The following is a 55,052-nucleotide window of genomic DNA, read 5'->3' on the forward strand; positions in this document are numbered from 1 at the left end:
ACCGCGACCAGCCCGGGCCGCAGCAGCGGCAGGACGACGATCCGGAAGGCGGTGAGCCGGTTGCAGCCGTCGACCCAGGCGGCCTCCTCCAGGGAGTACGGCACGTTCCTGATGAAGCCGCTGATCAGGATCATCGACAGCGGGAGCTGGAAGACGGTCTCGGCGATGATCACACTGCCGAGGGAGTTGATCATCTGGAGCCTGGCGAAGATCTGGAAGAGCGGGACCAGGAGCAGCGCGCCCGGCACGAACTGGGAGCAGAGCAGGGCCAGCATGAAGCCGCGCTTGAGCCGGAAGTCGAAGCGGGCGAGGGCGTAGCCGCCGGCCAGCGCGACGACCGTGGTCAGCACCAGGGTGGCGACTCCGACGTAGACGCTGTTGGTGAAGTAGGTGCCGAAGCTGCGCTCGGTCCACACCTTTTGGAAGTGGTCGAAGGTGACCGGCCAGGGGACGAGGGAGGTGGAGCCGGCCGGGCGGAGGGCGAAGAGCAGGATCCAGTAGAAGGGGATCAGGGTGAAGAGGAGGTAGATCCCGAGGGGGAGGTAGATCTGCCAGCGGGGGACCTCGTCCCAGGCGCGGCGCTTCTTTCCCGGCCGGGCGGGCCCGGCCACGGCGGGCTCGGCCTCGGGGGCGATCTCGGTGATCACTTGACCCCGCCCCCGAACTTGCTCAGCCGCAGGTAGACGATGGAGCAGAAGAGCAGGATCACGAAGGCCACCGTGGTCAGCGCGGAGGCATAGCCGAAGTTGTGGGCGTCGACGCTGGTGTTGGCGATGTAGAGGGGAAGGGTCGTCGTCTCCCCCGCCGGACCGCCTCCGGTCAGCGTGTAGAGCAGGTCGACGTTGTTGAACTCCCACACCGCGCGCAGCAGCGTGGAGAGCACGATGGCGTCCTTGAGGTGCGGCAGCGTGATGTGCCAGAACTGCTTGAGACGGCTCGCCCCGTCGACCTCCGCCGCCTCGTACAGGTCCTTGGACACGGACTGGAGGTCGGCGAGGATGAGGATCGCGAAGAAGGGCACACCCCGCCAGAGATCGGCGACCACGGCCGCCGGGAAGACGGTCGAGGTGTCCGACAGCCAACTCGTGCCGTACGCCCCGATGCCCGCGTCGGCGAGGTAACGCGTGATGCCGGTCTGGGAGTTGTAGAGCAGTACCCAGATCGCGGAGGTCAGCACCCCGGAGACGGCCCAGGGCGAGAAGACCAGGGCGCGTCCCAGCGCCCGCCCCACGAAGGTCTGGTTGACGATCAGCGCGAGCGCGAGCCCGAACAGCAGCTGCAACCCGACTTCCGTCACGACCCACTTGGCGCTGAAGGTCAGCGTGTCCCAGAACTGCGGGTCGTGCGCGAAGGCCTGCGTGAAGTTGCCGAGGCCCGCGAAGCCGTTCCGCCAGGGCTTGGTGGGGTTGTAGTTCTGCAGGCTGTAGTAGAAGACGCTGAGCACCGGGTAGGCGATGAAGCCCAGCATCAGCAGGGCCGCCGGGGCGATCAGCAGATACGGCAGCCTGCGCGGCGTCGCGGAGCCACGGCGCCGCCGGGGTGGCGCGGGCGGTTTCGCCACGGCTGCGGCTTGGGCCATGACCTGTTCTCCGTTCGCGATGGGGCAGTTGCAGGGAGCATGGGAAGCGCTTGCTAAATGCACATGGTTGAAGCGCTTCGACGATCGTCAGAGCAAGTCGGGAGGTCAGCCCGCGTACGGGTCCGGGACTTCTCCCGGCCGGGCCAGGAACTCGAAGTCGCAGCCGGTGTCGGCCTGGGTGATCTGCTGGTCGTAGAGCGCGCCGTAGCCGCGCTCGTACCGCGCGGGCGGCGGTGTCCACTGCGCCCGGCGCCGCGCCAGCTCGTCGTCGTCCACGTCGAGCCGGAGCGTGCGCGCCTCGACGTCCAGGGTGACGAGGTCGCCGGTGCGGACCAGGGCGAGCGGCCCGCCGACGTACGACTCGGGCGCGATGTGCAGCACGCAGGCGCCGTAACTGGTGCCGCTCATCCGGGCGTCGGAGATCCGCACCATGTCCCGCACGCCCTGCTTGAGGAGGTGCTCGGGGATGGGCAGCATGCCGTACTCGGGCATGCCGGGGCCGCCCCTGGGCCCGGCGTTGCGCAGCACGAGCACGGTCTCGGCGGTGATCCCGAGGGACGGATCGTCGATGGTGCGCTGCATCGTCCGGTAGTCGTCGAAGACGACGGCCCGGCCGGTGTGCCTGAGCAGGTGCGGCTCGGCGGCGATGTGCTTGATGACGGCACCGTCCGGGCAGAGGTTGCCGCGCAGCACGGCGACCCCGCCTTCTCCCGCGACAGGGTTGTCGCGGGTCCTGATGACGTCGTCGTCGTGCACCCGGGCGCCGGCGAGCTGTTCGCGGTAGGTGTCGTACGACACCGTGGGCCGGTCCAGGTGGAGCAGGTCGGGGATGCGGGAGAGGAAGCCGGGGAGGCCGCCCGCGAAGTGGAAGTCCTCCATGAGGTACTTCTGGCCGCCGGGGCGGACGTCGGCGAGGACGGGCACGGTGCGGGCGATGCGGTCGAAGTCGTCGAGGGTGAGCCGCACCCCCGCCCGCCCGGCCATGGCGATGAGGTGGATGACGGCGTTGGTGGAGCCGCCGAGCCCGAGGACGGTGGTGACGGCGTCCTCGAAGGCCTCCGGGGTGAGGAGCTGCGAGAGCCGCCGGTCCCGGTGGACGAGTTCGACGATCCGCATGCCCGACCGGGCCGCCATCCGGTCGTGCCCGGAGTCGACGGCCGGGATGCTGGACGCGCCCGGGACGGTCACGCCGAGCGCCTCGGCGGCGGCGGTCAGGGTGGAGGCGGTCCCCATGGTCATGCAGTGCCCGGGCGAGCGGGCCAGCCCGCTCTCCAGCTCCTGCATCTCGCAGTCGCCGATCAGGCCGGCGCGCCGGTCGTCCCAGTACTTCCACATGTCGGTGCCGGAGCCGAGGACCTCGCCCCGCCAGTGGCCGGGGAGCATGGGTCCCGCGGGCACGAAGACGGCGGGCAGGTCGACGGAGGCGGCGCCCATGAGCAGGGCCGGGGTGGACTTGTCGCAGCCGCCCATCAGCACGGCCCCGTCGACCGGGTACGACCGCAGCAGCTCCTCGGTCTCCATGGCGAGGAGGTTGCGGTAGAGCATCGGGGTCGGCTTCTGGAAGGTCTCCGAGAGGGTGGACACCGGGAACTCCAGTGGGAATCCGCCCGCCTGCCAGACGCCCCGCTTGACCGCCTGCGCCCGGTCACGGAGGTGCACATGACAGGGATTGATGTCCGACCAGGTGTTGAGGATCGCGATGACCGGCTTGCCGAGGTGCTCCTCGGGGAGATAGCCGAGCTGGCGGGTGCGGGCGCGGTGGCTGAAGGAGCGGAGCCCTTCGGTGCCGTACCACTGGTGGCTTCTGAGTTCCTCGGGCTTTTTCATACGGACCATCCGGAGGCGATGGCGGCGACCTCGGCGCGCTCTTCCTCGGGCAGCTGCCTGCTGGGCGGGCGGACGTCGCGGCGGCACAGGCCCAGGGAGGCGAGGGCCTCCTTGACGACGGTGACGTTGTCGGCGGAGCCGTGGGCCGCCCGGAGTTCCTCGAAGCGGCGGATCTGTTCCCAGACCTTCATGGCGGCCGGGTAGTCACCGGATCGAAGCGCTTCGATCATCTGCAGCGAAACGGCCGGGGCGACGTTCACGAGGCCGGAGGTGAAGCCGGTGGCACCGGCCGAGAAGTAGGAGGGCGCGTAGGGCTCGGCGAGCCCGGCGACCCAGACGAAGCGGTCGAGCCCCGCGTCCCGCGCGAAGGCGGCGAACCTGGCGGCGTCCGGGACCGCGTACTTGACGCCGATCACATTGGGGCAGGCGTCGGCGAGTTCGGCGAGACGGACGCCGGGGAGCTGGGCGTTGCGGACGTACGGGACGACGCCGAGTTCGGGGACGGACGCGGCGATGGCCCGGTGGTAGTCGACCCAGCCGGCCTGCGAGACGTACGGGTGGACCGGCTGATGGACCATCACCATGTGTGCGCCGTGCTCGCGGGCGTGCCGGGCGGAGGCGACCGCGGTGGGGATGTCGTGCCCGACGCCGACGAGCACCGTCGCGGCGTCCCCGGCCTCGTCGAGCGTCGACTCGGTGACGAGCCGCCGCTCTTCGGGGGCGAGGGCGTAGAACTCGCCGGTGTTTCCGTTGGGGGTGAGGGTGCGGACGCCGCCGTCGAGAAGCCGGCGCAGCAGGGCCCGGTGGGCGTCCTGGTCGACGCCGCCGTCCGCGGCGAAGGGGGTCACCGGGATGGCCACCACGTCGGCCAGGGCCGCCCGCTGGGTCTCGAACGCCACGCTGCTCATTCCCGGCCTCCCTGGTCGGCCGCCCCGGGGAACGCCCGGTCGACGAAGGACGCGATATGGGCGTACAGGGTGCGGGCGGCGCCGTCGGCATCGCCCGCGAGCGCCAGCCGCAGGATCTCGCGGTGCTCACCGGCCTCCTGCTCCCAGGAGGGGGAGGCGGCCCAGGCCACGGCGGAGACCAGGGCGGCCTGGTCGCGGACCTCGTCGAGCATCCGGCCGAGCAGCGGGTTGCCGCACGGGAGGTAGAGGGCGCGGTGGAAGTCGCGGTTGGCGAGGGAGCGTTCGGCGGTGTCGGTCGCGTTGTCCGCGCGGGTGAGGGCGTCACGGGCGTCGTCGAGGGAGGCGCCGCGCCGCACGGCCCGCTTGAGCGCCTCGGGTTCGAGGAGCAGCCGCACGTCGTAGACCTCGCGCGCCATGTCCGCGTCCACCATGCGCACCGTGACGCCCTTGTACTGGCTCATCACGACCAGCCCGGTCCCCGCGAGGGTCTTGAGCGCCTCCCGCACCGGGGTCTTGGACACCCCGAACTGCGCGGCGAGCTCGGTCTCCACCAGGGCCTGACCGGGTGTCAGCTGCCCGGTGAGGATGCGGTGTTTGATCGCGTCCAGCACGAACTGCGTACGGGACGGAATCGGCATGGGCACAGAGGTCATGCGCGCCTCTCGGGGTCACGTATCAGGCAGGGGCCTGATCTGACGTATCTGATCCGACGTATCTGATCTCGCGTATCGCGTCTCATATATGACGTACGAAGTACGACGCGGATGAAGGTAGGAGGACGGCTGTGTTTCGTCAATGCTTCTGACAAAGGTGGTCGGGGCCGGGCGCCCGTCGGCCACGGAACGCCGGTCGCGGCGACTGCCGAGTCCGCCGGTCCGGTGCTGATCACGTTCGGCCTCCGCTGTTTCAGAAGCCTCGCGTTTCCCCCTCCCGCGCCACGCCGGTGGGACGTCCCCACACCGCCCCCGCCCGGGCCGCTGCCGTCTCGCGGGTCAGGGCGGGTCCCACATGGGTGATCAGCAGTTCCCGTACGCCCGCCTCGCGAGCGATCCGTCCGGCGTCCTCGGGGGTCAGGTGAACCCGTTCGCCTTCGCGATGCCTGTCGAGGTCGGCCTCGCACAGGAAGACGTCCGCGCGGGCGGCCAGCTCGGTCAGGGCCGCGCACGGTCCGCTGTCCCCGGAATACGCCAGCACGCTCCCCTGGCACTCGGCGCGCAGACCGTAGGCCTCCGTGTCGTGCACCACCGCCCGGGCGGTCAGCCGCAGGTTCCAGTGCTGGACGGCGTGGCCGTCGTACAGCGGCCGGAAGTCGAACACCCCGCTCAGGAAGCGCACATCCGGCCGCCCGAGGAAGCCCGCCAGGCGCTGTGCGCACTCCTGCGGCGCGTACACCGGGATCGGGGCGGCCGGGGCCAGTCCGCCGAAGGCGTAGGCGTACGCGGCGGCCAGCAGGTCCGCGCTGTGGTCCACGTGCAGGTGCGAGAGCCAGATCGCCGTGAGCCGCGCCGGATCCGTGTGCCGCTGCAACTCCGCGAAGGTCCCCGTCCCCGCGTCCACCCACACCTCGGCGCCGCCGCCACGCAGCAGGTAACCGGAGCACGGGCGGCCGGGCCGAGGGTGGGGAGAGGCGGTGCCGAGGACGGTGAGGCTCAAGGGCATGGCGAGGAGAGTACGGATCCGGGTCCCCGCCCGCTCACGGATCGAGTCCTTTTACGCCTTGGCCCCTGGAGGCCGGCCTCCCGCCTCACGCCCCCTACGGCCCGCCCCCCTCACGGCCTCCATCCCGGGTCCCGGCCGCTCAGACCCACCGTCCGGTCCAGCAGCCGCGCGCTCTCCGGCACCGGTACGAGGGGGCCGAACGGGCCGCGGTCGCCCTCCGCCACCATCCGCAGGAAGCCGTACGCCGCCTCCAGCGCCACCGGGTCCGGGACGTACTCCTGGCCGGTGGCCCGGGCCAGGTCCCAGCCGTGGATGACCAGCTCGTCGGCGGCCACCGCGCCCGCCACGCCGCCCGGCATGTCGATCCCGCCCGCACGCGTCATGCCGTCCCACGCGGACGGCTCGCGCCAGGCCTCGGCCAGTGCGTCGAGCGCCTTGGGCAGTTCCTGCCGCCACTCCGGTCCGAGTGCCGGCAGGGACGCGTCGGGGCGGTGCTCGGTGGTGGCTCCCAGAGTCTTGTGGGCCGCGTCCCGGAAGGCCACGGACAGGCCCGCCACATGGCCCAGCAGGTGGCGGACCGCGTAGTCCGGACACGGCGTCGACACCGCGAGCTGCCCGTCCGTCACCCGCTCCGCGAGTTCCGCCACGATCCTCGCCTGCGGGCCCAGGTCGATCACGGTCGTACCAGTCATTGTGCTGCCTCCCGGTGCACCGGTTCGGTCGTCCCCTCGGGGTCCTTCAGGAGGGTGGACCGGACCGCCTTGCGAAACTCATCGGTCCGCCACACCGACACCCCGCCCAGGAAGCACCACAGCGCGATCACCGGGTCGCAGATCGCACACCCGAACGACGAGTCGAGGAAGAACGGGATCAGCGGCGAGCCCTTGATGTCGTGGACGATGTCCCACGCCGTGTGCAGCAGCCAGCCGACGCCGACGAAGGTCCAGGAGTCCAGGCCGCGGTAGGCGACATAGGTGGCCAGTGCGGTGAACGCGAACTCCCAGCCGCCCAGGCCGCCGCCGCTCAGGTACGCGGCGCCCGCGCCGGCCACCATCACCGCGTTGAGGCGGCGCCGGTGCGGTTCGCGGACGAGGGACATGAGCAGGACGTAGGCGAGACCGATGAGGATCGGGGCGAGATAACGCATGCGGCCGACCGTAGGGGCGCGGCGGCAGCCGCCCCATGGGCATGACGGACAGGTTCCGACGGATTCCCGCCGGGCGATCCGGCCGCGTTCTAAGGCACCTGCCCGATCCCCTCACCCCCGCCTTAGACCCACGATGACCAGGCATGACGACCAGTTCCTGGGCCGTGGTCCAGCTGCTGCGCGACCGCAACGCGGCGCTCTATCTCACCGGCGTCGTGGTGTCCGGCTTCGGCACCTCCGCGCTCTGGCTCGTGTCCGGCGTCTGGGTCAAGGACCTCACCGGCTCCGACGGCCTCGCCGCCCTGTGCACCGCCGCCCTGTGGGCCCCCACCCTCCTCGGCCCCGTCCTCGGCACCCTCGCCGACCGCGTCCGCCGCAAACCCCTGGCGATCCGCACGAACCTCGCCCTCGCCCTCCTCCTGCTGCCCCTCTGGACGGTCGACTCCCCCGCCCGTGTCCCCCTGCTCTTCGCCGTCCTCCTCCTCTACGGCGCGGCAGGCGTCGTCGAGGACGCGGCCGGCTCGGCCCTCGTCGTCGCCGCCGTCGACCCCGCCCTCCTCGGCGACTTCAACGGCTTGCGGACCACCGCCCGCGAGGGCATGAAGCTGGTCGCCCCGCTGACCGGCGCCGCGCTGTACACGGCGTACGGCGGGCCGAGCGTGGCGCTGCTGGACGCCTGCAGCTTCGTGCTGGCGGCAGGGCTGTGGGCGCTGCTCCGGGTGCGGGAGGAACGGCCCGTGCGGCACCGCGCGGACTGGCGGCGGGAGACCGCCGAGGGGGCCCGGCTGCTGTGGGCGCACCCGCTCCTGCGGCCGCTGGTCCGGGCCGGCGGCGCCACGATGTGCCTCGCCTCGCTCGGCAGCAGCCTGAACTACGCCGTCCTGGACGCCCTCGGCCGCTCCCCCGCCTACACGGGGGTGATGTACGCCGTCCAGGGCGTCGGCTCGGTCTGCGTCGGGCTGGTGGCGGGACCCGCGCTGCGGCGGCTCGGCGAGCGGCGGTTCGCGGTGTACGGGATCGCGCTGACGGGGGTGGCGGTGGCCGGGCGAGCGGGGGTGGAATGTGACATAGCACTGCTCGCGTGCAGCCTCGCGGGCGGTCTCGGCCTGCCCTGTGTCCTGATCGCCGCCTACACCGCCGTACAGCGTGAGGTGCCGGCCGCCGCGCTGGGGCGGGCGACCGCGACGGCGGACACGCTGATGTTCACACCGAACGTGATCGGACTGGCCGTCGGGGCCGCCCTCGTCGAACTCGTCGACCACCGGCTGCTGTTGCTGCTCTTCGGCGGCGGGCTGCTGGCCACCGCCTGGTCACTGGCTCAGCGCAACGCCTCCCGCACCGCGGCCAGATCGCCGTCGGACGCCAACCCGGCGTGATACAGCCGCAGTTCGGTCGCCCCCAGCTCGCGGGCCCGTGCCGCGTCGGCCGCCAGGGTCCCGGGGCTGCCGCCCATCCCGGAGACCACCGTGAAGTTGGCGGCCAGGACGGTGTCGTCCCGCGCGTGCTCGGCGAAGGGCGTCAGCAGGGCCGTACCGCCCGCGCAGGGGACCACGACACCGTCCGCGACGGACAGGATCCGGGCCGGGTCCACGCCCGCGTTGGCTCCGCAGTGGTACGTCACCGGGTCGGCGTGCAGCAGCACCTGGAAGCCCTCGGGGGCCGCCGCCCGCACCGCGGCCACGGCCGTCTCCTGGAGGGTGCGGGCCTGTCCGTCGCGCCACGCGCGCGTGGCCGCCGCCACCGGCTCGCCGAGCAGCTTCTGCACCGTCGGCCAGCCGGCGTCGTCACCGGTGCCCCGCCAGAGCGGCTCCAGGGCCTCCCGTACGGCGGCGGCCAGCTCGTCGGCGTCCAGGCCCTCGGCGCCGTACCCGGCCCGGCAGGCGGGGCAGAAGCAGAGTGCCATCAGGTACTGGCCGGCGTCCCCCAGGCCGACCCCGGCGGTCTTGTCGTGGGCGTGCAGGTGCTGGAGGCCGTACCAGCCGAGGGACTCCAGTTCGGTGCCGGCCGCGCCGGGGCGTACGGCGGCCTCGGCGGCGAGGTCGGTCAGGTACGCGCGCGTGGCGGGCTGGGCGATGCAGGGGGCCCAGGGGTAGCGGTCGCCGTAGGCGTTGACGACGGAGGTGTGCGGGTGCTCGGCGCCCAGGCGGGAGTTGTGGGCGAGGATCACCCAGGTGTGGACGTCGAGGCCGGCGCCGCGCAGGGCTTCGGCCGCCTCGCCGTAGGCGTCGCCGGGGACCCAGTCGCCGGCCGGGTAGGGGCGCAGCTCCCGGCCGGTCCAGCGGTCGCCGGCCGGGTAGTAGACGGCCGCGTGTTCGGCGGTGACGATGCGGTGGCGGGGGTGGCGGGGGGTCAGCGCGCGGGTGGAGTGATAGGCGGAGGCCAGGGTCGCCTGGCGCACGCCGAGCCCGGCGATGCGGTCCGCGGCCCCGGGATCCCCGGTCACGTCCCAGGGGTAGACGAACGCCGACGCCTTCAGCCGGCCTGCTCCGGACGCGCGCGACCGGCCTTCTCCGGGTGCGCTCACGCGTCCTCCTCCAGCAGCGCGTACCCGCGCTCGATCAGCTGGGCGAGCTGCTTCACGTGGTCCTCGGTCGGCTCGTGCAGCGGGGGGCGGACCTCGCCGACGTCCAGGCCGCGCAGCCGTACCCCGGCCTTGACGAGCGAGACGGCGTATCCGCGGCCCTGGGCGCGGAGTTCGACGAACGGGCGGTAGAAGCCGTCCAGCAGGCGCTCGGCCGTCGCCCGGTCCCCGTCGCGCAGGGCGGCGTGGAAGGCGAGGGCGATCTCGGGGACGAAGCAGAAGACGGCGGAGGAGTAGAGGTCGATGCCGATGGCCTGGTAGGCGAGCTGGGTCTGTTCGGCGGTGGGCAGGCCGTTGAAGTAGAGGAAGTCGCCGGGGACCTCGGTGCGGACGGCGCTGACGATGCGCTGCATGAGGTCCAGGTCGCCGAGGCCGTCCTTGAAGCCGATGATGCCTTCGGTGCGGGCGAGTTCGACGACCGCGGGCGGGGTGAACACGGCGTTGTCGCGCTGGTAGACGATCACGGGGAGAGCGGTGGCCGCCGCCACCTCGCGGTAGTGCCGCAGCAGGCCCTCCTGGCCGGCGACCACCAGGTAGGGCGGCATGGCGAGGAGGCCGTCGGCGCCCGCGGCCTCGGCCAGACGCGCGTAGCGTACGGCGAGCGCGGTGCCGTAGCCGGCGCCGGCGACCACCGGTACCCGTCCGTCGGCCGCCGCCACGGCCGCGCCCACGCAGGCCTCGAACTCCTCCGGCAGCAGCGCGTGGAACTCCCCCGTGCCGCAGCAGGCGAAGACGGCGGCGGCGCCGGCCTCGACGCCCCGGCGGACGTGCTCGCGGTAGGCGTCGAGATCGAGGGAGCCGTCGGGGCCGTAGGCGGTCACGGGGAAGAAGAGCGGCCCGCGCGGGTCACGAAGCCGGGCGGCGAGAGGGGCTGGCGTCACGGGCGCTCCCTGGCGATGCATGTCTCTGATCGGCGTCTATATTCATGAACGTGACCACGTTACGAGGCCGCGTCCGGGCCGGTCAAGGCGACAAACGACCAACAGTCGAGCGGATTCCCGCACTCCACGGCACACTTGACTCGGCACGCCGCATCTCCCTAGCGTGTCCACGAATGTGAATTCCATACACGGACGCGACCGGCGCTGATCCAAGGAGACCGTGGATGCCCACTCCCCGCACGCTACTGCTCACCGGTGCCGCCGGCGGACTCGGCACCCTGATGCGGTCCCTGCTCCCGGAGTACGGCTACGAACTGCGGCTGTTCGACGTACGCCCGATCGAGGGCGAACCCGACGCGATCACCGCCGACCTCGGCGACCGGCAGGCACTGCGCGAGGCCGTGCGCGGCGTGGACGCGGTCCTCCACCTCGCGGGGATCTCACTGGAGGCACCCTTCGAGAAGATCCTCCGCTCGAACATCGAGGGCACCTACAACCTGTACGAGGCCGCCCGCGAGGCCGGCGTGCCGCGGATCGTCTTCGCCTCCTCCAACCACGCCGTCGGCTTCACCCCGGCGCCGCGGGCCGGTGACCCGCTCATCCCGGTCGACACCCCGCGCCGCCCGGACACCTTCTACGGCCTGTCCAAGTCGTTCGGCGAGGACCTCGCCCAGCTGTACTGGGACAAGCACGGCCTGGAGACGGTCTCCGTCCGCATCGGCTCCTGTTTCGCGGAGCCCGCCGACGTGCGGATGCTCTCGGTGTGGATGAGCCCCGCCGACGGCGCCCGCCTCTTCCACGCGGCCCTGACCGCCGAGGAGGTCGGCCACACGGTCGTCTACGGCTCCTCCGCCAACACCCGGGTGTGGTGGGACCTGTCCACCGCGCGGGCGCTCGGCTACGAGCCGCAGGACGACTCCGAGCAGTTCGCCGCGAAGCTGATCGCCGAGTACGGCGAACTGGACCCGGCGAAGCCGGCCCAGACCCACCTCGGGGGCCGTTTCGTCGACGACCCGCCGATCTGGCCGTACTGAACCCGCCGATCCGGACACGCCGATCCAGCCGTACCGAAAACGACCGCTCACGACAGCGGGCGGGCACCGAACGGGCCCGCCCGCTGTCGCATTCGGGCACGGATCATGCCCGATCTCACGTCCCGCACAGCAGCACCCCAGGTCCGAGACGGGCACAGCCGAGCGCAATCGGGCGTATACGGGCAGCATCGGGTTGGCAACAGGCCTGGTCAGCGCCGTGCGCCGGAGGTACAACTTCCCCCATGGCCCGAACGGGCAGCTCCACAGGGAAGTGGGTGACGGCATGACCATCAGGACGGCGGAAGAGCGCCAGCGCGAGATCGTGCGCGCCGCCCGGACCACCGGTTCCGTGGACGTCACCGCGCTCGCCGCCGAGCTGGGCGTGGCCAAGGAGACGATCCGGCGCGATCTGCGCGCCCTGGAGGACCACGGGCTGGTGCGGCGCACCCACGGCGGCGCCTACCCGGTGGAGAGCGCCGGTTTCGAGACCACGCTCGCGTTCCGCTCGACCAGTCACGTCCCCGAGAAGCGCCGGATCGCGTCCGCCGCCGCCGAGCTGCTGGGCGACGCCGAGACCGTCTTCGTCGACGAGGGCTTCACCCCCCAGCTCATCGCCGAGGCGCTGCCCGGGGACCGGCCGCTGACCGTGGTCACCGCGTCCCTGCCGGTGGCGGGCGCGCTCGCGGAGGCCGAGAACGTCTCCGTCCTGCTGCTCGGCGGACGGGTCCGCTCGGGCACCCTCGCCACCGTCGACCACTGGACGACGAAGATGCTCGCCGGCTTCGTCATCGACCTCGCCTACATCGGCGCCAACGGCATCACCCGCGAACACGGCCTGACCACGCCCGACCCGGCGGTCAGCGAGGTGAAGGCGCAGGCGATCCGGGCCGCGCGCCGCACGGTGTTCGCCGGTGTGCACACCAAGTTCGGGGCGGTCAGCTTCTGCCGGTTCGCGGAGATCGGCGAGCTGGAGACCATCGTCACCAGCACCCTGCTGCCCGCCTCCGAGGCCCACCGCTACTCGCTCCAGGGCCCACAGGTCATCCGCGTCTGACCCCCGAAGACAGTCCCCGAGCCGCAGTACTCCACGCCCGCGTGGAGCCGTTATATCCCCATAAGTTCTCCAGATCTCCCCATCAGTTTCTCCAGGAGCACCCCATGCGAACCCAGAGCCGACGAACGCCCCGCGCCCTGTTTGCGGTGGCCGCCGCAGGAACGCTGACCACCTCGCTGCTCGCCGGCTGCTCGGGCGCCGGCGCGGGCGGCGGTTCCTCCGCCCACTCCATCAACGTCCTGATGGTGAACAACCCGCAGATGGTCGAGCTGCAGAAGCTCACCAAGGCCAACTTCACCAAGGACACCGGGATCAAGGTGAACTTCACCGTGCTGCCGGAGAACGACGTCCGCGACAAGATCAGCCAGGACTTCGCCAACCAGGCCGGCCAGTACGACGTCGCCACCCTCTCCAACTACGAGATCCCGATCTACGCCAAGAACGGCTGGCTGGAGCCGATGGACTCGTACGTCAAGAAGGACACCGCCTTCGACCAGCAGGACATCCTCAAGCCGATGCAGCAGGCGCTCACCGCGGCCGACGGCAAGCTCTACGGCGAGCCCTTCTACGGCGAGTCGTCGTTCTTGATGTACCGCAAGGACGTCTTCCAGAAGAAGGGGCTGACCATGCCGGCCCACCCCACCTGGCAGCAGGTCGCCGACCTGGCCGCCAAGGTGGACGGCGCGGAGCCCGGTATGAAGGGCATCTGCCTGCGCGGGCTGCCCGGCTGGGGCGAGATGCTGGCTCCGCTGACCACGGTCGTCAACACCTTCGGCGGCACCTGGTTCGACAAGGACTGGAAGGCCCAGCTGGACGCCCCCGCGTTCAAGCAGGCCACCCAGTTCTACGTCGACCTGGTCCGCAAGCACGGCGAAGCCGGCGCCGCCCAGTCCGGCTTCGCCGAGTGCCTGAACGACACGACCCAGGGCAAGACGGCGATGTGGTACGACGCCACCTCGGGCGCGGGTTCGCTGGAGGCCTCCGGCTCCCCGGTCAAGGGCAAGATGGGCTACGTCCCGGCGCCGGTCGACAAGACCGACAGCTCCGGCTGGCTCTACACCTGGGCGTGGGGCATCCAGAAGGCGTCCAAGAACCCCGACGACGCCTGGAAGTTCATCTCGTGGGCGTCCAGCAAGGGCTACGAGAACCTCGTCGGCGAGAAGGCGGGCTGGGCCAACGTGCCGGCCGGCAAGCGCACCTCGACGTACGACATCCCGGAGTACCGCAAGGAGGCGGCCGCCTTCGCCGACGTCACCCGGGACGCCATCGCCAGTGCCAAGCCGAACGACCCGGGTGTGCAGCCGCGGCCCGCGCCCGGCATCCAGTTCGTCGACATCCCCGAGTTCACCGACCTGGGCACCAAGGTCTCCCAGGAGATCAGCTCCGCGGTCGCCGGCCAGCAGTCCGTGGACGACGCGCTGAAGAAGGCCCAGAAGCTCGCCGAGGCCGTCGGCAAGAAGTACGAGGGATCATGACCGCCACCGCCTCCCCCCGGGTCGCCGCCGCCTCCGCGCGGCCGGCGCCCCGGCCGCCCTCCGACCGTCTGCGGGCCTGGGCCACCCGGGCCCCGCTGCTCCCCGCGCTCGTCTTCATGATCGTGGTGACCCAGCTGCCGTTCGTGGCGACCGTGGTGATCTCGTTCTTCGACTGGAACGCCCTGTATCCGAAGGACCGCCACTTCACCGGCATCGACAACTACCGCCAGGTCCTGACCGACCCGGACCTGCGCCACTCGGTGTGGACGACGGTCCTGCTGACGGTCACCGTGGTGCTGGTCAGCCTGGTCCTCGGACTGGTGGTGGCGCTGCTGCTGAACCGGAAGTTCCGGGGCCGCGGCGTGGTCCGCACACTCATGATCGCGCCCTTCCTGATCGTCCCGGTCGCGGCGGCGCTGCTGTGGAAGCACGTCCTCTACAACCCCGAGTACGGCCTGCTCAACGGCCTGCTGCACTACGTCGGCGGCCCGCAGCCGGACTGGATCTCGGACAACCCGCTGATCGCGGTCGAGGCCGCCCTGGTCTGGCAGTGGACGCCGTTCATGATGCTGATCCTGCTGGCCGGACTGCAGAGCCGCGACCAGCAGCAGCTGGAGGCGGCCCGGGTGGACGGCGCGAGCGACTGGCAGATCTTCCGCTACCTGACCCTGCCGCATCTGCGCCGGTACCTCGAACTCGGCGGCCTGCTGGGCTCGATCTACATCGTGCAGAACTTCGACGCGGTCTTCACGATCACCTCGGGCGGCCTGGGCACCGCCAACCTCCCGTACACCGTCTACCAGAGCTTCTACCAGGCGCACGAGAACGGCCTCGCCTCGGCCGCGGGCGTCGTGGTGGTCATCGGCTCGATCATCATCGCGACCTTCGCCCTGCGTGTGGTGTCGTCGCTGTTCCGCGAGGAGGTGTCGCGCGCATGAACACCGCCCTGAACGCCGTACGGCGAGGCGGACTCGGGCTGGTCGCGTGGCTGACCGGGATCGTGTTCTTCCTGCCCATCGCCTGGATGGCGCTGACGTCCTTCCACTCCGAGGCGGACGCGGCGACCAACCCGCCGTCCTTCACCGCCGGCCTCACCCTGGACAGCTACCGCGAGTTCTTCGGCGTCGGCGGCGGGGCCAGCCCGTGGCCCGCCCTGATCAACTCGGCGATGGCGTCGGTGGTTTCGACGCTCTTCGTCCTCCTGCTGGCCTTCCCGGCGGCCTACGCGCTGTCGATCCGCCGGGTGCGGAAGTGGACGGACGTCCTGTTCTTCTTCCTCTCCACGAAGATGCTGCCGGCCGTGGCGGGCCTGCTGCCGATCTACCTGTTCGCCAAGAACGCCGGGATGCTCGACAACATCTGGCTCCTGGTCATCCTCTACACCTCCATGAACCTGCCGATCGCGGTGTGGATGATGCAGTCCTTCCTCGCCGAGGTCCCGGTCGAGGTCATCGAGGCCGCGCGGGTGGACGGCGCCCGGCTGCCGACGATCCTCGCGCGCGTGGTCGCCCCCATCTCCCTCCCGGGCGTCGCCGCCACCGCGCTGATCTGCTTCATCTTCAGCTGGAACGAACTGCTCTTCGCACGCGTGCTGACGGGCGTGGTCGCCGAGACCGCCCCCGTCTTCCTGACCGGCTTCATCACCAGCCAGGGCCTGTTCCTGGCGAAGGTGTGCGCCGCGTCGCTCGTCGTCTCCCTGCCGGTGCTCGCCGCGGGGTTCACCGCCCAGGACAAACTCGTCCAGGGCCTGTCCTTGGGAGCCGTCAAATGAAGGCCGCTGTCATCGAGTCCGTGGGCCGTGCCGTCGTCACCGAGGTCCCCGACCCGACACCGGGCCCCCGCGAGGTCGTCGTGGAGGTGGCCGCCTGCGGCCTGTGCGGCACCGACCTGCACATCCTCCAGGGCGAGTTCGCCCCCAAGCTGCCGATCGTGCCGGGCCACGAGTTCGCCGGCGAGGTGGTCGGCGTCGGCTCCCAGGTGACCGAGGTGGCGATCGGCGACCAGGTCGCGGTCGACCCGTCCCTGTACTGCCACGAGTGCCGGCAGTGCCGCAACGGCCACAACAACCTCTGTGAGCGGTGGGCCGCGATCGGTGTGACGGTGCCGGGCGGGGCCGCGCAGTACGCGGTCGCCCCGGTCGCCAACTGCGTGAAGCTCCCCGAGCACGTCCGCACCCAGGACGCGGCCCTGGTGGAGCCCCTGTCGTGCGCGGTGCGCGGCTACGACATCCTGCAGTCCCGCCTCGGCGCGCACGTCCTGATCTACGGCTCCGGGACCATGGGCCTGATGATGCTGGAGCTGGCCAAGCGGACCGGCGCGGCCAGCGTGGACGTGGTGGACCTGAACCCCGCCCGGCTGGAGACCGCGCGGCAGCTCGGGGTCTCCGGCTCCGCCGCGAACGCGGACGAGCTGGACCGGCCGCTGGGCTGGGACGTGGTGATCGACGCGACCGGCAACGCGGCGGCGATCCAGGACGGCCTGGAGCGGGTCGCCAAGGCGGGCACGTTCCTCCAGTTCGGCGTCGCCGACTACGCGACGCGGGTGACGATCGACCCGTACCGCATCTACAACCAGGAGATCACCATCACCGGCTCCATGGCCGTCCTGCGCAGCTACGAGCGGGCGGCGGAGCTGTTCGCGAACGGCGTCCTGGACCCGGACGTCTTCATCAGCGACCGCCTTCCGCTGGACAGCTATCCGCAGGCGCTGGAGCAGTTCGCGGCGGGCGTGGGACGGAAGATCGTCGTGATCCCCTGAGCCGTTCGGGGGCCGGCTCCCGGGTAAGGGAACGGTAAAGCGGGGTTGTTCGTTCACGGGGCATGACAGCTATGACCCCTGGCTCGAACATCCCTCTTCCGGTCTCCCGGGTGGCGGTTGACGTCGCCGCTCCGGTGCGGCTCGACGTGTCGGGCCTGCTGCTCACGGGCGACGGCAAGGTGCGCTCGGACGACGACTTCATCTTCTACAACCAGCCGAACGGGCCGGGTGTGACGTACCGCTCCGGCGGCGGTACGTCCCCGGACGCGATCACCGTCGACACGGCCGCCGTGCCGCCCGGCATCGAGAAGATCGTGGTCACCGCGAGCCCCGACGCCACAGGACAGACCTTCCAGGGCATCGAGCCGACGGCGACGATCCGCAACGCGGACGACGGCTCGGTGCTGGCCACCTTCACGCCGCCGCAGCTGGGCACGGAGACGGCCCTGGTGGTCGTGGAGATCTACCTCCGGGGCGGCGCGTGGAAGGCCCGCGCGGTGGGCCAGGGCTACGCGAACGGACTGGCCGGTATCGCGACGGACTTCGGCGTGACGGTGGAGGAACCGGCGCCCGCCCCGGCGGCCCCGGTCAGCCGGCCGGCGGCCCCGGTCGCCCAGCCCGCGCCCCCCGCGGCTCCCCCGGCCGCGCCCGCGCCGCCCGCCCCCGGTGCCGGGAAGATCAACCTCGACAAGGGCAGGGTCAGCCTGCAGAAGAACCAGACCGTGTCCCTGGTCAAGGGCGGCCGCCCGCTGCTCGCCCAGGTCAAGATGGGCCTGGGCTGGGAGCCGGCGTTCCGCGGCAAGGACATCGACCTGGACGCCTCGGTCATCGCGTACGGCCCGCAGCGCGACCACGTCGACAGCTGCTACTTCGGCAAGCTGTCCATCCTGGGCGGCGCGATCAAGCACTCGGGCGACAACCTCACCGGCGAGGGCGGCGGTGACGACGAGGTGATCGTGGTCGACCTCGGCCGGATCCCGCAGGAGGTCACCGGCCTGGTCTTCACGGTCAACTCGTTCTCCGGCCAGAAGTTCACCGAGGTCGCCAAGGCCTACTGCCGTCTCCTGGACGCCGCGACCGACGAGGAACTGGTCCGCTTCGACCTGACCAGCGCCGAGGCGCAGACGGGCGTGCTGATGGCGAAGCTGGTCCGTCAGTTCTCCGGCGAGTGGGACATGACGGCGCTGGGCTCGTTCGTGAAGGCCCGGACGGTACGGAACATGGTGAAGCCGGGGGCGGAGGCGCTCTGACGCGAGTTCGGCGACGGGTGTGCGGCCGTGGGTGCTACGGCCGCAACCCCTCCGTGAGCAGTGCCAGATAGCGCCGGATGTCCTTGCCCTGGCCGTTGGCCAGTTCGGACGCCGTGGCCAGTCCGTGCGCCAGGCGCAGGATTTCGATCGGCTCGATGTCGGGGCGCAGGGTGCCCTCCGCCCTCGCCGCCTCCACGAGGCGGGTCGCCGCGCCGCGGACCGTCACACCGCAGGCCGCGACCGTGGCCGAACTGCCGTCCGTGACCGCGGAACCCAGCAGGGCCTTCAGACCGCGCACCTGGATGGTGGCGACGCACAGTTCGTTCAGCCACTCCGTCAGCGCCGCGCCCGGCGGAAGGTCCGCGGCGATCTCGTCGGCCTTCGCCGCCAGCCCCTCCAGCCGGTCCACGAACGCGGCCTCCAGCAGCGCCTGCCGGGTCGGGAAGTGCCGGTAGAGCGTGCCGGAGCCGACGCCCGCCCGTTTGGCGATGTCGTCGAGGGACGCGTTCTCCCCCTGCTCGGCGAAGGCCTCGACGGCGACCTCCAGCAGTCGCTCGTAGTTGCGGCGAGCGTCCGCGCGCATGGGCCTGACCTGCGTCATCCAGCTACTCCTTGCGAACCGGGGACTCTCTCCGTATCTTAGCGAGCACTAAACGGAGACAGTCCCCGCTTACCGTCGTGCGCTCCACGGGCAGTCCGTCTGCCCGTACTTCACCATGCCCGCGCCGGGGACGCACAGACCGGGAGAACCTCATGTCCGCCCCGTCCAGCCCGTCCGCCCCGTCCACCGCCACCGCCGACCCGCCGGACTCCCCGCACCCCGCCAGGCTCGGCTCCGCCCTCCTCGTCATCGTCACCGCCTACATGATGGTCGGCGTCGACTCCACCGTCGTCAACGTCGCACTGCCCGACATCCAGCAGGGCCTGGGATTCAGCCGCACCGGCCTGTCCTGGGTGCTCAACGCCTACACCCTCGCCTTCGGCGGCCTGTTACTGCTCGGCGGGCGGGTCGGCGACATCGTGGGCCGCCGCCGCACACTGGGCGCCGGGGCGCTGCTGTTCGCACTGTCCTCGCTGCTCGGCGGAGTCGCCGCGGAGGGCGGCTGGCTGCTCGCGGCACGGGCGCTCCAGGGCGTCGGCGCCGCGCTGATCGCCCCCAGCACCCTGGCCCTGATCACCACCAACTTCCCGCAGGGCCCGCGCCGGCACCACGCCCTGAGCATCTACTCCTCCATGGCCGGCATCGGCGGCTCCGTCGGCCTGGTCCTGGGCGGCATGCTCACCTCGTGGGCCTCCTGGCGCTGGGCCCTGCTCATCAACGTGCCCATCGGCATCGCCCTGTTCGCGGCCCTGCCCCGGTTCGTCGCCGAGACCCCGCGCCACGCGGGCCGCTTCGACCTCGTGGGCGCGCTGACCGGGACGGCCGGGATGTCCTCCCTGGTGTACGCGTTCATCCGGGTCTCGGAGGAAGGCTGGACCGACACCCAGTCCCTGCTCGGCTTCGGCTGCGCCGGAGCGCTCCTCCTCGGCTTCGCCCTGATCGAGTCCCGGGCCGGTCAGCCGATCATGCCGCTGCGGCTGTTCGCCGACCGGGACCGGGCGGGCGGCTACCTCACCATCATGCTGCTGCCCGCCGGCATGTTCGGCGCCTTCTACTTCCTCACCCTCGTCTGCCAGCAGGTCCTGGCGTACAGCCCGTTGCGCGCCGGGGTGGCGTTCCTGCCCATGACCCTCGCTATGTTCACCACGGTACGGCTGCTGCCCAAGCTGCTGGCCCGCTTCGGAGCCAAGCCGTTGCTCCTCACCGGGATCACCCTGCTCATCGCCGCCGGCGGCTGGCTGTGGCGGCTGCGGCCCGGCGACGGCTACGCCACCGGGCTGCTCGGCCCGCTGCTGCTGCTCGGCCTGGGCGTCGGCCTGAGCTTCATGCCGCTCAACGCGACCATCCTGGCCCGCATCGGGCCGCGGGAGGCGGGCGCCGCGTCCGGGCTGCTGCAGACCCTGCAGTGGCTCGGCGGCACCCTCGGACTCGCCGTCCTGGTCACCGTGTACGGCACGGCGACCAGGCACGCGACCGGCAGCCCGGCCGACATACTCACCCACGGCGCGGCACGCGCCTTCGGTATCGGCTCGCTGGTCGCGGTGGCCGCGCTGCTGGTGGCGGCGTTCGTGATCACGAGCCCGCGGCGGCACTCGCCCGCGGATCGTTCAGTAAAGTAAACACCAGGTTCGCCATATCGCTCCGTACGTTATAGTGAACGCATGGTTCATTCACGCACTGCCGAGGACTACCGATGACGCCCCCGCCGTCCGCCCGGCAGCCGGTGAGCAGTACCGCGGCCGCGGTCGGCGCAAAGATCCGGCTGCGTCGTCAGCAGCGCGGGATGAGCGCGGCGGAGATGGCCCGCCGGGCCGGGCTGAGCAAGGCCACGCTGTCGCAGTTGGAGGCCGGCAAGGGCAATCCGACGATCGACACCCTCGACGCGATCGCCATCGCGCTGCGGATCCCGATCGCCGACCTGCTGGCACGCGACGCCGACACCGGGCCGGTCTACCGGCCCGGTACGGACGCCGAGCCCGGCGAGGTCACCCGCGAGCTGCTGCGCCGTATCAGCAGCGGCAACAGCCTGGAGATCTGGCGCCTGCGGATCCGGCCCGAGACCGAGCTGGCAGGCGTGCCGCACGCCACCGGCACGATCGAACACCTGATCATCTCCAGCGGATCCGTCACCGCGGGCCCCGTCGACGCCCCGCAAGACCTCGGCCCGGGCGACATGCTCGCGTTCGCCGGCGACGCCCCGCACTTCTACCGCACCGGCGCCGAGGCAGTGGACATCACCGTCGTCTTCGCCTCCCCCATCACCACCTGAACCGCAAGGAAGCCGCACATGAGCACCGCCGCCACCACTCCCTCGGGCCTGTCCTTCATCAGCGACAACATGGCCGGGGCCGCCCCGCAGATAGCCGGTGCGGTTGCCGAAGCGGCCGCCGGACAGGTCCTGCCGTACGGCAACGACCCCTTCAGCGAGCGCGCCCGCCGCAAGCTCGGCGAGATCTTCGACCGGGACGTCGACGTCTTCCCGGTCACCACCGGCACCGCCGCGAACTGCCTGGCCCTGGCTGCCCTGACGCGCCCCTGGGGCAGCGTGCTGTGCCACGGCGGCAGCCATATCAACAACGACGAATGCGGAGCACCGGAGTTCTTCACCGACGGCGCCAAGCTCGTCACCGTCCCCGGCGACCACAGCAAGATCGACCCCGACGCACTGCGGGCGGCAGTCGGCCGACGTGCCGGAGACGTGCACAGCGTCCAGCCGTCCGTGGTGAGCGTCAGCCAGGCCACCGAGAGCGGCAGCGTCTACAGCGTCGAGGAGATCCGCCGTCTGGCCGGCATCGCCAAGGACGCCGGACTGCGCGTCCACATGGACGGCGCCCGGTTCGCCAACGCCTTGGTCCATCTCGGCGCGACCCCGGCCGAGATGACCTGGCAAGCCGGCATCGACATCCTGTCGTTCGGTGCCACCAAGAACGGCGCGATGACCGCCGACGCCATCGTCTCCTTCGACCCCGCCCTCTCCGGAGAACTGGCCTTCCGCGCCAAGCGCGCCGGCCAGCTCACCTCCAAGATGCGCTTCCAGACCGCCCAGCTCGACGCCTACCTCACCGACGACCTGTGGCTCGACAACGCCCGCCGGGCCAACGCCATGGCCACCCGCCTCGGCGACGGCCTCAAGGCCATCCCCGGCACCGGGCTACTGACCGTCCCGCAGGCCAACATCGTCTTCTGCCGCCTGCCCCGGCACGTCACCGCGGGCCTCCTCGCCGAGGGCTACGCCTTCTACCACGACCGCTGGGAAGAAGGCACCGTCCGCTTCGTCACCGCCTTCTCCCACGACGCCCACGACATCGACCAACTCCTCGACGCGGTCCGCCGTCACAGCGCCTGAGCCCACCCGGGGTTCCCGCAGGAAGACCGGGGGGACGGAGGCAGGAACCGTCTAGAACAGCGCGCTGTAGGCGTTCAGCGCCGGCTGGCCGCCCAGGTGGGCGTAGAGGACCGTGGAGTCGGCGGCGATCTCGCCCCGCTCGACCAGGTCGACCATCCCCGCCATCGACTTGCCCTCGTACACCGGGTCGGTGACCATGCCCTCGGTGCGGGCGGCGAGACGCATGGCCTCCAGGGTGGTGTCGTCCGGGATGCCGTAGATACCGGCGTGGTAGCGCTCGTCGAGTTCGACGTCGTCGACGGTCAGCTCCCGCTTGAGGCCTATCAGCCGGCCCGTGCGCTGGGCGATGCGGGCGACCTGTTCGCGGGTCTCGGTGGGCTTGGCCGAGGCGTCGATGCCGATCACCCGGCGTTCACGGCCGCCCGCCTCCTCCAGCGCGGCGAACCCGGCGACCATGCCGGCCTGCGTCGACCCGGTCACCGAGCAGACGACGATCGTGTCGAAGAAGACGCCCGACTGCTGTTCCTGTTCGGCGACTTCGTACGCCCAGCCCGCGAAGCCGAGCCCGCCGAGCGGGTGGTCGGAGGCGCCGGCCGGGATGGCGTACGGCTTGCCGCCCGACTCCTCGACCTCGCGCAGCGCCAGTTCCCAGCTCTCCTTGAACCCGATCCCGAACCCGGCCCGCACGAGGCGTACGTCGGCTCCCGCCAGCCTGCTGATGAGAATGTTGCCGACCTTGTCGTACACCGAGTCCGGCCACTCCACCCAGCTCTCCTGGACCAGCACGCACTTGAGCCCGGCGCGGGCGGCGACGGCGGCGACCTGGCGGGTGTGGTTGGACTGCACCCCGCCGATGGAGACGAGGGTGTCGCAGCCCTTGGCGATCGCGTCCGCGACCAGGTACTCCAGCTTGCGCGTCTTGTTGCCGCCGTACGCGACACCGGAGTTGCAGTCCTCCCGCTTGGCCCACAGCGCGGCGCCGCCGAGGTGGGCGGTGAGGCGCTCCAGGGGGTGCACGGGCGAGGGGCCGAAGAGGAGGGGATAACGGTCGTAGGAGGAGAGGGACATGGGGTGCCTCCTGGTGGCGTGGTCAGTCGGTGGTGTCGGCGTCGGCCAGGTCGGACAGGGTGCGCCAGATGTCGGCGGTGACCTGGACCGCCGTCTCCGTGTCGCCGGCCGCGCACGCCTCGATGAGCCGTTCGTGCAGGCCGGCCGAGCGGCAGGAGCCGCCCTCGCCGAAGCGGCGGCGCTCCAGGCGGCGGATGAGGGGGGTGTAGCGGGCGACCGTGGCGGCGGCCGCCCGGTTGCCGGCCACCCGGACCAGTACGTCGTGCAGGTCGTCGTCGGCGCGCAGGGCCTCGTCCACGTCGCCCGCCTGTACGGCGCCGGCGAAGCGGACGTTGGACACGCGCATCTCGTCCAGGTCCGAGTCCCGCAGCCGGGGTACGGCGGCCCGGGTGACCAGTTCGTGCATGGCGCCGACCACGGCCGCCGCGTCCCGTACCTCGGCGGCCACGACCGGGGTGACCCGGGTGTAGCTCTGCGGTTTGCTCTCCAGGAGCCCCTCGTCGACGAGGCGCGCGAACGCCTCCCGCACGGGCGCCCGGGACAGCCCGAGCCGCTCCGCGAGCTCGGCGTCGCGCACCACCGCGCCGGGTTCGAGGTCCCCGGCGACGATGGCGTCCCGGATCGCGGCGTAGGCACGGTCGCGGAGCAGGGTGCGGGGGACGGGTCGCAGGGCTTCCATAACTGAAATGTTAGATATCAATCACGGGCGGAGACAAGAACCCCGGCACACGAAATGTGGCCCGCACCCCCCGTGAAGGTGCGGGCCACGCTCATCGGCCGGCGGTCAGGCCGTCGCCGCCGCCTCCCACGGCCAGTCGGCGTCCTGGGCCGCCTCCAGCAGCGGGACCATCCGGAAGGCCACGTCGGAGAGACCGCCGAAGGTGTGCCGGTTCCCCTTGCCGGACGGGCCGTGGCCCACCCGGTAGCCGGCCAGGTTCCAGGTGTAGACCGGGATGTGCGCCGGGACCTGCTGGGTCGGGTCGCCGTGCCGGTGGTACGCGTACTGCTCGTCGGTGACGATCAGCACCCGGTCCTGTCCCCGGTAGTGGGAGCGGATCGCCGAGGTGGTGTCGGTGCCGCCCAGATCGCCGAAGCGGTCCAGGATCCTCAGCACCGACTCGCCCCGCTCGAAGGGCAGCCGCCTGCTCGTCGTACCGAACTCGACGAGGTCCGCGTCCGCCGCCCGCAGCGCGAGCGCCGTCCCGAAGATCGCCGCCGCGTCGGCCCGGTTGAGCTCCGAGCGCTCGGACAGCCGCGAGTAGAACATCGAACCCGAACGGTCCACGAGCACCAGCGTCCGCCCCGGCAGCGCGGGCACGTTGGCCAGCGAGTGGCCGAGCGCCTGCTCCAGCGGGTACGACCAGCGCAGCGACGGCGCGTGCCGGTACGCGGCGAGGTACCGGAACGGGAACTGCCGCGACCGCGCCACCTCCGCCGGGTCGCTGATCCGGGCCGCGACCTGCGCGGCGACCTCGTCGCAGACGCCGGCCTCGTCGAAGTTCCGCAGGTTGCGGACGAGCGCCATGGTCCCCATGGACGGGATGACCGCCTCCCACGCGGCCTTGTCCATCGGTCCCTGGAGCCAGCCGGCCAGCGCCTCCCAGGTGAGGCCGGCCGCCGCGAGCCGCTCGGCGCCGCCGGGCTCGGTGACGACCGCCCGCCGCCGTGCGACGGGCAGCGCCATCAGCGCCCGGTGCGCGCCGAGCACCGGGCTCGACGCGGGCGGCACGGCGGAGTCGGGGTTGTGCCGCCGGTCCAGCGCGTACTGGAACAGCTCGCCCTGCCACGGCTTGTCCGGGTCCGGCGCCGCGTGCACCAGGTTGAGGATGTCGCCGAAGCGGTATCCCTTGGACGCGGTGTCGTACTTGAGCAGCGACTTGCCGTGGTAGAGCCGTCGTACGGCGTCGGCGATCCCCCGCTTGACGGGCTTGGGGATGGCGCGACCGTACGTGGCCGTCCAGTAGGCGAGCAGTTCGCCGGGCTCGTCGGGCCGCTGGAGCACGGAGGCGACGACCTGACGGTTCGAGGGGCCGTCGGTGGCTCCCTCGGTCAGGCGTGCGTGCACGTACTCGGCGGCGCCCACGATCGAGGCGGTCCGCATGTTGCCGGCGCCGCGGAGCCAGCCGAGCAGACCGGCCGTCCACGCGGGGTCGGCGACGGCGAGCTCACGCACGAGCGCGGCGAACCGGTCGTCGCGGTCCGCGCCGGACTCGTAGAAGGTCTGCTGCGAGACGAAGTTGGCGACGGCGAGCAGAAAGAGCTCGGACCGCGCGTCCCGCTCCCGGCCGCGGCCGCCCTCGTAGGTACGGAGCACGCGTCCGGTGGAGGTGACCCGCGAAGTGGGCTGCGCCCGGGCCGCCTTGGTGTTGAATCGCGCCATGGTGAATTCCCCCCGAATTCATTGGAGTTTCGGAGGAGGCGCAGCAGAAGGAGGGGGTCCGAGTTCGGGAATCGGCGACGGACTTTAGTCAGATGCTCTGCCCATTGAGCTACATCGGCCCTGAGCCGATGACGGGAGTCGAACCCGCAGCCTTCTGATCCCAATGAAGTAACCGCTGCCTGCGCACCGGACACCCACCATGAGCTGCGCCTCCCGAGATCAAGAACACACGCACCGGGAGGTGCATGAAGTTTTCGGTGTCCAGAGATCGAAGTCGGCGGAACCGACGTAGGTGCTCTAACCCCTGAGCTACACCGGCGCGTTGTACCGGTGGCGGGACTCGAACCCGCGGCCGCCCCATTATCAGTGGAAGTAGGTCCTGCCTTCGCACCTGGACATGCATAACCTTAGGAGGCGGGCCGCGGGCCGAGCGAGTGAATTAATTATCCGCGCTGCTGACGCTTCCAGGGCCCCGTGATCGCGAGCATGATGCCCGGGGTCTGGATGTTGGCGTACAGGGTCCGGCCGTCGGGCGAGAAGGTGACGCCGGTGAACTCGCTGTACTCGGGCCCGTCCGCGGTGCCGATGTTCAGTTCGTTGCGGGCGATGGGGTAGGTACGGCCGCTGTCGGTGGCGCCGAACAGGTGCTGGAGGCCCTCGCCGTCCTCGGCGATGACGAGACCGCCGTACGGGGAGACGGTGATGTTGTCCGGGCCGTCGAGGTTGCCCTCCACGGACGGGTCCGGGTTGACGCCGATGCGGACCTTGAGGGTGAGGGTGCGGCGCTTGGGGTCGTAGAACCACACCGAGCCGTCGTGCTGGACGGGGCTCTCCGCGCGGGCGTACGAGGAGACGATGTACACGCCGCCGTCGCCCCACCACATGCCCTCCAGCTTGCGGGCGCGGGTGACCTGGCCGGTGCCGAACTGCTTGCGGACTGACGTCGTCCGCGCGTCGCGGTCCGGGACGTCCACCCAGTCGACGCCGTAGACCGTGCCGATCTTCGTGGCCCGGGAGAGGTCGTCGACGAACTGGCCGCCGGAGTCGAAGCACTTGAACGCCTGGAGCGTGCCGGCGTCGTCGGCGAGGGTGCGCAGCTTGCCGCGGCCGTGGTGGAAGTCCTCGGGCGGGGTCCAGCGGTAGAGCAGGCCGTTCGGGTTGGAGGCGTCCTCCGTCAGGTACAGGTGGCCGCGCCTGGGGTCGACGACGACGGCCTCGTGGGCGTAACGGCCCAGCGCCTTCACGGGCTTGGGGCTGCGGTTGGCCCGGCGGTCCTCGGGGTCGACCTCGAAGACGTAGCCGTGGTCCTTGGTGAAGCCGTTGGTGCCGGCCTTGTCCTCGGTCTCCTCGCAGGTCAGCCAGGTGTCCCACGGGGTGTTGCCGCCCGCGCAGTTGGTGGCGGTACCGGCGATGCCGACCCACTCGGCGACGTGCCCGCCGGGGCGGACCTCGACGACGGTGCAGCCACCGGCGGCGGCCGGGTCGTAGACGAGCCCCTCGGTGAGCGGGACGGGGTACTTCCAGTTGGCGCGGGGGCCGGCCAGCTCGTGGTTGTTGACGAGGAGGGTGGCACCGCGCGGGCCGTCGAAGGTGGAGGTGCCGTCGTGGTTGGAGGGGGTGAACTCGCCCGACTCCAGCTTGGTCCTGCCGCTGTACGTGATGACGCGGTACTTGAAGCCGGCGGGGAGCGCGAGGATGCCGTCGGGGTCGGGCAGCAGCGGTCCGTAGCCGACGCCGCCGGGCCCGTGCCCGTGCGTGGCCTCGGCCTCGGCCTCGGTCTCGGTGGCGGCGAGGGCGTTCGGGGCGGTGGCGAGGGCGCCGACGCTGCCCGCCAGCGCGACACCGGCACCGGTGATCGCGGATTTCGTGGCGAAGTCCCTGCGGGTGAGCGACATGGTGTCTCCTGTGACGGTCGGTGTGCCGTGGAGGGTGGCGGACCTCAACTCGGCGCACACGCTCCCGTCCACCCCTGAACACCGGTTGAACACAGGGCGACATCGAAGCCGTCTGTTCCATGAATCCGTAAGGGCCGCACCATGCCGGCCAAAAGTCCCACCCAAGAACACACCGCAGGGGTCAACGTTTTCCCCCGCCCGCGGGATGGGGTTCACCGACAGCCACACCACTCCCGGGACCCGAACTCCCTCCCGGCACACCGCCCTTCCCCACCGCTCGGCCTCCCCCTCGCCATCTGAGATCTCTTCGCCATCTGAGATCTCTTCCCGCCGCAACGGCGCCCGGCCCACGCGGCGACACCCGGCGGTGCCGGACCACCCGCACGCCCCCACCACGCGCCCATCAACGGCCCGCGGCCTGATCTTTTTTCCCGCCGCAACGGCGCCCAGCCCGAACGGCGGTGCCCGGCGGTGCCGGAACCGGGCGCACCGCCGCCGCTTCGGCCCCTACCCCCCGTGCTGCGACCGTGCCTTGAAGGCCGCCTTGCGGGCCTCCTTGGCCACCTTCTTGTCCGGATGGAGGCGGCCCATCGCCTCCAGGACGTCGGCGGTGTCCGGGTGGCCCACCCGCCACGCCTCGGCGAAGAACCCGCCGTGCTGCTGGGCCAGGCCCTCCACCAGCGCCTGCAGTTCCTCCGAGTTCCCTTCGGCGGCCAGCTGCGCAGCCACCGTGTCGATGGTCAGCCAGAAGATCATGTCCTGGGAGGGCGCCGGCACGTCCGCGGCGCCGCTCTCGACCAGCCAGACCCTCGCCAGGCCGCCCAGCTCGGGGTCGTCGAGGACCTCGCGGAGGGCCGGTTCGGCCTCGGCGCCGAGCAGCGACAGCGCCTGCTGGCAGCGCAGCCGCCGCAGCGGGGCGCCCGCGTCCGCACCGCGCGCGGCGGCCAGCAGCTCCCGGGCGGCGGTGAGGGACTCCCGGCGGGCCAGCCACTGCTCGGTCTCGGCCTGCGCAGCCCCCTGCGGAAACGCGGCCGTACCGTCGAGCAGCGCGTCCGCGCCCTTGTCGGCGAGCTCCCCGACCGCCGGCGCCTCGAACCCGGCCTCCAGCAGCCGTGCCCGCAGCCCGTACGCACCGAGCGGGGTGAGCCGCACCATGCCGTAGCGGGAGACGTCGGCCTCGTCGACCGGCCCCGCCGCCGGCTCCTCCTCCGCGTCGGCCATCAGCGCCTCGTCGACCGGCTGGTACTCGACGAGCCCGACCGGCTCGAGCAGCCGGAACTGGTCGTCGAGCCGCATCATCGCGTCGGAGACCTGTTCGAGGACGTCGTTGGTCGGCTCCCCCATGTCGCTGGGCACGATCATCGACGCGGCGAGCGCGGGCAGCGGCACCGGCGCATCGCCGGGACCGCCCTCGCTCACGGTCAGCAGGTACAGGTTGCCGAGGACGCCGTCGAGGAAGTCCGCCTCCGCCTCGGGGTCCCAGCCGAGTGACGAGAAATCGACCTCGCCGCCCTCGTCGAGCGCGTCGACAATTCCGTCCAGGTCGGGCACGCTCGCGTCGGCGATCACGGTCTCCAGCGCGGCCTGCCACACCGCGAGGACGTCGTGCGGCGAGCCCCCGGTGAGCAGCGCCAGCTCCTCCCCCGCCGCCACCGTGCCGGCCTCCTCGTCGGCGATCTCCACGAGTCCGGCGTCCAGGGCGACCCGCCAGGCCTCACCGGCGTGGGCGGCGGCGTCGTCCCCGGTGAGTCCGAGCGCCTCGGCGGCGGCCGGGAGCTGCTCCTCGACCAGCTCGCCACCTGCGTCCACGCGGGTGTCGGGACCGGCCCAGCGGGCGAGCCGGACGGCCCGGGTGAGCAACGGCGTGGACAGCGCGGCGTGCGCCAGCTCCGCTTCGGAACGCAACCGCACCGGGGGCAGGGGGGCGCTGTCAGACATCTGCTGGTTCTCCTCGGACGCCTCAACGGTCGTACGGCGACATGGACACCGTATCGACGGCCGTACGACCACCTGGACGCCGTACGGCTCAGCCGCTCAGCCTAGACGGATTTCCACCCATGCCGCCCGGTTCATCTACCCGCCCGGCTCCGTGCATGGCTGAAACCTTGACAACTGCCTTGATCAGGCAGGAGATTGACGCGCGTAGAAAACGGGGGACAACTGTTCACTCGGTATCTACGCGTGTCACATCCGCGCTACATGGCATACATGAACGTGTCATGAACGCTCCATAAACCGCCCTTGTCCCGGCGCTTCCGATGTCCCCGGAGGGATTCCCTTGCCGAGCAGGTCTTCCGCGCGTCTTGCCGCGCTCACCGTCGCCGCCGTCTGCAGCGCGGCGTCCACCGTCGCCCTCACCTCGCCCGCCCAGGCCGACGGGCTGCGTATCCATGACATCCAGGGCACCACGCGTACCTCGCCGTACGCCGGCCAGAAGGTGACGGACGTCCCCGGCATCGTCACGGGCACGCGCACCTACGGCTCCTCCAGAGGTTTCTGGATCCAGGATCCGACTCCGGACGACAATCCGGCCACCAGCGAGGGCGTCTTCGTCTTCACCAGCTCCACCCCGAAGGTCGCGGTCGGCGACTCCGTCACGGTCACCGGCACGGTCTCCGAGTACGTCCCGGGCGGCGCCACCACCGGCAACCAGTCGCTGACCGAGATCACCAAGCCGACGGTCACCACCGTCTCCACCGGCAACGCGGTCCCGGCGCCGGTCGTGATCGACAAGAAGTCGGTGCCGAGCGCGTACACCTCGGAGGGCGACACGGCCGCCGGCGGTTCGGTCAACGGCCTGACCCTGCAGCCGAAGAAGTACGCCCTGGACTACTACGAGTCCCTTGAGGGCATGAACGTCCAGGTCAAGGACGCCCGCGTGATCACCGCGACCGACCCGTACGCCGAGCTGTGGGTCACGGTGAAGCCGCACGAGAACCGCACCAACCGCGGCGGCTCGCTGTACCGCTCCTACCGCGACCAGAACACCGGCCGCCTCCAGATCCAGTCCCTCGGCTCCACCGCCGACTTCCCGGTGGCGAACGTCGGCGACACCCTGACCGGTGCCACGACCGGCCCGATGGACTACAACCAGTTCGGCGGCTACACCCTCGTGGCGAGCCGACTGGGCACCCTGAAGAGCGGTGGCCTGCAGCGCGAGACGACGAAGAAGCAGTCGCACGGCCAGCTGGCGGTGGCGACCTACAACGTCGAGAACCTCGACCCCTCCGACGGCACCTTCGCCGCGCACGCGTCCGCGATCGTGAACAACCTCCAGTCGCCCGACATCGTGTCCCTGGAGGAGATCCAGGACAACAACGGCGCGACGGACGACGGCACGGTCGCCGCCGACGTGACGGTCAACAAGCTGATCGACGCGATCGTCGCGGCCGGCGGTCCGAAGTACCAGTGGCGCTCCATCAACCCGGTCAACGACCAGGACGGCGGCGAGCCCGGCGGCAACATCCGCCAGGTCTTCCTGTTCAACCCGGAGCGGGTCTCCTTCGTCGACCGCGCGGGCGGCGACTCCACCACCGCGGTGGGCGTCACCAAGGTGCACGGCACAGCGCAGCTGACGGCCTCCCCCGGCCGTGTCGCCCCGGCGGACTCCGCCTGGACGACCAGCCGCAAGCCGCTCGCCGGTGAGTTCGTCTTCCAGGGCAAGACGGTCTTCGTGATCGCCAACCACCTGAACTCCAAGGGCGGCGACCAGGGGCTGACCTCGCAGTACCAGCCGGTGGTGCGCAGTTCGGAGACCCAGCGCCACGCGCAGGCGACGCTGGTCAACGCGTTCGTCAGGAACATCCTCGACGTCCAGAAGGACGCCGAGGTCATCGCGCTCGGCGACATGAACGACTTCGACTTCTCCGGCACCACCAAGATCCTGGAGAGCCACGGCGCGCTCTGGTCGGCGATCCAGTCGCTGCCGACGAAGGAGCGCTACACCTACGACTACCAGGGCAACGAGCAGGTCCTGGACCAGATCCTGATCAGCAAGCAGATCCGCGGCAAGGGCGACTTCCAGTACGACAGCGTGCACATCAACTCGGAGTTCCACGACCAGATCAGCGACCACGACCCGCAGGTGCTGCGCTTCCACCCCTGAGAGCCCTGAGAGCCCTGAGGGCCCCGACGGCCTGACGGTCTGACGTCTGAGGGCCCTGAGTCCGGCCGGGTTCAGGACTGGCTGTACACCCCGTTCAGCCAGTCCTGCCAGCCGGTCTCGTTCGCCTCGGCGTCGGCGTCCGGCGCGAAGTCGTGGATGCTGATGCCGACCGGGGCACCCCAGTGGTTGCGCCCGAAGAACCGGATGAGGGCGTCGTCGGTGCGCAGTCCGACGAAGTACGGGTCGCGGTAGTCGACCACCGCGTCCAGGGCCCGCCCGCCGGGCCCCCGCACGCTCGCCTTCGCGCCCGCGGCCAGGTCGTCCGGCAGGCCGAGGGCGCGGCCCACGGCGGTGAAGGCGTCCGGCGCCTGGGACGCCTCCGGCCCGTTCAGCTGGGCGAAGCTCACCGCGCGGGGCGCGAAGTGGGTGAGGTACTCGCGCAGGGTGTGCAGGTAGAAGTCGGTGTGCCGGTTCGCGCCGTCGTACTGGTTTTCCCAGTCGTCGGTGAAGATCCCGCTGTGCACATAGCGCACCCAGGCGCGGCGGCCGCCGTCGCGCTCCTCGATGACGTGCTCCAGCTGGTTGGCGCTCTGGGTCGGAAAGCCGACGTCCTCGCTGCGGGTGACCAGGTGGTGCGGCGGGTCGTAGGCGGTGACGACGGAGCCGAAGGCCGCCGTACCGCCCACCCGGGGCTCGGGCGGCTGCATCGGCCACAGATAGCCGCCGGTCCCGTTGGTGATCGCCTCCCAGACCTCTCCGGGCGTGGCATCGACCTCGAACTCACGGGCGATCTCGAATTCCTTGGACATGGGGGCTCCTGCTCAGCTTTCGATTGCGGGCCGGGTCTCGTCCCCGGCATCGGTCCGGGGCTCGTCCTTGACCGTGGGATGGAGGGCCACGACGATCCGGTGGTCCCGGCCGTCCTCCGCTCCGGGTGCGTCGTACTTGCTGATGAGCGCGCTCACGCCCGCCGTCAGCTCCTGTACGAAGGCCGCGCGGTCGGCGGCCGAGGCGAAGCGGACCTCGCCGTCCAGCGCGTAGGTCGCCAGCCGTTTGCGGGCCTTGGCGGCCCCGCTGACCAGCATGCCGACATCGCGCACCAGACGCGCGCCGAGGGCGAGCAGCCAGCGCGCGGAGAGCTGGTCGCGGAACCGGTCCGGGTCCGGCTGCACGGCGGGCAGCGCGGCCGGTGAGATGACGTACGACGCGGCGGTCGCGCGCATCAGCCGCTCGGTGACATTGCCCTTGCGCCGCTCGCCGGCCAGCTCGACCAGGCCGTGCCGCTCCAGTGCCTTCAGGTGGTAGTTCACCTTCTGCCGGGGCAGCCCGACCCGGCCGGCCAGCATCGCGGCCGACGCGGGCGCGCCGGCCAGTTCGGCGAGCAGCCTGGCCCGTACGGGGTCCAGGGACACGGCCGCGGCCTCGGGGTCCTCGATCACGGTGACGTCCAACATGGCTCCACCGTCTCACCGAAAACTTTTTTTGTCCAGACGACTGGAGTTTTCGGTGAGACGGTGGAGCGGAGCCCTCCGCGGACCTCAGTGGCGACGGCTCCGGCGCAGCACGCCCGCCGTCACAGCGGCGACGGCGGCGGCGACGGCGCCCGCGATGAGCGCCGCCCGCGGGTGACGCCCGACGGCCGCGACGGCCCGGCGCGCGGGCTGCGGCGCACCGTCCCCGGCCGCATGCCCCGCCTCGGCGGCCTTCTCCGACACCAGATGCCCGGCCTGTCCCGCCCGTTCCTGCACGATGTGCCCGGCCCGGAGTGCCCGTTCCTGGAGCACGTGCCCCGCCTTGACCACCTGTTCCTGCGCCGTGTGGCCGCCCCGCACCGCGCGGCTCCGGGCCTGGTGGCCGGCTCCGCTCGCGCCTTCGCGCAGATGCACGGTCAGTGCGCCGGCCTTGTCCTTGAGGCCGGCGGTGCAGGCCTGCGTGCGGCCGCCGAGGCCGGCCCTGGCCGCCCACGCGTGCGCGGTGCCGGTCAGCCGGGCCCCCGTTCCGCGTGCGGTCTTCTTCGTCATCGTTGCCGCCCCTCCTGGTCTCGTCGGCGTCAGCTCTGCTTGCTGACTGACCTTCCGAGTACCCCGGTCGGGCGCGCTCAGCCCTGCCCCCGATGTCCGGCGGTGCACAACAGCGCCTCGGCGACCTCGCGTCCGCGCACACCCCCGAGCAACCGACGACTTAGCATTACTAAGACATACCCGGTAGAAAATTTAAGTAGAGCTAAGCTGTCGTGCGGCCGAGACTACCCCCATGACGAACCCACGCGAGACCGCACGCCCGCCCCGCCCCTTCGGCCGCACCCTCTGCGCGATGGTCACCCCCTTCACCGACACGGGGGCGCTCGACCTCGACGGTGCCCGGCGGCTGGCCGCGCATCTGGTGGCGGAGGGCTGCGACGGTCTGGTGCTGAACGGCACCACCGGCGAGTCGCCGACCACGTCCGACGCCGAGAAGGCCGAGCTGATCACGGCCGTCCGGGAGGCGGTGGGCGAGCGGGTGCCGCTCGTGGCGGGCGTGGGCACCGCGGACACCCTGCACACCGTCGAGCTCACGCTCGCGGCCGAGAAGGCGGGCGCGGACGGGGTGCTGGTGGTGTCGCCGTACTACAGCAGGCCGCCGCAGGACGCGCTGGAGGCACACTTCCTGGAGGTGGCCGAGGCGAGCGGGCTGCCGCTGATGCTGTACGACATCCCGGGCCGCACCGGCACCCGGATCGAGCCGGAGACGATGGTCCGGCTCGCCGCCCACCCCCGGATCGTGGCCGTGAAGGACTGCTCGTACGACTTCCTCGGCATCCAGAAGGTGCTGGCGCGCACGGACCTGGCGTACTTCGCGGGCTGCGACGAGCACATCCTCGCCCTGTACGCGGTGGGCGCGGCCGGCTGTGTGAGCACGGTGGCCAATGTCGTCCCCGCCCGGGTCGCCGCGATCCTGGACGCGTTCGACGCGGGCGACACCGCCCGCGCGGCCGGACTCCAGCTGGAGGCCACGCCGTTGATCGAGGCGATGACGGCCGCGGGGCTGCCGGGCACGGTCACGGCGAAGGCGCTGCTGGCCGGGCTCGGCCTGCCGGCGGGCCCGGTACGGGCACCGCTGCGTCCCGCCGGCCGGGAGGCGGCCGACGGGCTGCGGGGGGTGTACGCGGGGCTCGAGGCCTGCTGATCAGCGGCGGGCGAAGACGGGCTGCCACGCCTTCAGCTCGTCGAACATCTGCTTCTGGACCCCGCTCAGCGGCACGACCCTGTCGCTGCCGATCGTCACCAGCACCAGCCGGGCCCGGTACAGCTCGTCCAGCTTGCTGGCCCGCTCCCAGGCGATGAGCCGCCGGTCGTCGGCCCAGGCGAGCAGGTCGCCGCCGCGGACCTTGGTGATCTCCTTGCCGGTGCGGGGATCACGGATCGAGGAGTACGACTTCCCGGGGGCGACCTCCTTCGTCAGGCCGAGCGCGGCGAGCCGCCCGTTCGGGGAAAGCCGGGCGCCGACGTCCGTCCGCAGGTACCGCTCGTTCGCCGGGGCCGCGATCTCGCCGCCGTCGAGGCCGTAGAACTGCTGCGTCCCGTCCCGGCTGCCGATGATCTGCGCGTACACCTGATCGCCGGTGCGGCTGTAGGAGAAGTCCGCGCGCGTGGGGGTGGCGCGGTCGGACGCGACCCCGGTCCAGGCGCCCTTGCCGGAGGTCACGTCGATGTCGTAGAAGCCGGTCCGGGTCGACGTGGCGAACGCGGGCCCCCACTCCCAGCCGCCCTTGAGGTTCTGGACCTTGCCGCGCACATCGGGGTTGTCGTCGTACGTCGTCGCCAGGAGCCGGGTCCCGTCGTACGAGAAGGCGAGTCCGCCGACGCCGTGCTCGACCGGGATCCACCGCTCGACCTTCCTCGTCGCGAGGTCGAGCAGGCCGATCCGGCGGACGGGCAGGGTCTGCTCCAGCACGGCGGCCGTGCGCAGGCCCGGCGCGACGGCGACGAAGGACCACCGGGAGTCCTTCACGTACCTGCCGGTCGTCCGGTCGAGCAGCCAGTAGGTGCGTACGCCGATGCCCCGGTCGTCGGTCTGCGGCACGGTCCGCCAGGTGTAGTACGCGGCGAGCGCCGTCTGCCCGGCGGCGATCAGCTCGCGCGGCGGCGACTGATCCGGGTGGCCGGTGATCCCGTTCCGCCCGACGACCCCGGACGGGCGCACATCGCTCTTCCCGGAGTCCAGCACCGGCACCGCCACCGCGACGGCGACCACGGCGGCCGTCGCGGCGGCCACGGCGGCGAACCTGCGGCTACGGCGGCGCCGGCGCACGGCCAGTACCCGGTCGGCGAATCCCGGTCGGGCCGGCGGCTGTTCGGCCGCCTGTTCACGCAGTACGTCTCGTACCAGTTCCTCGACGTTCACGGCCGCACCTCCACGGGCGAGTAGTCACGGGACGGCGGCTGGTCGCGGCCGGTCTCCGGGGCGAGGGCGGCCAGTTCGGGCGCGAGTGTGCGCAGCCGGGCCAGGGAGCGGTGGGCGGTGGACCGTACGGTGCCGACGGAGCAGCCGAGCAGCCGGGCCACGTCGGCCTCCGGCAGGTCCTCGAAGTAGCGCAGGACCAGGACGGTGCGCTGGCGGGCGGTGAGCCGGGACAGGGCCGCGCGCAGGACCAGGCGCAGCTCGGCGGTGGCGGCGGTGTCGGGGGCCGGCGGACTCTCCGGCGGTTCGGCGACGGTGAGTTCGCGCCGGCGCCACTTCAGCCGCCAGCGGCTGATCTGCTGCCGGTAGAGGACCTGCCGTACATAGGCCTCGGGCTCGTCGATGCGCTGCCAGCGGCCGGCTGCCTTGATCAGGGCGTTCTGCAGCAGGTCCTCGGCCGCGTGCCGGTCGCCGCCGGTCAGCAGCACGGCGGTCCTCAGCAGCGCCGAGGACCTGCTGTCCACGAACTCCCGGAAGCTCTCCTGCAGTTCCGCATCCATCGTCACCTTCTCTTCCCCCGGGCCCACCTGGTGTCCGGGCCCTGTACCCGTGGTGACGCGTGTGGAGCGGCGCCGCTATGCCTGCGCGGCGCGAGAATATTCTCCGGTGCTCCGCGCGCCCGCTGCCCTACGTTGGTCCCGTGAGCCGCCCCCTGCTGTTCCTGGACGTCGACGGCCCCCTCAACCCGTACGCGGCAAAGCCCGAGCGACGCCCCGAGGGGTATACGACGATCCGGGCGACCGTCCGCCCGGGGCGCCCGCTGCGGGTGTGGCTGAACCCGTCGCACGGCCCGGCGCTGCTCGCCCTCGCTTACGAGCTGTGCTGGGCGACCACCTGGATGGCCGAGGCCAACCGCTGGATCGGCCCGGTCGTCGGCCTGCCCGAGCTGCCGTACGTCGACTTCGGCAAGGGTCTGCTCGCGGAGCGGCCGGACGGGGTGCACTGGAAGACCGAGGCGATCGTGGAGTACGCCGGGGGGCGGCCGTTCGCCTGGGTGGACGACGAGCAGAGCCCGGCGGACACCCGCTACGTCCGCGCCCACCATCCCGGCCCGGCCCTGCTGCACCACGTCGACCCCCGGATCGGGCTGCGGGAGCCCGACTTCGCGGCGCTGGCGGAGTTCAGGGCGGCGCTGTCCGGGACCGGTGGGCATCGTCAACTCCCCTGATCCACGGGTGACTTGCGCAAAAGGTTGACGCGGTCCTGGGCCGGGAGTAGAAAACCGTCGGTCGCGGGCGCTCCCCGCCGGGTCGCGCCTGCCGACCACCACTCCCCTGTACGGAACGCAGTGTTCTCGCACTCCGCAGTATCGGTTCTCCCCACCATCCGAACCGTAATCCGACAGGAGCGTGCACATGAGGGCTACCTCATGGGGCCTTTCTCTTCGTAAGCCTGTGCGCCGATCCCCACAGGGCATCATCCTCCTCTCGCTGACACTGATCGCCGCGGCGTTCCTCTCCTTGGTGACGCCCTCTGCCCACGCCGCCACACTGACGCTGCTCTCCCAGGGCAAGCAGGCCACCGCGTCCTCCGTGGAGAACGCCGCCTTCCCGGCCTCGGCCGCCTTCGACGGCGAAACGGGCACCCGCTGGTCCAGCGCGGCCTCCGACCCGCAGTGGGTCCAGGTCGACCTCGGGTCGAGCCAGGCCATCAGCCAGGTGGTGCTCGACTGGGAGACCGCCTATGCGAAGTCCTTCCAGATCCAGACGTCGACCGACGGCTCCACCTGGAACACCGTCTACACCACGACCACCGGTGCCGGCGGCAACCAGACCCTGACCGTCACCGGCACCGGCCGCTACGTGCGGATGTACGGCACCGCCAGGGCCACGCAGTACGGCTACTCGCTCTGGGAGTTCCAGGTCTACGGCGACACCGCGACGACGACCTGCGGGACGACCACGGCGGCGCTCGGCAAGCAGGCCACCGCGTCCTCCGTGGAGAACGCCGCCTTCCCGGCCTCGGCGGCCTTCGACGGCAACGCCGGCACCCGCTGGTCCAGCGCGGCCTCCGACCCGCAGTGGGTCCAGGTGGACCTGGGCTCCCCGCAGTCGCTCTGTGGCGCCCAGTTGAGCTGGGAGACGGCGTACGCGACGGCCTACCAGGTCCAGACGTCGACCGACGGCTCCACGTGGAACACCGTCTACTCCACGACGGCCGGCACGGGCGGGGTGGTGAATGTGTCCTTCACCGCCACCGCCCGCTATGTGCGGATGTACGGCACCGCCAGGGCCACGCAGTACGGCTACTCCCTGTGGGAGTTCACCGTGCTGACCCCCGGCGGCACCACCACTCCGCCGGGCGGCGGCGACGGCAACTGCCCGTGGGTGGGTTCGACCGCACCGGTCGCGACCCGGGTCTCGCAGGTGATGGCCCAGATGACCAACGCCCAGAAGGTGTCGATCCTGCACGGCAACAACAACGCGACGCCCTACATCGGCAACATCACCGGCATCCCGTCACTGTGCATCCCCGACATCGGGCTGCAGGACGGTCCGGCGGGTGTCGGTGACGGGCTCGGCGGTGTGACGCAGATGCCGTCCGGCAACGCGATGGCGGCGAGCTTCGACAACACCCTGGAGCAGCAGTACGGTGCCGCGATCGGTGCCGAGTTCGCGGGCAAGGGCGTGCAGGTGGCGCTCGGCCCGACGCTGAACATCGTGCGCGACCCGCGCTGGGGCCGTGCCTTCGAGACGTTCGGCGAGGACCCGTACCTGAACGGGCAGATGGCCGCCGCCGACATCCGGGGCATCCAGAGCCAGGGTGTGATGGCCGAGATGAAGCACGTGGCCGTCTACAACATCGAGAATCCGGCCGGCACCGTCGTGGTGGACAAGCGGACGCTGCAGGAGCTGTACCTGCCCGCCTTCCAGACCGCGGTCCAGCAGGGCTCACCGGCGGCGGCGATGTGCGCGTACAGCGTCGTCAACAGCGTGCCCGCCTGCCAGAACCCGGACCTGATGAACACCGGCCTGTACCAGCAGGCGGGCTTCGGCGGCTTCATCACCAGTGACTGGGGCGGCACGCACTCCACCGTGGAGTCGGCCAACGCGGGCCTGACGGTGGAGATGCCCAACGGGTACTTCTACGCCGACTTCCTCGCCCAGGCGGTCGCCGCGGGCACGGTCAGCCAGAGCACACTGGACACGATGGTGAGCCGGCTGCTCACCCAGTTCTTCACGTTCGGGCTGTTCGACAAGGCGCCCAGCGGATCGACGGGCGCCACCGTCACCACCGCCGGTCACGTGGCGGTCGCACTCCAGGGCGCCGAAGAGGGCGCGGTGCTGCTGAAGAACAACGGGATCCTGCCGCTGTCCACCACGACCACCAGGTCGATCGCGGTGATCGGCTGGGACGGTGGCGCGGGCGTGCAGTCCATCGGCGGCGGCAGCGCCACGGTGACCAGCTCCGGCACGGTCTGGCCGATCACCGGCATCCAGAACCGGGTGGCCGGCACCGGTACCACCGTCACGTACAACGACGCGACCAACCTGGCCTCGGCGGTCACCCTCGCCCGCAGCTCCGATGTCGCGATCGTCTTCGCCAGCGACAACTACGGCAACGAGGAGCACGACACCACCACCCTCGACCTGCCCACCGTCGGGAGTGCGAACACCAACCAGAACGACATGATCACCCAGGTCGCCGCGGCCAACCCGAACACCGTCGTGGTGCTCAACGACAACTCGGCGATCAACATGCCCTGGCTGAACTCGGTCGCGGGCGTCTTCGAGGGCTTCTACCCCGGCCAGCAGATCGGCACGGCGATGGCGGCGCTGCTCTTCGGCGACGTCAACCCGTCGGGCAAGCTGCCGGTCACCTTCCCGAAGTCGCTCGCGGACGTGCCGGCCGGCACGGCGGCGCAGTGGCCGGGCACCAACGGCCAGGTGACGTACAGCGAGGGTCTGAACGTCGGCTACAAGTGGTACGACGCGAAGAACATCACCCCGTTGTTCCCGTTCGGCTTCGGCCTGTCGTACACCACCTTCGGCTACAGCAATCTGCAGGTGGGGGCGCTGTCCGGAAGCACCGCGACGGTGACGGCCACCGTCACCAACACCGGGACGAGAGCCGGTACGGATGTGGCGCAGCTGTACGTCGGCGATCCGGCGTCCACCGGCGAGCCGGTGCATCAGCTGCGCAACTACCAGCGGGTCACGCTCAACGCGGGCCAGGCGAAGACGATCAGCTTCACCGTCAGCACGCACGATCTGGCCTACTGGAACACCACGGCCGGCAACTGGACGACGGCCGCGGGCAACTACCAGATCCTGGTGGGCGACTCCTCCCGCAACCTGCCGCTGACCGGCACCCTCAACGTACCCGGCACCGTCAACGGAGCGGCGGCCGCGGCCACCGCATCCACCACCACGGCCACCTCCGCCAGGCCGCTCGCCGTGCCGAACCCGTACGGCATGAGCAGCCCGGTGGGCAAGGCGGTGAACTGGAGGTTCGACCCGACCGCCACCGGCATCACCTACACCGGTGCCGGCCTCCCGCCCGGCATCACCCTCGACCCGGCAGGTGGGTTCACGGGCTCAGCGACCAGAGCCGGCAGCTACACGGTGACGGTCACCGCGAAGAACGCGACCGGTTCCACCGGCTCCGCGACCTTCGTCTGGACCGCGACCCGAGCCCATAGCCGCTGACGGCTCAGCAGCGGTTCGGGGCGAGGAGCGAGGAGGCGGCCGCACGTCGCGGCCGCCTCCGGTCAGTTGTGGCTGTGCAGGATCTCGTTCAGGCCGCCCCAGACCGCGTTGTTCGGGCGGGCCTCGACGGCGCCGGAGACCGAGTTGCGGCGGAAGAGGATGTTGGAGGCGCCGTTCAGCTCGCGGGCCTTGACGATCTGGCCGTCGGGCATGGTGACGCGGGTGCCCGCGGTGACGTAGAGGCCGGCCTCGACCACGCACTCGTCGCCGAGGGCGATGCCGACGCCCGCCTCGGCGCCGATCAGGCAGCGCTCGCCGATGGAGATGATGACGTTGCCGCCGCCGGACAGGGTGCCCATGGTGGAGGCGCCGCCGCCGATGTCCGAGCCGTCGCCGACCACGACACCGGCCGAGATCCGGCCCTCGACCATCGAGGTGCCGAGGGTGCCGGCGTTGAAGTTGACGAAGCCCTCGTGCATGACGGTGGTGCCCTCGGAGAGGTGCGCGCCGAGGCGGACCCGGTCGGCGTCGGCGATCCGCACGCCCTTCGGGGCGACGTAGTCCGTCATCCGCGGGAACTTGTCGACGGAGGTCACCTGGAGGTGCAGGCCCTCGGCGCGGGCGTTCAGCCGCACCTTCTCGACGTCGTCGACGGCGACCGGGCCGAGGGAGGTCCAGGCGACGTTGGCGAGGAAGCCGAACTGGCCCTCCAGGCTCAGGCCGTGCGGCTTGACCAGGCGGTGCGAGAGCAGGTGCAGACGCAGGTAGACGTCGTGCGCGTCGACCGGCTTCTCGTCGATCGAGGCGATGACCGTACGGACCGCGACGACCTCGACGTTGCGGCGGGGGTCCGGGCCGATCGCCTGGGCCGCACCCTCGCCGAGGAGTTCCACGGCCTGCTCGGCGGAGAGCGTCTCGGTACCGGCCGGGCCGGGCTCGGCGACCAGCTCGGGAGCCGGGAACCAGGTGTCGAGAACGGTGCCGTCGGCGGCGATGGTGGCGAGGCCGGCGGCCACGGCGCCGGTGGTGCGAGGAGCAGTCGTGTCGGTCATGAGGGCAACCTAACCGGCCGGGGGCCGGGGAGGCGAACCAGCGTGCGGGGCGTCTCGGGAGGCGGACCGTGAAGATCCGCCGGGCGGCCCGCACTCCCCTGCGGCGCGGGCCGCCCGGGATCCGGGGGGTCAGGGTCGCTCGCCGGCCTTGTCCACCACCGCGGTCGTGATCCGTTCGTTCGCGTCGGCGACCTTGCCGTCCACGACCGTGCACCAGCCCACGACGTGGTAGGTCCGCGGGTCGATCAGCGTCTGTTCGGCCATCCTGGCCTTGCCGTCGGCCTTGCGCGGGTGCAGGTCGATGCCGACGCCGGCGACGTCGTGGGTCAGGGCGACGACCTTGCGGCCGGTGACCGTGTCGACCAGGTGGCCGGTGATCCTCTGGTCGGGCAGGAGCGCTAGGGCGCGGTACAGAGAGGCCAGCCCCGCGGGCGGCACGAGGTCGGCCTGGAGGAGGGCGCTGATCTCGGCGTAGTCGTTCCACGCCTTGGCTCCGGGGCCCACTTCGGTGTCCTCGACGGCGTTCCTCTCACGGAGCGCCCGCAGCGTCCCCTCGCCGTCGGCCGGCAGTGCGGCCATGAATCGGTACACCTCACGCGGCGAGTCGTAGTCGGTCGGCCCCAGGCTGCTGGCACGTCCCTGGCTGATCGTGATTCCTGGATCGCCGACCGCCGGGTGCTTGGCCCGCTGTTCGCCGTCGTAACGGGTCCAGTCCTCTGACGAGGGTTCCGCGTCATCAGGATCCCTCGCCATGGTCGTGTAGATCCACTGCTTCCCGGTGGGCTCGGTGCCCGCCGGCTGCTTGTCCAGCGCGTCGGCAGCCCGTTCCAGGAAGTCGTGCGCACTCATCCCCTTCAGGTCGATGTCCGGCGCCGCGGGCTGCACCCTGCGTCCCCTGCTGGTCCCGCCCGCCAGCAGGGCGGCGGTGAGGGCGACGGCGGTCACCACGGCGACGACCGCGACGATCACGAAATCCCGCCGCTGCCACCGGGCCCGGCGCCGCTCCCCGGCCCGTACCGCGTCGGTGAGCCGGGCGCGCCCCGCCGCCAGCCGTGCCCGGTCCGGCACCGGCGCGTCGGCGCGCAGCGCGCGCACCTCGGTCATCTCGTCCATCGCTATGCCACCTCCGCGGTGTCGCCCACGAACGCCGGATCGGCGCCCAGTGCCGTACGCACCTTGCGCCGCGCCCGGTTGAGCCGGGAGCGGACGGTGCCGACGGGAATGTCCAGCGCCTCGGCGACCTCCTGGTAGGTGAGGTCGGCCCAGGCGACGAGCAGCAGGACGTGCCGGTCGGCCGCCGTCAGCGCGGCGAGGGCGCCGGCGAGCGGGCCCTGGGCGTCGATCCGGCTGTCGGTGTCCTCGACCCAGGACTCGCTCCAGGACGCGGCGACCGGGTCGTGCCCGGTGCGGGCCAGCGCCCTGAGGGCCCGCACCTCGGCCCGGCGCTGCTTGCCGATCAGGTTGCCCGCGATGCCGTACAGCCACGGGCGCGCGTTGGGGCGTGCGAGGTCGTAGCGGGAGCGGATCCGGAAGGCGACGAGGAAGGTGTCCGCGGTGATGTCGTCGGCGATGGTGTCGCCGAGCCTGCGCGCCGCGTACCGGTGGATGTCCGGCGCGTAGCGGTCGTAGAGCCGGGCGAAGAACTCCGGTTGTTCCAGTGACTGGGCGACGATGTCCGCGTCGTCCCCCGCCTGTGCCGTGGCCGGCGGTGGTCCGCTCACGAGGGCTCCACCTGGTCGGTCGGTGCGTGCGTGTCACCCCCTGTTCCCCGATGCCCGCCGGAGGGTTCACGGTGATCCGGCCGGGCCGGCGGGGAGGGCGGCGGCGGACGCGTTCCGCTCAGGGAATCACGCGCCCCAGGACCTCCCGCGCGTACCCCTCGTCGTACGGCGTCCCCGTCAGCAGCACCTGGAGGCAGATGCCGTCCATCAGCGCGACCAGCGCCCGCGCCGTGACCGGGTCGGTGCGGTGGGCGAGCCGTTCGGCGAGGTCGTCGGCCCACTCGGCGGCGACGGGGCGCAGGGCCGGGCGGCGCAGGGCGGCCAGGTAGAGCTCGTACTCCAGTTCCACGGCGGTACGGTCACCGCTCAGCCAGTCGCCGAGGATCCCGGCGAGGGCGGCGGCGAGGTCCGCCGAGGAGTCGTCCAGGTCTCCGTATGCGGCGACCGCCTTGGCGAAGCCCTCGTTCGCCTGCCGCAGCGCGGCGACCATCAGCTCGTCGAGGGTCTTGAAGTGGTACGTGGTGGAGCCGAGCGGGACATCGGCCTCGGCGGCGACGGTCCGATGACTCAGCCCCGCGAGCCCCTTCTCGCCGACGACCCGGATCGCCGCCTCGATGATCCGCTGCCGGCGCTCGGGGTCGTAGCGGCGGGGCATCAGTGCGCGCCTCCCAGGTTCAGGACCACCACGCCGCCGACGATCAGCAGGATCCCGGCCACCTTGACCAGGGTCAGCGCCTCTCCGAACAGCAGCAGTCCCAGCACGGCGATGGCGGCGGTGCCGACCCCGGACCAGATCGCGTACGCCGTGCCGATCGACACGGTCTTCAGCGTCTCGGCCAGCAGCAGGAACGAGACGACGTATCCCAGTGCCGTCAGCAGCGTCGGCCAGAGTCTGCTGAAGCCGTCCGCGTACTTCATCGCCGTCGTGGCGGCGACCTCGGCGGCTATGGCGCCGGCGAGCGTCAGATATCCCATGTGTACGAGTGTACGCAACGATGTGTACGCCTGTACACAACAGCGCCGACAAGCCTGCCCCGGAAGGGAATCGAGAGCGGCGTTCGAACCCCCGCGCGCCACAGGAAGATGTTTAATTCTCATAGAAACCGCTAGCTGAAACGGCTCCCCGCGGCCCCGCGACTCCACTAGTGTGTGCACCTCTGTGATCCATCATTGCTTCACAGTTCACCCACCCCACCTTCACACCCCCGGCTGCCGCTGCCTTGGCGCCGCTGGAGGAAACGCGCATGCCAGAAATAACCCCCCAACCCCCTCCACGTCCCCCCTGGGAGAACGACTGGACCCCCGACACGTCCCGGGCTCCGGGCACCCGAAGGCTCTGGCTGGCGGGCACGCTGGCCGTCGCCACCGTCGTCGCCTGCGTCACGGCGATAGCCGTCAGCCACAACGCCCCTGACAGGACGTCATCGGCTGGTCCCACGGCGTCCGCCCACACCGACAACGGCCCCGGTCTGCTCTCCTTCGCCTCGCCGTCGGCATCGGATACGGCCGCCCCGCCCAAGGGCACGTCGGAGATGTCGGCGACCTCGCCGACCGCATCCACGTCCGCGTCCGGCACGGCGACGGCCACCGCACCCGGCACCGGTCCGAAAAGCTCGCCGTCCAGCACGAAGCCGTCCAAGTCCTCGCCCACCAAAGGCAGTTCGGGAGGCTCGGCGCAACAGCCCAGCACCACCCAGAAGTCGGTCCGCTCGGTCAACTACCCGGACCGCTACTGGCATGTGAGCGACGGCTTCGTGAAGCTGGACGCGCCACGCGGCTCGGAGTCCCGTGCGGACTCCACGTTCACCGTGGTCAAGGGCCTGTCGAACAGCTCCTGCTACTCGTTCAGGACGTCCGGCGGAAAGTACCTGCGGCACCGCAACTTCCTGCTGCGCGCCGACCGCAACGACGGCTCGTCCCTGTTCAGGCAGGACGCCACCTTCTGCGCCCGGACCTCGTCCTACTCGGGCGCGGTCATGCTGGAGTCGGTGAACTACCCCGGCCGCTACCTGCGCCACCAGAGCTTCCAGCTGAAGCTGAACCCGTACCAGAACAGCGATCTGTTCCGTGCGGACTCCGCTTTCCGGCTGGTGGACCCGCTGGCCTGAGCACACGCACGCGAAAGCGGCGGCACCTCGAAGGTGCCGCCGCTTTCGCGTGTCCGGTCTCAGACGTTGAACCCGAGCGCCCGCAACTGCTCGCGGCCGTCGTCGGTGATCTTGTCGGGGCCCCACGGGGGCATCCAGACCCAGTTGATGCGCAGTTCGTTGACGAGGCCGTCCGTGGCGGACTTGGCCTGGTCCTCGATGACATCGGTCAGCGGGCAGGCCGCCGAGGTCAGGGTCATGTCGATCGTCGCGATGTTCGCGTCGTCGATGTGGATGCCGTAGATCAGGCCCAGGTTGACGACGTCGATGCCCAGCTCGGGGTCGACGACGTCGTACAGCGCCTCGCGGAGTTCTTCCTCCGAGGCCGGCTTCATCTCAACGGTCTCGCTCATGCCGTCTTCCTTTCGGCGTCGGCGCCACCCAGCGCCTGGGCCGTCGCGTCCTTCCACGCCATCCAGCTCAGGAGGGCGCACTTGACCCGGGCCGGGTACTTGGAGACCCCCGCGAACGCGACCGCGTCCTCCAGGACCTCCTCCATCGCGTCGTCGGGCTCCAGCCGGCCCTTGGACTGCATCAGCTCCAGGAAGGTCTCCTGGATCTTCTGCGCGTGCGCCAGGTCCTTGCCGACGAGGAGGTCGTTCAGCACGGAGGCGGAGGCCTGGCTGATGGAGCAGCCCTGGCCCTCGTACGAGACGTCCCTGATCGTCGTACCGTCGTACTTCACTCGGAGGGTGATCTCGTCGCCGCACGTCGGGTTCACATGGTGCACCTCGGCGTCGCCATCCCTCAGACCACGCCCGTGCGGGTGCTTGTAGTGGTCCAGGATGACTTCCTGGTACATCGAATCCAGCTTCACGGTCTCAGTTCACGCCCTTCAGCCGAAGAAGTTCCGTACGTGCTCCAGGCCCTCGACCAGAGCGTCGATCTCGGCCGGAGTGGAGTACAGATAGAACGACGCTCGCGTGGTCGCAGGAATTCCGTAGCGCAGGCAGACGGGTCGGGCGCAGTGGTGGCCGACCCGGACCGCGATGCCCTGCTCGTCGAGGACCTGGCCCACGTCGTGCGGGTGGATGTCCCCGAGGGTGAAGGAGATCGCGGCGCCCCGGTCCTCGGCCGTGGTGGGGCCGATGATCCTCAGGTCCGGGACCTGCTGGAGCCGCTGGACCGCGTACTCCGTCAGCGCGTGCTCATGGGCGAGGATCTTGTCCATGCCGATGGCGTTCAGGTAGTCGATCGCCGCGCCGAGGCCGACCGCCTGGGCGACCGGCGGGGTGCCCGCCTCGAACTTGTGCGGGGCCGGGGCGTACGTCGACGAGTGCATCGACACGGTCTCGATCATCTCGCCGCCACCGAGGAACGGCGGCAGGTCCTCCAGGAGCTCCTGACGGCCCCAGAGAACGCCGATGCCGGTCGGGCCGCACATCTTGTGGCCGGTGAAGGCCACGAAGTCGGCCTGCAGGGCCTGTACGTCCAGCGGCATGTGGGGGGCCGCCTGGGAGGCGTCGATGCAGACGAGGGCGCCGACCTCCTGGGCGCGGCGCACTATCGCCTCGACCGGGTTGACCGTGCCCAGGATGTTCGACACCAGCACGAAGGAGACGATCTTCGTCTTCTCGGTGATGATCTCGTCGATGTTGGACAGGTCGAGGCGGCCGTCGTCGGTGAGCCCGAACCACTTCAGCTTCGCGCCGGTGCGCTGCGCGAGCAGCTGCCACGGCACGATGTTGGAGTGGTGCTCCATCTCCGTGATGACGATCTCGGTCTCGTGGTCCACCCGGTAGGGCTCGTCGGCCCAGCCGAGCATGTTCGCCACGAGGTTCAGCGACTCGGAGGCGTTCTTGGTGAAGATCACCTCGTCGCGGCTGGGCGCGTTGACGAACTCGGCGACCTTGTCGCGCGCGCCCTCGTACATCGCCGTGGCCTCCTCGGCGAGCACATGCACACCGCGGTGGACGTTGGCGTTGTGGCGCTCGTAGTACTCACTGAGGGCGTCCAGTACCTGGCGCGGCTTCTGGCTGGTCGCCGCGTTGTCCAGGTACACGAGCTTCTTGCCGTCGTGGACCAGGCGGTCCAGGACGGGGAAGTCCTTGCGGATCGCCTCGGTGTCGAGGAGGCCCGGCAGTTGTGTCACGCGGATACGCCACCCTTCGTGTAAGCCTCGTAGCCCTCGTCCTCCAGCTTGTCGGCGAGCTCGGCGCCGCCGGACTCGACGATCCGGCCGGCGGAGAAGACGTGGACGAAGTCGGGCTTGATGTAGCGCAGGATGCGCGTGTAGTGCGTGATCAGCAGGGTGCCGACCTCGCCGGTCTCGCGGACGCGGTTGACGCCCTCGGAGACGATGCGAAGGGCGTCGACGTCGAGGCCGGAGTCGGTCTCGTCGAGGATCGCGATCTTCGGCTTGAGCAGTTCGAGCTGGAGGATCTCGTGGCGCTTCTTCTCGCCGCCGGAGAAGCCCTCGTTGACGTTGCGCTCGGCGAAGGAGGGGTCCATGGAGAGGCGCTCCATGGTCTCCTTGACCTCCTTCACCCAGGTGCGCAGCTTGGGGGCCTCGCCGCGGATGGCGGTGGCGGAGGTGCGCAGGAAGTTGGAGACCGAGACGCCGGGGACCTCGACCGGGTACTGCATCGCCAGGAACAGGCCCGCGCGGGCGCGCTCGTCGACGGACATCTCCAGGACGTCCTCGCCGTCGAGGGTGACCGTGCCGCCGGTGATCGTGTACTTCGGGTGACCCGCGAGGGAGTAGGCGAGGGTCGACTTGCCGGAGCCGTTGGGGCCCATGATGGCGTGCGTCTCGCCCTGCTTCACGGTGAGGTCGACGCCCTTGAGGATCTCCTTCGTGGCGTTGTCGGCCTCGACGGTGACGTGCAGGTCTCGGATTTCAAGCGTTGCCATGGGTGCCTCAGGACTCCTGGGTGAGGGAGACGAGCACGTCGTCCCCTTCGATCTTTACGGGGTAAACGGGGACGGGGCGGGTGGCCGGGAGGCCGGACGGCTTGCCGGTGCGCAGGTCGAAGCTGGAGCCGTGCAGCCAGCACTCGATCTGGCAGTCCTCCACCTCGCCCTCGGAGAGCGAGACGTTCGCGTGGGAGCAGATGTCGTAGATGGCGAACACCTCTCCCTCGGTGCGGACGACCGAGACCGGCGTGCCGTCGAGTTCCACCCGCTTCGGGGTGTCCTCCTCCAGCTCGCTCAGCCCGCAGGCGCGTACGAAAGCGGTCGGGGCTGTCATGCGACCGAGGCCTCCAGCTCCTCCTCGATCTTGGCGAGCAGGCGCTCCTCGATGTCGGCGACACCGATCTGCTGGACCAGCTCGGCGAAGAAGCCGCGGACCACCAGACGGCGGGCCTCGTGCTGCGGGATGCCGCGGGCCATCAGGTAGAAGAGCTGCTCGTCGTCGAAGCGGCCGGTGGCGGAGGCGTGGCCGGCGCCGACGATCTCGCCGGTCTCGATCTCCAGGTTCGGCACCGAGTCGACCCGCGCGCCGTCCGTGAGGACCAGGTTGCGGTTCATCTCGTAGGTGTCGGTGCCCTCGGCCTTGGCCTCGATGAGGACGTCACCGATCCAGACGGCGTGCGCGTCCTCGCCCTGGAGCGCGCCCTTGTAGGCGACGTTGGACTTGCAGTGCGGGGTGTTGTGGTCGACGAGGAGGCGGTGCTCCTGGTGCTGCCCGGCGTCGGTGAAGTACAGGCCGTACAGCTCGGCCTCGCCGCCGGTGCCGGCGTAGGCGACGCGCGGGTGCAGTCGTACGACGTCGCCGCCGAAGGTGACGACCACGGACTTGAAGCTGGCGTCCCGGCCGACGAGGGCGTTGTGCTGGGCCACGTGGACGGCCTTGTCGTCCCAGTCCTGGACGGAGACGACGGTCAGCTTGGCGCCGTCGCCCAGGACGTACTCGACGTTGGCGGCGGTGACCACGTCACCGGTGTGGTCGATGACGACGACGGCCTCGGCGAAGGCGCCCAGCTCGATGACCTGGTGGCCGAAGGCGACCCCGCCCTGGCCGTGCACGCTGATCCGGATCGGCTCGGTGAGCACCGTCTCCTTGGGGACGGTGACCACGCCGGCCTGCTCGAACGCGGAGTACGCCTGGGCGGCGACCCGGTCCACCGGGGCGCCGGCCCGGCCGAGCCGGGGGTCGTCGCGGCCGACCAGCTCGACGGTGACGCCCTCGGGGGCCTCCACCGCGACCTTCAGGCTGTCGCCGGACGCGACCGCCGTGCCGTCGTGCAGCCCGCGCAGGCGCTCCAGCGGGGTGAACCGCCACTCCTCCTCGCGGCCGTGCGGGACCGGGAAGTCCGCGACGTCGAAGGACGGGGGCGCGCTCATGCGCGTGGCGACGGTCGACTCGGCGGCCACCGCGATGGCGCCGGCGGTGGTGGAGCCCACCGGGGTGTTCTGAGCCTCAGCCATGGCTGTCGGTCTGCTCGCTTTCTTACGGTAAGTGGCGGGGCGGTGACGGCGGTCTGCTAGCCGACCGCGCCTTCCATCTGGAGCTCGATCAGCCGGTTCAGTTCGAGGGCGTACTCCATGGGCAGTTCCTTCGCGATCGGCTCGACGAAGCCGCGCACGATCATCGCCATCGCCTCGAACTCGGTCATGCCGCGGCTCATCAGGTAGAAGAGCTGGTCGTCGGAGACCTTGGAGACGGTCGCCTCGTGGCCCATGGAGACGTCGTCCTCACGGACGTCCACGTAGGGGTACGTGTCGGAACGGGAGATCGTGTCGACCAGCAGCGCGTCGCACAGCACGTTCGACTTGGAGCCGTGGGCGCCCTCGCCGATCTCGACGAGACCGCGGTAGGAGGTACGGCCGCCACCGCGCGCCACCGACTTGGAGACGATGTTGGACGACGTGTTCGGCGCCATGTGGACCATCTTGGAGCCGGCGTCCTGGTGCTGGCCCTCGCCCGCGAAGGCGATGGAGAGGGTCTCGCCCTTGGCGTGCTCGCCCATCAGGTAGACGGCCGGGTACTTCATCGTCACCTTGGAGCCGATGTTGCCGTCGATCCACTCCATGGTGGCGCCCTCGTAGGCGACGGCGCGCTTGGTGACCAGGTTGTAGACGTTGTTCGACCAGTTCTGGATGGTCGTGTAGCGGCAGCGGGCGTTCTTCTTGACGATGATCTCGACGACCGCGGAGTGCAGGGAGTCGCTCTTGTAGATCGGAGCGGTACAGCCCTCGACGTAGTGCACGTAGGCGCCCTCGTCGACGATGATCAGGGTCCGCTCGAACTGGCCCATGTTCTCCGTGTTGATACGGAAGTACGCCTGGAGCGGGATCTCGACCTGCACGCCCTTCGGCACGTAGATGAAGGAACCGCCGGACCACACCGCGCTGTTCAGCGACGCGAACTTGTTGTCACCGACCGGGATGACGGTGCCGAAGTACTCCTTGAAGAGGTCCGGGTGCTCCTTCAGCGCGGTGTCGGTGTCGAGGAAGATGACGCCCTGCTCCTCCAGGTCCTCGCGGATCTGGTGGTAGACGACCTCCGACTCGTACTGGGCGGCGACACCGGCGACCAGGCGCTGCTTCTCCGCCTCCGGGATGCCCAGCTTGTCGTAGGTGTTCTTGATGTCCTCGGGCAGGTCCTCCCAGGACTCCGCCTGCTTCTCCGTGGAGCGCACGAAGTACTTGATGTTGTCGAAGTCGATGCCCGACAGGTCCGAGCCCCAGTTCGGCATGGGCTTCTTCTCGAAGAGGCGCAGGCCCTTGAGGCGGAGCTTGGTCATCCACTCGGGCTCGGACTTCTTCGCGGAGATGTCCCGGACGACGTCCTCGTTGATGCCACGCTTGGCGGAGGCGCCGGCCGTGTCGGAGTCGGCCCAGCCGTATTCGTACTTGCCCAGGCCCTCGAGCTCAGGGTGGGCAGTCTCCGTGGGGAGAGTCATGCGGGGTTCCTCCCGGCCGTGCTAGCAGATGCGTCAGTGGAAATCTTGGGGATGAACGTCGTGCAGACGCCGTCGCCGTGCGCGATGGTCGCCAGTCGCTGGACGTGCGTTCCGAGCAGTTCGGCGAAGATCTCCGTCTCCGCCTCGCACAGCTGGGGGAACTGCTCCGCGACATGGGCGACCGGGCAGTGGTGCTGGCACAGCTGCTCGCCGACCGGTGCGGTGCGCGCCGTTGCAGCGTACCCGTCCAGGCTCAGGGCCTTGGCCAGCGCTTCTGTGCGCTCGTCGGGGCTCACGCTCTCGATCGCCTTGCGGTAGGCGCCCGCCTGGGCCATGATCCGGGCCCGCGCGAAGGCGGCGACCGCCTCCTGGCCGCCCCCCTGCTCGGCGATCCAGCGCAGCGCGTCGGCGGCGAGCTTGTCGTACGACTGGTCGAAGGCGTCGCGGCCGCAGTCGGTGAGGGCGAAGACCTTGGCGGGTCGACCGCGGGTCCGCGCGCCGTACACCCGCTGCTCGCGCGCCGCCACGACGTCGTCGGCGACCAGGGCGTCCAGATGCCGGCGTACGGCCGCGGGGGTCAGGCCCAGGCGTCCGGCCAGCTCGGTGACGGTCGACGGGCCGTGGTCCAGGATCGACCGCGCGACCCGGTTGCGCGTCGAGCGCTCACCGGTCGCTAGCTCCTCCTGCGGGGTTCCCGTGGGGGCCTCCCGCGTCTCGCCGACGTTTTTCACAACGCCATTGTTGCGTAATTCCTCAGAGCCAGGCAAGCGGCGTCCGGGGGACGGGACGGTGCCCTGCATCACTTAGGCATACCTAACCCGCCACTGGCCCTGACCTGCGGAAATGATCTTTGATCGATCATCCCTCGGCCGATCGGGTGGCGTTTCACGGCCCCCTCCGGAACACTCCGGAACCATGCCCACACCGCCTCCCACCGGCCCTCTTGTCACCCGGGACACCCTCGCGCAGCAGCTTCGCCTGCTGGGTGTCAAGCCCGGCGAGACCCTCCTCGCACACACCTCGCTCAGCTCCCTCGGCTGGGTGAACGGCGGAGCCGTGGCGGTGGTCCAGGGCCTCCTCGACGCCCTCGGCCCGGACGGCACCCTGGTGGTCCCCACCCAGTCCGGCGACCTCTCGGACCCCGCGGTGTGGGGAAATCCGCCGGTGCCCGAGGAGTGGTGGGCGACGATCCGGGCGACCATGCCGCCGTACGACCCCCGGACCACCCCCGCGCTCGGGGTCGGCGTGATCCCGGAGACGGTGCGGAACTGGCCCGGCGCCCTGCGCAGCGCCCACCCGCAGACCTCCTTCGCGGCCGTCGGCGCCCGCGCGGCGGAGATCCTCGACGGCCACGCCCCCGACTGCCGGCTCGGCGAGCACAGCCCGCTGGCCCGGCTGGAGAAGCTGCACGCGCGCGTGCTCATGCTCGGCACCGGCTACGCCACCTGCACAAGTTTCCATCTCGCCGAGTACCGGATCCCCTCCCCGCAGGTCCGGGTCGGCCGTCCGGCCGCCGGCGGCGGCTGGGAGGAGGTCACCGAGGTGTCGATCACCTCCGACCGCTTCGACGAACTCGGCTACGACTTCGAACGCGACCGCCCGGTGGTCGTCCGCGGCACGGTCGGCGCGGCCGAGGCCCGGCTCTTCCCGGTGGCGGAGGCCGCGGCCTACGCCGAGCGGTGGCTGGCCGTGCACCGACCCCGTGAGGAGGAGATCCAGCCACCCGGCCGTCCGGGTGACGCCAGGCGTCCTTAGACTCTGTCTCCATGCGAAGTGAGCCGGTGGTCCAGGTGCGGGACCTGGTGAAGCGGTACGGCACCAAGACCGCTGTGAACGGCCTCGATCTGACCGCCGAGGCGGGCGTCACCGCCGTACTCGGCCCCAACGGGGCGGGCAAGACGACCACGATCGAGACCTGCGAGGGGTACCGCAGGCCGGATTCCGGCACGGTACGCGTCCTGGGCCTCGATCCCGTACGGCAGTCCGCCGAGCTGCGTCCCAGAGTCGGCGTGATGCTCCAGTCCGGGGGCGTCTACTCGGGCGCCCGCGCCGACGAAATGCTGCGGCACGTGGCGAAGCTGCACGCGCATCCGCTGGACGTGGACGCGCTGATGGAACGCCTGGGCCTCGGCGGCTGCGGCCGGACGTCGTACCGCCGCCTGTCCGGCGGCCAGCAGCAGCGCCTCGCGCTCGCCATGGCCGTGGTCGGACGCCCGGAACTGGTCTTCCTCGACGAGCCGACGGCCGGTCTCGACCCGCAGGCCCGCCGCGCCACCTGGGACCTCGTCCGGGACCTGCGCACCGACGGCGTCTCGGTGATCCTCACCACCCACTACATGGACGAGGCCGAGGAACTCGCCGACGACATCGCCATCATCGACGCCGGCCGGGTGATCGCCAAGGGCTCCCCCGAGGAGCTGTGCAAGGGCGGCGCCGAGAACACCCTGCGGTTCACCGGCCGCCCCGGCCTCGACGTCGGCTCGCTCCTCAAGGCGCTGCCGGCCGACTCCACGGCCGCCGAGCTGACCCCGGGCTCCTACCGGGTCATCGGCAAGGTCAACCCGCAGCTGCTGGCGACGGTGACCTCGTGGTGCGCCCAGCACGGCGTGATGCCCGACCGCATCTCGGTGGAGCGCCACACGCTGGAGGACGTCTTCTTGGAGCTGACCGGCAGGGAGCTGCGCTCATGACCACCGCGACCGACACCGGCACCGGCACCTACGCCCCCCGGCCGGGTGCCGCCCCCCTCGCCCGCATGATCGCGGCGCAGGCGGCCCTGGAGACGAGGATGCTGCTCCGCAACGGCGAGCAGCTGCTCCTGACCGTGGTGATCCCGACGCTCCTCCTCGTGCTCTTCAGCTCGGTGGACGTCGTCGACACGGGCAAGGGCAAGTCGGTCGACTTCCTGGCCCCCGGCATCCTCGCCCTCGCCGTCATGTCCACGGCCTTCACCGGCCAGGCCATCGCGACCGGCTTCGAACGCCGCTACGGCGTCCTGAAGCGGCTCGCCTCCTCCCCACTGCCCCGCTGGGCCCTGATGACGGCGAAGACCGCGTCGGTCCTGGTCACGGAGATCCTCCAGGTGGTCCTCCTGACGGTGATCGCCCTGGCCCTCGGCTGGTCCCCGCACGGCAACCCACTCGCCGTCCTGCTCCTCCTGGTCCTCGGCACGGCCGCCTTCTCCGGCCTCGGCCTCCTGATGGCCGGCACCCTCAAGGCGGAGGCGACGCTGGCCGCCGCCAACCTGGTGTTCCTGCTGCTGCTCGTGGGCGGCGGGGTCATCGTCCCGCTGGACAAATTCGGCGGGGCCCAGCACGCCCTCGGCCTGCTGCCCGTCTCCGCCCTCTCGGACGGCCTGCGGGACGTACTCCAGCACGGGGCGGGCACACCCTGGGGCGACCTGGGGATCCTCGCCGTATGGGCGGTGGTGGGGCTGGGAGCGGCCGGGAGGTTCTTCCGCTGGGAGTGACGACCCGGCCGACGGATCCGACCCTCGTGAACGCATGCACAAGCGGCCCCCTACCATGGTGCCCGTGCCAAAGCTGACCCCCACCGACCTCGTAGCGGCGCTGCGCAACCCGCTCGCCTTCATCGCCGATCGCTGGACCCCGGATCCCCGGACCGTCCGGCGGGCGGCTCTCGCCGCG

At 71.0% G+C, this 55,052-nt stretch carries 54 protein-coding genes (2 of these 54 cut by a window edge); 20 read left to right on the forward strand and 34 right to left on the reverse strand.

Annotation, left to right across the window (positions count from 1 at the left end):
- From ACWGKQ_RS19615 to ACWGKQ_RS19650, 8 genes are all read right to left on the reverse strand, one after another.
- On the reverse strand, window positions 1-647 hold the 5' portion of the coding sequence (locus ACWGKQ_RS19615) for a carbohydrate ABC transporter permease (RefSeq protein WP_453293184.1). It extends 238 nt beyond the left edge of the window; only the first 647 of its 885 coding nucleotides appear in the window; its start codon is at window positions 645-647; its stop codon lies off the left edge, out of view.
- Complete coding sequence (locus ACWGKQ_RS19620; protein WP_453293185.1) at window positions 644-1,579, reverse strand: carbohydrate ABC transporter permease; 936 nt, start codon at window positions 1,577-1,579, stop codon at window positions 644-646. The genes ACWGKQ_RS19615 and ACWGKQ_RS19620 overlap by 4 nt, the downstream gene beginning before the upstream one ends.
- Before the next feature lie 105 nt (window positions 1,580-1,684).
- Window positions 1,685-3,415: an L-arabinonate dehydratase gene (araD, locus tag ACWGKQ_RS19625; protein ID WP_453293186.1), complete on the reverse strand. Its 1,731-nt coding sequence runs from the start codon at window positions 3,413-3,415 to the stop codon at window positions 1,685-1,687.
- On the reverse strand, window positions 3,403-4,314 hold the full coding sequence (locus tag ACWGKQ_RS19630) for a dihydrodipicolinate synthase family protein (protein ID WP_453293187.1): 912 nt from the start codon (window positions 4,312-4,314) through the stop codon (window positions 3,403-3,405). The genes araD and ACWGKQ_RS19630 overlap by 13 nt, the downstream gene beginning before the upstream one ends.
- Window positions 4,311-4,967: a GntR family transcriptional regulator gene (locus ACWGKQ_RS19635; protein WP_453293188.1), complete on the reverse strand. Its 657-nt coding sequence runs from the start codon at window positions 4,965-4,967 to the stop codon at window positions 4,311-4,313. The genes ACWGKQ_RS19630 and ACWGKQ_RS19635 overlap by 4 nt, the downstream gene beginning before the upstream one ends.
- Before the next feature lie 253 nt (window positions 4,968-5,220).
- On the reverse strand, window positions 5,221-5,973 hold the full coding sequence (locus tag ACWGKQ_RS19640) for an MBL fold metallo-hydrolase (protein WP_453293189.1): 753 nt from the start codon (window positions 5,971-5,973) through the stop codon (window positions 5,221-5,223).
- A 110-nt stretch (window positions 5,974-6,083) separates the two neighbouring features.
- Window positions 6,084-6,665: a TIGR03086 family metal-binding protein gene (locus ACWGKQ_RS19645; RefSeq protein WP_453293190.1), complete on the reverse strand. Its 582-nt coding sequence runs from the start codon at window positions 6,663-6,665 to the stop codon at window positions 6,084-6,086.
- Window positions 6,662-7,120 carry a DUF6010 family protein gene (locus tag ACWGKQ_RS19650; RefSeq protein WP_453293191.1) on the reverse strand — a complete coding sequence of 153 codons (459 nt, stop codon included), beginning with the start codon at window positions 7,118-7,120 and terminating at the stop codon, window positions 6,662-6,664. The genes ACWGKQ_RS19645 and ACWGKQ_RS19650 overlap by 4 nt, the downstream gene beginning before the upstream one ends.
- Window positions 7,121-7,263: 143 nt before the next feature.
- Here ACWGKQ_RS19650 and ACWGKQ_RS19655 point away from each other — a divergent pair, with 143 nt between their 5' ends.
- Entirely contained in the window at window positions 7,264-8,496 is a 1,233-nt protein-coding gene (locus tag ACWGKQ_RS19655; protein WP_453293192.1) for an MFS transporter, read from the forward strand.
- Here ACWGKQ_RS19655 and ACWGKQ_RS19660 read toward each other — a convergent pair.
- The gene (locus ACWGKQ_RS19660) at window positions 8,439-9,596 is read right to left on the reverse strand and encodes a hypothetical protein (protein WP_453293256.1); all 1,158 of its coding nucleotides are present in this window, start codon (window positions 9,594-9,596) and stop codon (window positions 8,439-8,441) included. The two genes, ACWGKQ_RS19655 and ACWGKQ_RS19660, sit on opposite strands and share 58 nt — an antisense overlap.
- Window positions 9,597-9,640: 44 nt before the next feature.
- A complete protein-coding gene (locus tag ACWGKQ_RS19665) occupies window positions 9,641-10,582 on the reverse strand; it encodes a 5-dehydro-4-deoxyglucarate dehydratase (protein ID WP_453293193.1) in 942 nt (313 codons plus the stop codon).
- A 224-nt stretch (window positions 10,583-10,806) separates the two neighbouring features.
- Here ACWGKQ_RS19665 and ACWGKQ_RS19670 point away from each other — a divergent pair, with 224 nt between their 5' ends.
- From ACWGKQ_RS19670 to ACWGKQ_RS19700, 7 genes are all read left to right on the forward strand, one after another.
- Window positions 10,807-11,616, forward strand: a complete 810-nt coding sequence (locus ACWGKQ_RS19670) for an NAD-dependent epimerase/dehydratase family protein (protein WP_453293194.1) — start codon at window positions 10,807-10,809, stop codon at window positions 11,614-11,616.
- Window positions 11,617-11,899: 283 nt separating this feature from the next.
- Window positions 11,900-12,670, forward strand: a complete 771-nt coding sequence (locus ACWGKQ_RS19675) for a DeoR/GlpR family DNA-binding transcription regulator (protein WP_453293195.1) — start codon at window positions 11,900-11,902, stop codon at window positions 12,668-12,670.
- Between the two features lie 104 nt (window positions 12,671-12,774).
- Window positions 12,775-14,145, forward strand: a complete 1,371-nt coding sequence (locus ACWGKQ_RS19680) for an ABC transporter substrate-binding protein (RefSeq protein WP_453293196.1) — start codon at window positions 12,775-12,777, stop codon at window positions 14,143-14,145.
- Window positions 14,142-15,083: a carbohydrate ABC transporter permease gene (locus ACWGKQ_RS19685; protein ID WP_453293197.1), complete on the forward strand. Its 942-nt coding sequence runs from the start codon at window positions 14,142-14,144 to the stop codon at window positions 15,081-15,083. The genes ACWGKQ_RS19680 and ACWGKQ_RS19685 overlap by 4 nt, the downstream gene beginning before the upstream one ends.
- On the forward strand, window positions 15,080-15,916 hold the full coding sequence (locus ACWGKQ_RS19690; RefSeq protein ID WP_453293198.1) for a carbohydrate ABC transporter permease: 837 nt from the start codon (window positions 15,080-15,082) through the stop codon (window positions 15,914-15,916). The genes ACWGKQ_RS19685 and ACWGKQ_RS19690 overlap by 4 nt, the downstream gene beginning before the upstream one ends.
- Complete coding sequence (locus ACWGKQ_RS19695) at window positions 15,913-16,902, forward strand: zinc-dependent alcohol dehydrogenase family protein (RefSeq protein WP_453293199.1); 990 nt, start codon at window positions 15,913-15,915, stop codon at window positions 16,900-16,902. The genes ACWGKQ_RS19690 and ACWGKQ_RS19695 overlap by 4 nt, the downstream gene beginning before the upstream one ends.
- Before the next feature lie 71 nt (window positions 16,903-16,973).
- Entirely contained in the window at window positions 16,974-18,152 is a 1,179-nt protein-coding gene (locus tag ACWGKQ_RS19700; RefSeq protein WP_453293200.1) for a TerD family protein, read from the forward strand.
- 34 nt (window positions 18,153-18,186) lie between these two features.
- On the opposite strand, the gene ACWGKQ_RS19705 is transcribed toward ACWGKQ_RS19700, so the two are convergent.
- A complete protein-coding gene (locus ACWGKQ_RS19705; protein WP_453293201.1) occupies window positions 18,187-18,753 on the reverse strand; it encodes a TetR/AcrR family transcriptional regulator in 567 nt (188 codons plus the stop codon).
- A 152-nt stretch (window positions 18,754-18,905) separates the two neighbouring features.
- On the opposite strand from ACWGKQ_RS19705, the gene ACWGKQ_RS19710 reads away from it, so the two are divergent.
- The 3 genes from ACWGKQ_RS19710 (at window position 18,906) to ACWGKQ_RS19720 (ending at window position 22,099) form a co-directional block, all read left to right on the forward strand.
- Window positions 18,906-20,372, forward strand: a complete 1,467-nt coding sequence (locus tag ACWGKQ_RS19710) for an MFS transporter (RefSeq protein WP_453293202.1) — start codon at window positions 18,906-18,908, stop codon at window positions 20,370-20,372.
- 74 nt (window positions 20,373-20,446) lie between these two features.
- Window positions 20,447-21,022 carry a helix-turn-helix domain-containing protein gene (locus ACWGKQ_RS19715; RefSeq protein WP_453293203.1) on the forward strand — a complete coding sequence of 192 codons (576 nt, stop codon included), beginning with the start codon at window positions 20,447-20,449 and terminating at the stop codon, window positions 21,020-21,022.
- Between the two features lie 18 nt (window positions 21,023-21,040).
- Window positions 21,041-22,099: a threonine aldolase family protein gene (locus ACWGKQ_RS19720; RefSeq protein WP_453293204.1), complete on the forward strand. Its 1,059-nt coding sequence runs from the start codon at window positions 21,041-21,043 to the stop codon at window positions 22,097-22,099.
- 51 nt (window positions 22,100-22,150) lie between these two features.
- Here ACWGKQ_RS19720 and ACWGKQ_RS19725 read toward each other — a convergent pair whose 3' ends face one another.
- From ACWGKQ_RS19725 to ACWGKQ_RS19745, 5 genes are all read right to left on the reverse strand, one after another.
- Window positions 22,151-23,167, reverse strand: coding sequence for a 1-aminocyclopropane-1-carboxylate deaminase (locus ACWGKQ_RS19725; protein WP_453293205.1), 1,017 nt, complete (start codon window positions 23,165-23,167; stop codon window positions 22,151-22,153).
- 22 nt (window positions 23,168-23,189) lie between these two features.
- Window positions 23,190-23,846 (reverse strand): GntR family transcriptional regulator, encoded by a 657-nt coding sequence (locus ACWGKQ_RS19730; protein ID WP_453293206.1) that lies wholly within the window; start codon window positions 23,844-23,846, stop codon window positions 23,190-23,192.
- Window positions 23,847-23,951: 105 nt separating this feature from the next.
- A complete protein-coding gene (locus ACWGKQ_RS19735; RefSeq protein WP_453293207.1) occupies window positions 23,952-25,547 on the reverse strand; it encodes a TROVE domain-containing protein in 1,596 nt (531 codons plus the stop codon).
- A gap of 443 nt (window positions 25,548-25,990) precedes the next feature.
- On the reverse strand, window positions 25,991-27,442 hold the full coding sequence (locus tag ACWGKQ_RS19740) for an alkaline phosphatase PhoX (RefSeq protein WP_453293208.1): 1,452 nt from the start codon (window positions 27,440-27,442) through the stop codon (window positions 25,991-25,993).
- A gap of 507 nt (window positions 27,443-27,949) precedes the next feature.
- Window positions 27,950-29,380: a hypothetical protein gene (locus tag ACWGKQ_RS19745; RefSeq protein ID WP_453293209.1), complete on the reverse strand. Its 1,431-nt coding sequence runs from the start codon at window positions 29,378-29,380 to the stop codon at window positions 27,950-27,952.
- A 340-nt stretch (window positions 29,381-29,720) separates the two neighbouring features.
- Here ACWGKQ_RS19745 and ACWGKQ_RS19750 point away from each other — a divergent pair, with 340 nt between their 5' ends.
- Window positions 29,721-31,547, forward strand: coding sequence for an endonuclease/exonuclease/phosphatase family protein (locus tag ACWGKQ_RS19750; protein ID WP_453293210.1), 1,827 nt, complete (start codon window positions 29,721-29,723; stop codon window positions 31,545-31,547).
- Window positions 31,548-31,618: 71 nt separating this feature from the next.
- Here ACWGKQ_RS19750 and ACWGKQ_RS19755 read toward each other — a convergent pair whose 3' ends face one another.
- From ACWGKQ_RS19755 to ACWGKQ_RS19765, 3 genes are all read right to left on the reverse strand, one after another.
- Window positions 31,619-32,356 (reverse strand): SRPBCC family protein, encoded by a 738-nt coding sequence (locus ACWGKQ_RS19755; protein ID WP_453293211.1) that lies wholly within the window; start codon window positions 32,354-32,356, stop codon window positions 31,619-31,621.
- Window positions 32,357-32,368: 12 nt separating this feature from the next.
- Window positions 32,369-33,001, reverse strand: a complete 633-nt coding sequence (locus ACWGKQ_RS19760; protein ID WP_453293212.1) for an ArsR/SmtB family transcription factor — start codon at window positions 32,999-33,001, stop codon at window positions 32,369-32,371.
- A gap of 84 nt (window positions 33,002-33,085) precedes the next feature.
- Window positions 33,086-33,568 carry a DUF3618 domain-containing protein gene (locus ACWGKQ_RS19765; RefSeq protein WP_453293213.1) on the reverse strand — a complete coding sequence of 161 codons (483 nt, stop codon included), beginning with the start codon at window positions 33,566-33,568 and terminating at the stop codon, window positions 33,086-33,088.
- 232 nt (window positions 33,569-33,800) lie between these two features.
- On the opposite strand from ACWGKQ_RS19765, the gene dapA reads away from it, so the two are divergent.
- Window positions 33,801-34,712 carry a 4-hydroxy-tetrahydrodipicolinate synthase gene (gene dapA, locus ACWGKQ_RS19770; RefSeq protein ID WP_453293214.1) on the forward strand — a complete coding sequence of 304 codons (912 nt, stop codon included), beginning with the start codon at window positions 33,801-33,803 and terminating at the stop codon, window positions 34,710-34,712.
- Here the strand turns inward: dapA and ACWGKQ_RS19775 are convergent, their stop codons facing one another.
- Together ACWGKQ_RS19775 and ACWGKQ_RS19780 are read right to left on the reverse strand one after the other, a co-directional pair.
- Window positions 34,713-35,930 (reverse strand): WD40 repeat domain-containing protein, encoded by a 1,218-nt coding sequence (locus ACWGKQ_RS19775; protein ID WP_453293215.1) that lies wholly within the window; start codon window positions 35,928-35,930, stop codon window positions 34,713-34,715.
- Window positions 35,927-36,487, reverse strand: coding sequence for a SigE family RNA polymerase sigma factor (locus tag ACWGKQ_RS19780; RefSeq protein WP_453293216.1), 561 nt, complete (start codon window positions 36,485-36,487; stop codon window positions 35,927-35,929). Before ACWGKQ_RS19780 ends, ACWGKQ_RS19775 begins: the two co-directional genes overlap by 4 nt.
- A 140-nt stretch (window positions 36,488-36,627) precedes the next feature.
- Between ACWGKQ_RS19780 and ACWGKQ_RS19785 the strand changes: the two genes are divergently transcribed.
- Window positions 36,628-37,155 carry a hypothetical protein gene (locus ACWGKQ_RS19785; RefSeq protein ID WP_453293217.1) on the forward strand — a complete coding sequence of 176 codons (528 nt, stop codon included), beginning with the start codon at window positions 36,628-36,630 and terminating at the stop codon, window positions 37,153-37,155.
- Between the two features lie 226 nt (window positions 37,156-37,381).
- A complete protein-coding gene (locus ACWGKQ_RS19790) occupies window positions 37,382-40,636 on the forward strand; it encodes a discoidin domain-containing protein (protein ID WP_453293218.1) in 3,255 nt (1,084 codons plus the stop codon).
- A gap of 62 nt (window positions 40,637-40,698) precedes the next feature.
- Here the strand turns inward: ACWGKQ_RS19790 and dapD are convergent, their stop codons facing one another.
- The 5 genes from dapD to ACWGKQ_RS19815 all read right to left on the reverse strand — a co-directional run bounded on the left by dapD (window position 40,699) and on the right by ACWGKQ_RS19815 (window position 44,384).
- Window positions 40,699-41,688 carry a 2,3,4,5-tetrahydropyridine-2,6-dicarboxylate N-succinyltransferase gene (gene dapD, locus ACWGKQ_RS19795; protein ID WP_453293219.1) on the reverse strand — a complete coding sequence of 330 codons (990 nt, stop codon included), beginning with the start codon at window positions 41,686-41,688 and terminating at the stop codon, window positions 40,699-40,701.
- A 129-nt stretch (window positions 41,689-41,817) separates the two neighbouring features.
- Entirely contained in the window at window positions 41,818-42,801 is a 984-nt protein-coding gene (locus ACWGKQ_RS19800; RefSeq protein WP_453293220.1) for a CU044_5270 family protein, read from the reverse strand.
- A 2-nt stretch (window positions 42,802-42,803) separates the two neighbouring features.
- Complete coding sequence (locus ACWGKQ_RS19805; RefSeq protein WP_453293221.1) at window positions 42,804-43,409, reverse strand: RNA polymerase sigma factor; 606 nt, start codon at window positions 43,407-43,409, stop codon at window positions 42,804-42,806.
- Window positions 43,410-43,527: 118 nt separating this feature from the next.
- Window positions 43,528-44,064 carry a TetR/AcrR family transcriptional regulator gene (locus tag ACWGKQ_RS19810; protein WP_453293222.1) on the reverse strand — a complete coding sequence of 179 codons (537 nt, stop codon included), beginning with the start codon at window positions 44,062-44,064 and terminating at the stop codon, window positions 43,528-43,530.
- On the reverse strand, window positions 44,064-44,384 hold the full coding sequence (locus ACWGKQ_RS19815) for a DMT family transporter (protein ID WP_453293223.1): 321 nt from the start codon (window positions 44,382-44,384) through the stop codon (window positions 44,064-44,066). The genes ACWGKQ_RS19810 and ACWGKQ_RS19815 overlap by 1 nt, the downstream gene beginning before the upstream one ends.
- Before the next feature lie 269 nt (window positions 44,385-44,653).
- On the opposite strand from ACWGKQ_RS19815, the gene ACWGKQ_RS19820 reads away from it, so the two are divergent.
- Window positions 44,654-45,517: an AbfB domain-containing protein gene (locus ACWGKQ_RS19820; RefSeq protein WP_453293224.1), complete on the forward strand. Its 864-nt coding sequence runs from the start codon at window positions 44,654-44,656 to the stop codon at window positions 45,515-45,517.
- Between the two features lie 59 nt (window positions 45,518-45,576).
- Here ACWGKQ_RS19820 and ACWGKQ_RS19825 read toward each other — a convergent pair whose 3' ends face one another.
- The 8 genes from ACWGKQ_RS19825 to ACWGKQ_RS19860 are packed head-to-tail and all read right to left on the reverse strand — an operon-like array spanning window position 45,577 to window position 52,136.
- Entirely contained in the window at window positions 45,577-45,909 is a 333-nt protein-coding gene (locus tag ACWGKQ_RS19825; protein WP_037743875.1) for a metal-sulfur cluster assembly factor, read from the reverse strand.
- Entirely contained in the window at window positions 45,906-46,373 is a 468-nt protein-coding gene (gene sufU, locus ACWGKQ_RS19830) for a Fe-S cluster assembly sulfur transfer protein SufU (protein WP_453293225.1), read from the reverse strand. Before sufU ends, ACWGKQ_RS19825 begins: the two co-directional genes overlap by 4 nt.
- An 18-nt stretch (window positions 46,374-46,391) precedes the next feature.
- On the reverse strand, window positions 46,392-47,648 hold the full coding sequence (locus tag ACWGKQ_RS19835; RefSeq protein ID WP_453293226.1) for a cysteine desulfurase: 1,257 nt from the start codon (window positions 47,646-47,648) through the stop codon (window positions 46,392-46,394).
- Window positions 47,645-48,409 (reverse strand): Fe-S cluster assembly ATPase SufC, encoded by a 765-nt coding sequence (gene sufC / locus ACWGKQ_RS19840; protein WP_089100904.1) that lies wholly within the window; start codon window positions 48,407-48,409, stop codon window positions 47,645-47,647. Before sufC ends, ACWGKQ_RS19835 begins: the two co-directional genes overlap by 4 nt.
- Before the next feature lie 7 nt (window positions 48,410-48,416).
- Window positions 48,417-48,746 (reverse strand): non-heme iron oxygenase ferredoxin subunit, encoded by a 330-nt coding sequence (locus ACWGKQ_RS19845; protein ID WP_453293227.1) that lies wholly within the window; start codon window positions 48,744-48,746, stop codon window positions 48,417-48,419.
- Window positions 48,743-49,927: a Fe-S cluster assembly protein SufD gene (gene sufD / locus ACWGKQ_RS19850; protein WP_453293228.1), complete on the reverse strand. Its 1,185-nt coding sequence runs from the start codon at window positions 49,925-49,927 to the stop codon at window positions 48,743-48,745. Before sufD ends, ACWGKQ_RS19845 begins: the two co-directional genes overlap by 4 nt.
- 56 nt (window positions 49,928-49,983) lie before the next feature.
- Window positions 49,984-51,405, reverse strand: coding sequence for a Fe-S cluster assembly protein SufB (sufB, locus tag ACWGKQ_RS19855; RefSeq protein WP_089100907.1), 1,422 nt, complete (start codon window positions 51,403-51,405; stop codon window positions 49,984-49,986).
- Window positions 51,402-52,136 (reverse strand): helix-turn-helix transcriptional regulator, encoded by a 735-nt coding sequence (locus ACWGKQ_RS19860; protein WP_453293229.1) that lies wholly within the window; start codon window positions 52,134-52,136, stop codon window positions 51,402-51,404. Before ACWGKQ_RS19860 ends, sufB begins: the two co-directional genes overlap by 4 nt.
- A 184-nt stretch (window positions 52,137-52,320) precedes the next feature.
- Here ACWGKQ_RS19860 and ACWGKQ_RS19865 point away from each other — a divergent pair, with 184 nt between their 5' ends.
- The 4 genes in view from ACWGKQ_RS19865 to ACWGKQ_RS19880 are tightly spaced (at most 55 nt apart) and all read left to right on the forward strand, a layout consistent with a single transcriptional unit that may run on beyond the window.
- Window positions 52,321-53,160, forward strand: coding sequence for an aminoglycoside N(3)-acetyltransferase (locus tag ACWGKQ_RS19865; protein ID WP_453293230.1), 840 nt, complete (start codon window positions 52,321-52,323; stop codon window positions 53,158-53,160).
- Window positions 53,161-53,171: 11 nt separating this feature from the next.
- The gene (locus ACWGKQ_RS19870; protein ID WP_453293231.1) at window positions 53,172-54,095 is read left to right on the forward strand and encodes an ABC transporter ATP-binding protein; all 924 of its coding nucleotides are present in this window, start codon (window positions 53,172-53,174) and stop codon (window positions 54,093-54,095) included.
- Entirely contained in the window at window positions 54,092-54,874 is a 783-nt protein-coding gene (locus tag ACWGKQ_RS19875; RefSeq protein ID WP_453293232.1) for an ABC transporter permease, read from the forward strand. Before ACWGKQ_RS19870 ends, ACWGKQ_RS19875 begins: the two co-directional genes overlap by 4 nt.
- 55 nt (window positions 54,875-54,929) lie before the next feature.
- Window positions 54,930-55,052 carry the 5' portion of a COX15/CtaA family protein gene (locus ACWGKQ_RS19880; protein ID WP_453293233.1) on the forward strand. Its footprint extends 951 nt past the window's final position, so only the first 123 of its 1,074 coding nucleotides appear in the window; the start codon lies at window positions 54,930-54,932; the stop codon falls past the right edge of the window.

It is taken from the genome of Streptomyces sp. NPDC054770, assembly GCF_053611985.1.

What these genes read in the sequence shown, in the direction of transcription:
- ACWGKQ_RS19720 (WP_453293204.1), top strand. Translation starts at nt 21,041, where the DNA reads ATGAGCACCGCCGCCACCACTCCCTCGGGCCTGTCCTTCATCAGCGAC.
- ACWGKQ_RS19765 (WP_453293213.1), bottom strand. Translation starts at nt 33,568, where the DNA reads ATGACGAAGAAGACCGCACGCGGAACGGGGGCCCGGCTGACCGGCACC.
- ACWGKQ_RS19875 (WP_453293232.1), top strand. Translation starts at nt 54,092, where the DNA reads ATGACCACCGCGACCGACACCGGCACCGGCACCTACGCCCCCCGGCCG.
- ACWGKQ_RS19740 (WP_453293208.1), bottom strand. Translation starts at nt 27,442, where the DNA reads ATGTCGCTCACCCGCAGGGACTTCGCCACGAAATCCGCGATCACCGGT.
- ACWGKQ_RS19635 (WP_453293188.1), bottom strand. Translation starts at nt 4,967, where the DNA reads ATGACCTCTGTGCCCATGCCGATTCCGTCCCGTACGCAGTTCGTGCTG.
- ACWGKQ_RS19685 (WP_453293197.1), top strand. Translation starts at nt 14,142, where the DNA reads ATGACCGCCACCGCCTCCCCCCGGGTCGCCGCCGCCTCCGCGCGGCCG.
- ACWGKQ_RS19680 (WP_453293196.1), top strand. Translation starts at nt 12,775, where the DNA reads ATGCGAACCCAGAGCCGACGAACGCCCCGCGCCCTGTTTGCGGTGGCC.
- ACWGKQ_RS19690 (WP_453293198.1), top strand. Translation starts at nt 15,080, where the DNA reads ATGAACACCGCCCTGAACGCCGTACGGCGAGGCGGACTCGGGCTGGTC.
- ACWGKQ_RS19755 (WP_453293211.1), bottom strand. Translation starts at nt 32,356, where the DNA reads ATGTCCAAGGAATTCGAGATCGCCCGTGAGTTCGAGGTCGATGCCACG.
- ACWGKQ_RS19825 (WP_037743875.1), bottom strand. Translation starts at nt 45,909, where the DNA reads ATGAGCGAGACCGTTGAGATGAAGCCGGCCTCGGAGGAAGAACTCCGC.
- sufC (WP_089100904.1), bottom strand. Translation starts at nt 48,409, where the DNA reads ATGGCAACGCTTGAAATCCGAGACCTGCACGTCACCGTCGAGGCCGAC.
- ACWGKQ_RS19815 (WP_453293223.1), bottom strand. Translation starts at nt 44,384, where the DNA reads ATGGGATATCTGACGCTCGCCGGCGCCATAGCCGCCGAGGTCGCCGCC.
- ACWGKQ_RS19705 (WP_453293201.1), bottom strand. Translation starts at nt 18,753, where the DNA reads ATGACGCAGGTCAGGCCCATGCGCGCGGACGCTCGCCGCAACTACGAG.
- ACWGKQ_RS19655 (WP_453293192.1), top strand. Translation starts at nt 7,264, where the DNA reads ATGACGACCAGTTCCTGGGCCGTGGTCCAGCTGCTGCGCGACCGCAAC.
- ACWGKQ_RS19865 (WP_453293230.1), top strand. Translation starts at nt 52,321, where the DNA reads ATGCCCACACCGCCTCCCACCGGCCCTCTTGTCACCCGGGACACCCTC.
- ACWGKQ_RS19870 (WP_453293231.1), top strand. Translation starts at nt 53,172, where the DNA reads ATGCGAAGTGAGCCGGTGGTCCAGGTGCGGGACCTGGTGAAGCGGTAC.
- ACWGKQ_RS19695 (WP_453293199.1), top strand. Translation starts at nt 15,913, where the DNA reads ATGAAGGCCGCTGTCATCGAGTCCGTGGGCCGTGCCGTCGTCACCGAG.
- dapA (WP_453293214.1), top strand. Translation starts at nt 33,801, where the DNA reads ATGACGAACCCACGCGAGACCGCACGCCCGCCCCGCCCCTTCGGCCGC.
- ACWGKQ_RS19800 (WP_453293220.1), bottom strand. Translation starts at nt 42,801, where the DNA reads ATGGACGAGATGACCGAGGTGCGCGCGCTGCGCGCCGACGCGCCGGTG.
- sufD (WP_453293228.1), bottom strand. Translation starts at nt 49,927, where the DNA reads ATGGCTGAGGCTCAGAACACCCCGGTGGGCTCCACCACCGCCGGCGCC.
- ACWGKQ_RS19760 (WP_453293212.1), bottom strand. Translation starts at nt 33,001, where the DNA reads ATGTTGGACGTCACCGTGATCGAGGACCCCGAGGCCGCGGCCGTGTCC.
- ACWGKQ_RS19845 (WP_453293227.1), bottom strand. Translation starts at nt 48,746, where the DNA reads ATGACAGCCCCGACCGCTTTCGTACGCGCCTGCGGGCTGAGCGAGCTG.
- ACWGKQ_RS19810 (WP_453293222.1), bottom strand. Translation starts at nt 44,064, where the DNA reads ATGCCCCGCCGCTACGACCCCGAGCGCCGGCAGCGGATCATCGAGGCG.
- ACWGKQ_RS19745 (WP_453293209.1), bottom strand. Translation starts at nt 29,380, where the DNA reads ATGTCTGACAGCGCCCCCCTGCCCCCGGTGCGGTTGCGTTCCGAAGCG.
- ACWGKQ_RS19715 (WP_453293203.1), top strand. Translation starts at nt 20,447, where the DNA reads ATGACGCCCCCGCCGTCCGCCCGGCAGCCGGTGAGCAGTACCGCGGCC.
- ACWGKQ_RS19670 (WP_453293194.1), top strand. Translation starts at nt 10,807, where the DNA reads ATGCCCACTCCCCGCACGCTACTGCTCACCGGTGCCGCCGGCGGACTC.
- ACWGKQ_RS19620 (WP_453293185.1), bottom strand. Translation starts at nt 1,579, where the DNA reads ATGGCCCAAGCCGCAGCCGTGGCGAAACCGCCCGCGCCACCCCGGCGG.
- ACWGKQ_RS19645 (WP_453293190.1), bottom strand. Translation starts at nt 6,665, where the DNA reads ATGACTGGTACGACCGTGATCGACCTGGGCCCGCAGGCGAGGATCGTG.
- ACWGKQ_RS19735 (WP_453293207.1), bottom strand. Translation starts at nt 25,547, where the DNA reads ATGGCGCGATTCAACACCAAGGCGGCCCGGGCGCAGCCCACTTCGCGG.
- ACWGKQ_RS19820 (WP_453293224.1), top strand. Translation starts at nt 44,654, where the DNA reads ATGCCAGAAATAACCCCCCAACCCCCTCCACGTCCCCCCTGGGAGAAC.
- ACWGKQ_RS19700 (WP_453293200.1), top strand. Translation starts at nt 16,974, where the DNA reads ATGACCCCTGGCTCGAACATCCCTCTTCCGGTCTCCCGGGTGGCGGTT.
- dapD (WP_453293219.1), bottom strand. Translation starts at nt 41,688, where the DNA reads ATGACCGACACGACTGCTCCTCGCACCACCGGCGCCGTGGCCGCCGGC.
- ACWGKQ_RS19730 (WP_453293206.1), bottom strand. Translation starts at nt 23,846, where the DNA reads ATGGAAGCCCTGCGACCCGTCCCCCGCACCCTGCTCCGCGACCGTGCC.
- ACWGKQ_RS19780 (WP_453293216.1), bottom strand. Translation starts at nt 36,487, where the DNA reads ATGGATGCGGAACTGCAGGAGAGCTTCCGGGAGTTCGTGGACAGCAGG.
- ACWGKQ_RS19710 (WP_453293202.1), top strand. Translation starts at nt 18,906, where the DNA reads ATGTCCGCCCCGTCCAGCCCGTCCGCCCCGTCCACCGCCACCGCCGAC.
- ACWGKQ_RS19630 (WP_453293187.1), bottom strand. Translation starts at nt 4,314, where the DNA reads ATGAGCAGCGTGGCGTTCGAGACCCAGCGGGCGGCCCTGGCCGACGTG.
- ACWGKQ_RS19650 (WP_453293191.1), bottom strand. Translation starts at nt 7,120, where the DNA reads ATGCGTTATCTCGCCCCGATCCTCATCGGTCTCGCCTACGTCCTGCTC.
- ACWGKQ_RS19675 (WP_453293195.1), top strand. Translation starts at nt 11,900, where the DNA reads ATGACCATCAGGACGGCGGAAGAGCGCCAGCGCGAGATCGTGCGCGCC.
- sufB (WP_089100907.1), bottom strand. Translation starts at nt 51,405, where the DNA reads ATGACTCTCCCCACGGAGACTGCCCACCCTGAGCTCGAGGGCCTGGGC.
- araD (WP_453293186.1), bottom strand. Translation starts at nt 3,415, where the DNA reads ATGGTCCGTATGAAAAAGCCCGAGGAACTCAGAAGCCACCAGTGGTAC.
- ACWGKQ_RS19725 (WP_453293205.1), bottom strand. Translation starts at nt 23,167, where the DNA reads ATGTCCCTCTCCTCCTACGACCGTTATCCCCTCCTCTTCGGCCCCTCG.
- ACWGKQ_RS19640 (WP_453293189.1), bottom strand. Translation starts at nt 5,973, where the DNA reads ATGCCCTTGAGCCTCACCGTCCTCGGCACCGCCTCTCCCCACCCTCGG.